The organism is Massilia sp. (assembly GCF_032106685.1).
GTDB lineage: Bacteria > Pseudomonadota > Gammaproteobacteria > Burkholderiales > Burkholderiaceae_D > Telluria.
Genome location: NZ_DAMCPG010000013.1, coordinates 56,041 through 108,004 on the forward strand (window position 1 = coordinate 56,041; position 51,964 = coordinate 108,004).

Genomic DNA, 51,964 nt, shown 5'->3' on the forward strand with positions numbered 1-51,964 from the left:
GGCCGGGCTGGGGCCGATCGCGGTCTCGGTCAACGTCTCGGCGCGCCAGTTCGAGGAGGCGCGCCTGGTCGACCGGGTCGCCGCCGCGCTGGTCGATTCAGGCCTGCCGCCGGCGCTGCTGGAACTGGAAGTGACCGAGAGCCTCCTCATGCGCGACCTGCAGAAGTCGGTCGCGACCATGCGCGAGCTGAAGGCGATGGGCGTGTCGCTGTCGATCGACGACTTCGGCACCGGCTATTCGAGCCTGTCGGCGCTGAAGAGCTTCCCGATCAGCCGCCTGAAGATCGACAAGAGCTTTGTCAGCGAACTGGCGGACAACCCGGACGACCAGGCGATCGCGATGGCGGTGATCTCGCTCGGCCACAAGCTGAACCTGAAGGTGATCGCCGAAGGCGTGGAGACCGAGCAGCAGTGCCGCTTCCTGCGCGAGAACGAGTGCGACGAGATGCAGGGCTACCTGTTCAGCAAGCCGGTGCCGGGCGCCGAGATCGCACGGATGGTTGCGCTGCACGTGGCGCGGCCGGGGTGCTGCGGGAGCCTGGCGCTGGCGCAGGAGCAGCAGGCGGCTGCGCTGGCGGAATGACGCGTAGGGTGGTCGGCTCCGCCCTGGTCTCGACATTGACGCAGCGCGTGCGCCGCCCACGCGTTCAGCGACTGTGTGAGACAACGCGGTCTGCCCAGGACTGTCGAACGCGTGGGCGGCGCAACCGGCGCGTCGGCTCGCACTGCCGGGTGGAGCCGACCACCCTACGTCATGCAGCGGGGCCGGCGAGCGAACGCAGGCGCTTGACCAGCGCCTCGGCATCCGCATCGATGTTCATCAGGTCCACGTGCGCCGGACGCACGAAGCCTTCCTGCTCCTGGTGGCGCGCGAAGGCGGCCAGGCCGTCGTAGAAGCCTTCGGTGTTCAGCAGGCCGATCGGCTTGGCGTGGATGCCCAGCTGGGCCCAGGTGACCATCTCGAACAGTTCCTCGAGCGTGCCGAAGCCGCCGGGCATGGCGATGAAGCCCTCGGCCAGGTCGGCCATCATGGCTTTGCGCTCGTGCATGTCCTTGACCACGAACAGGCGCGTCAGGCCCGCATGGCCGACCTCGCGCTCGACCAGGGCGCGCGGGATGACGCCGGTCGCTTCGCCGCCCAGGCGCAGCACCTCGTCGGCGATCACGCCCATCAGGCCGACCTTGCCGCCGCCGTAGACCAGGGCGATGTTGTGTTCGACCAGCGCGCGCGCCAGGAGGCGCGCCGCGTCGGCATAGATGGGCTTGGCGCCGTTCGAGGCGCCGCAATAGACGGCGATTGATTTCATATGTATTCCAGTTACGTTGAAGCGCTCGAGCACATCGGGCCGGCGAAGGCGCGCCGTCGAAGCCAGTACGTGCGCACGCCGAGACGGTGCGACGCAGCCATGCGGGAGTGGCTCAAGCGCCGGGGTCGCGGCCCTCTTCCGGGAGTTTCTTGAGGTATTCCTCCGCCAGCTTCTCGAACAGCAGCCGGGTGTCGCCGCGCAGGTAGGGACCGAGCATCGACAGCACCTGGTAGCAGCCGCGCGCGAGCGCGTCGGCGATCGCCTGCTGCTCGCTGTACTTGCGCGGATTGCGCACGTATTCGTAGGACAGCCAGTAGGTGGCGACGACCACCATGTTGGTCGCCATCGCGCCGATCTGCTGGTCGCCGGCGTCGAGCGAGCCTTCGCTGCGCAGGTCTTCGCAGAGCTGGCGCGCGACCTTGATCTTGTGCGCGAGGATGGCCTTGAAGTGCAGTTCAAGCTTGCGGTTGCGCGAGAGCAGGTCGTTCAGGTCGCGGTAGAAGAAGCGGTAGCGCCAGATCAGCTCGAACATCAGGTGCAGGTAGAGCCACACGTCCTCCATGTTCGAGCGCCGCCCCGCCGGCACCGTGAGGATGCGCTCGATCTCGGCCTCGAACTGGACGAAGATCGAGTTGACGATGTCGTCCTTGTTGCGGAAGTGGTAGTACAGGTTGCCGGGCGAGATATTCATCTCCTCGGCAATGACAGTGGTCGTGATGTTCGGCTCGCCGAACTCGTTGAACAGCCTGAGCGAGAGCTCGAGGATGCGTTCACGGGTACGGCGTGGAGCTTTTTGTAGCATGGAAGGGGGCATTTATGGTGTCACCCGCAAGCATAACATCGAACGCCACCCCGGCGACACTGCCGGCCCGGGCCGGTCACGCCGCATCGCCGCCCGCCGCGCCTGTCCTGGTCCGGCTTGCCGGCTTCTTGTCCGCCTTCTTCGCCGCCGGCTTCTTCGCCGCCGCCTTCGGCCTGGCGACGCTTAGTTCGGCCAGCATGCGCTCCAGCTCGTCGATGCGGTGGTTCAGCGCTTCGATCTCGCTGCGCGCCGGCACGTCGATCGCGGCCAGGGCGCGCGCCACGCGCTCCTCGAACACCTGTTCCAGCTTGCCCCAGGTGCCGGACGAGCGGCGGCTCGCGCGCTCGGCCTTGCGCGCCACCGTGTCGGTCGCGTCCTCGACCTTGCGCGCGCGCTTCTGCAGTTCGGTGCCGTCGCGCACCAGGCGCGTGAATTCGCGCCCGCCTTCCTGCTGGGCCTTGGCGAAGGCGCCCAGGCCCGCCTGCCAGATCTGCTGCGCCGAGCTGCGCACCGCGCGCGCCAGGTCTTCCTCTTCCTGCTCCAGGTCCTCGATCTTCTTGTTCATTGCTTCCTCGTTTCCGTGTCCCCCTCATTCTAGGAGCGCACGCTAGAACACGGATTCTAAACGCGCGCGCGGGTGCGCTGCAGGGCGACCGCTTCCCGCAGCGCCGCCATCAGGGCGTCGCCGCGCCAGGGCTTGGCGTAGAAGCGGTCGGCCGCGCCGCTGCGCAGCGCCTCGGCGATCTCGGCCTCTTCCTCCTGGCCCGACAGCAGGATGCGCACCGTGTCCGGGTACAGGCGCCGTGCCCGGGCCAGCAGTTCGGCGCCGCGCATGCCCGGCATGACATGGTCGCTCACGACCAGCGCCACCGGCGTGCGCGCGAGGATCGCCAGCGCCTGTTCGCCCGAGGACGCGGCCAGCACGCGCCAGCCCTGCTGCTCGACCAGGTCGGCCAGCACCTCGAGCATGAAGGCGTCGTCGTCGACCAGCAGCACGGCCGCCGCGGGCGCAGGCGCAGGCGCGGCCGGCGCCAGGAAGGCCTCGACCTCGTCGGCGAAGCTGGCGGGCTCGAACGGCAGCGCGATGTAGCCGCCGGCGCCGGCGGCGAGCAAGGCGTCGCGCCGGCCGCCGTCGGCGCGCTCGACCAAAACAACCAGCGGCACATGCGGCGGCGCGTGCCTGCCTTCGGCCAGCACGGCGCCGGCATGGCGGGCAGCGCACAGCACCAGGTCGGGCGGCACGGGGTCGTGCTCGCCGATGTTGACCGTGTGGCCGCGTTCGCGCAGCAGGCGCGCCATGGCGGCGAAAGCGCCGTGATCGTCGTCGATGATGTGGATGCGTGCCGCCACCTTGGCTCCGAAGCTTGTCATAACAGCCCCCATTATGCCCGCTGCGGATCGCCGGCGCTCAATCCGGCCAGCTCGGCGACGACGGCGTCGAGCACGCGCGCGTCCAGGCCCAGCGCGACGTGGCCGACGCCGCCGAAGGCGATGTTGCGCGCGCCGGGCAAGTGGCTCGAGGTCTGCGGCGAGACGATGTTGTCGTGGTGCGAGAAGATCGAGGTGACCAGGGCGCGGCGCTCCGGCCCCTCGCTGTCGGCCAGCGCGCGCAGCCAGGCGCTGGCGGCCTCGCCGCGGCGCCCCATCTGGCGCGCGTTCACGCCCAGCCCGAAGCGCGCCAGTCCGGTGCCGAAATGCGGCGTGCCGAGCGTCAGCAGGCGCGCCAGCCTTGCCGTGCCGTGCCTGCGCATCCAGGCGCGCGCCACCAGGCCGCCCATGCTGTGCGCCACGATCGCCACCCGCCCGGCGCCGGTGGCGGCGCGCAGCTCCTCGACCGCGCGCTCGACCAGCGGCACGTAGCCGTCGATGTCGCCGGCCAGCGGCACCAGGTCGACGGTCGCATGGCTGATGCGCTCGCGCTCCAGGCGGCGGCCGAACAGGGCCCAGTAGCCGCCGTTGCAGCCGTAGCCGTGCACCAGCAGGACCGGCACCGCGCGCGCATCCGGATAGACGCGCAGACAGGAGGTCGCGCGCGGCATGAACCAGGAGGTGGCCAGCATGCTGGCCCGGAACTCGGCGCCGAGCATGCGCAGGAAGGCGCCGGGCTTGACCCGGTACTCGGCCGGCGTCGGGCTGGCGAAGATGGCGCTGAGCAGGAAGTTGTTCATGTTGATCAGGAGGCGCGCCAGCACCACGCTGCCCAGTCCCAGCGCGGCCGCCTGCCAGGGCGCCGCCCCGCCCCAACGCCAGCTCGCCAGGCCGATCGCCAGCGCGGCGAGCGCCTGGACCAGCAGCACCAGCCGGGTCATGCGCCGCGCGTTCATGGCCTCACCCCGGCAGGCGTGGCGCCGGCCGCCCGGTCAGTTCCAGCGCCAGGCCGCTGGCCAGGCGCGCCGCGATGGCGTAGATCGAGAGCTGCGGGTTGGCGCCGATCGAGGTCGGGAACAGCGAGCCGTCGTGCACCGACAGGTTGGCGATGCCGCGGTAGCGGCCGTCGGGCGTGGTCACGCCCAGGCGCTCGTCGCCCGACATGGCGCAGCCGCCCATCACGTGGGCCGAGGCGACGCGCGTCAGGTGCAGTTGCTGCGGCAGCGCGGCGATCTCGCGCTTCGCCTCGGTCCAGCTGGCGTAGACGCGCGCCGTCTCGTGCGCCGGGCGCACGCTGGCGGCGCCGGCGGCGAACTGGATCTCGGCCATGGTGAGCAGCGCACGCCGCGCGCCGTCCCACAGGAAGTCGTTCAGCGGGTAGTCGAGCACGGCCGCGCCGTCCTTGAGCTGGACCGCGCCGCCCGGCGAATCGGCGTGGAAGCCGTCGCGCAGAAGCGCCAGCATGCCCTGGATGTGCGGGAACTGGCGCATCATCGCGGCATGGTCCCGGCCGAAGCCGTTCATGGTGGTCGACAGCAGCACCGGGTGCAGCGGCGGCGCCTCGAGCTTGTAGCCGATCGGGCCGTCGATCGGCGCGCTCTGCAGGAAGTGGTCGGAATACACGGTCTGCGGCGCGCCGGCCCAGGCGTCCACGCGCTGCGGGAAGATGCCGGCCGAAATCAGGGTCGGGTGCAGGAAGGTGCGCTTGCCGAGCAGTCCCCTGGGGTCGGGCGCGTTCGAGCGCATCAGCAGCGCCGGCGAATTGATGGCGCCGCCGGCGACGACGAAATGCTTCGCGCGCAGGCGGAGCAGGCGGCCGCTGGGCGCCACGCCGTCGGCTTGCAAGGCGATGCACAGCAGCTCGTCGGCGCGCTCGCCCTGGAACACGAAGCGTTCGGCGCGGGCGCGCGTGACCAGCACCGCGCCATGGTCGAGCGCCGAGGGAATGGTGGTGACCAGCATCGACTGCTTGGCATTGGTCGGGCAGCCCATGCCGCAATAGCCGAGGTTCCAGCAGCCGCGCACGTTGCGGCGGATGAAGCCGGACGGGATGCCGAGCTTGTCGGCGCCGCGCTTGAGCAGGTCGTTGTTCTCGTTCGGCGGCGCCTGCCAGTCGCTCACGTTGAGGCGCCCTTCCATCACGGCGAACCAGTGCGCCATGGTTTCGATGTCGTAGCCGGCCAGCGCGAAGTTGGCGCGCCAGTAGTCGAGCGTGGCGGTCGGCGTGCGAAAGCTCGAGGTCCAGTTGACGGTGGTCGAGCCGCCCACGGTGCGGCCCTGCAGGATCTTGATGCCCTTGTCGAGCGTCTGGCGCGCGGCCGACTCCTGGTACAGCGTGGGATAGGCGTCGGCCTCGCGCATCTTGAAGTCGCTCGAGGAACGCAGCGCGCCCTCCTCCACGATCGCCACCTTCAGCCCGACCAGCGCCAGGATCTCGGCCGTCACCCCGCCGCCGGCGCCGCTGCCGACGATGACGACGTCGGCCTCCAGCGTGCGGTCGGTTTCCAGCGCCGCGGCATCGACGATGTGCCAGCCGCGCGCGATGCCTTCCCGGACCGGATCGGGAATGATGCCGGCGCCGGCCTGCATGGCTTGTTCTTTCATGGTCGGCTCCTCAGGACAGTTCTTTCAGGGGGCCGGGATAGCCGATCGCCGCCCAACTGGCCGGCTGCGCGTACCAGGCGCCCAGCACCAGGTCGTGCAGCGCCGAATAGGCGGTGCGCAGCAGGGCGACACGGTGGGTGCGCCAGTCCTGCAGGAAGGCCGCGACCTCGCTCTCGCGGGCATCGGCCCAGCCGCCGGAGATGCCGGTCAGCAGGCGCCGCGCCGGCGCCAGCGCGAGCAGGCCGAACAGGTCCTGCACTTCCTTCTGCACGGGCAGGGGCAGGTTGGCGATGGCCGCATGCACGCCCTCGATGCCGGCGGCGACGCCGGACTTGCGTGCGGCCGGATCGTCCGGCAAGGCGCCGGCCAGGATCGCCGGCACGATGGCGCCCAGCGCGGCGCGCGCCTCGCCGTCGAGCACGAAACGCTGGGGGGCTGGCGCCTGGGTGGCGCGCCAGATGCCGCCGCCGGCGGCCAGGACGAGCGCGGCCAGTGCGCCCGCCTTCAGGAAGGATCTGCGGCTAGTCTCCATCGGTACATCCTTGTTGTTATTTTCCTAGTGTACGACAAAGGAATCCGCGCAAGACAGCCGGGATTAGAGGGCTTCGTCGAAACGATGGCGTGGATGACATGGGTGCAAACAAGCTTTGCATCCAGGGCTCAGGGTGCAAATAATATTTGCATGGAAACAAGCGCAGGGTGGGCGCCCCGTGCCCACGCGTGAACGATGAGCAGACGCAGCGCGTTGTCGACGCCAACACGACGCCGGCGTCACGCGTGGGCACGGGGGCGCCCACCCTACGGGTACCGCCAGCATCGACAATGGCGGACAACACCGTGTGCACAAACAGACAAGCGGCGCAGGCGCGCCTTCTCAGCGGCGTCCGGGCCTTGTACCATACGCGCATTCAGCTCGACCACGAAAGACGCACATGACCATGACCACCCTCTCCCGCGCCATTAGCTTGGCCCTCTTCGCCGCCGCCTGCGCCCTGCCGGCCCACGCCGACAGCACCTCTTCCGCCGCCTCGAGCGCGGGCTCGGCTTCCTCGGCCAGCATTTCCGATTCGATCGGTTCATCGAGTAACAGCTCGAGCGGCGACGACCGCGTGGCCGCGGGCGACTACCGCGTCATCGACGTCGCCCAGGCGCCGGCCAGGACCGACACCACCCGCATGACCCTGCGCGCCACCGCCGCCGGCCCGACCCGCGAGTTCTACCTCGACGTGCCGAACCGCGCGCTGGCCGAGCGCCGCGTCAACGCGGGCGAACTGGTGCGCGTCAACGAGCGTGTCTACGGCTACGAATTCGCCTACGCCGACGACGGGCGTCCCTTCTTCCTGGCCCTGCAGGACGCCTGGTACCGCGAACTGGGCTCGCGCAAAGTCGCGATCTGATGATCCTGCGCGCCGCGGCCGCCGCGCTCGCGCTGTCGGCCTGGTTCACCGCCGGCGGCGCCCAGGCCGGCCTGCCCACCTTCTGCGAGCGGCCGCGCGAGGTCACGGCGGCCGACCAGGACCGCGTGCTGCGCTTCGCCGGCGCGGTGAAGACCGAGCTCGAGCGCTCGGGCCAGCCGGTCGCCCTGATCGCCCGCGCCGGCGTCGACCTGTCCCGTTTCGGCCTGCTGTACTCGCACGCCGGCATCGCCCTGAAGGACAGCCCGGGCGGCGCCTGGGCGGTGCGCCAGCTGTATTACGCCTGCGACGAATCGCGCCCGCGCCTGTTCGACCAGGGCGTGGCCGGCTTCGCGCTGGGCGCCGATGCGCCCGAGCGCGGCCACATCGCGCTGCTGTTCCTGCCCGATGATAAAAGCGCGCCGCTGGCCCGGGCGGCGCTGGACAAGCCGCTGGCGCTGTCGCTGCTGGCCGGCCAGTACAGCGCCAACGCCTATGCCTTCGGCACCCGCTACCAGAACTGCAACGGCTGGGTGGCCGAACTGCTGGCCGGCGCCTGGGGCGGCATCGGCAGTCTCGGCGCCAGCCCGGAGGCGCGCGCGGACGTGCGCCAGGCGGCCCAGGACTGGCTGCGCGCCCAGGGCTACACGGCCGGCCCGGTCAGGATTCCTTCCCGGCTGCTGATGTTCGCCGGCCAGTTCGTGCCGCTGGTGCACCTGAACGACCACCCGATCGAGGATCTGCATGCGCTCGCGCTGCACGTGAGCGTACCGGACGCGATCGCCGACTTCGTGCGCCGCGAGGCGCCGGGGACGCAGCGCGTGGAGCTGTGCCACGACCGCGAGCGCATCGTCGTGCGGCGCGGCTGGGAACCGCTGGGGGCGGACTGCAGGCCGGCGCCGGGCGACGAGGTGATCGCGCTCGATCGATAAGCCTGGCCGCCCCGCCATGAACCTGGGGAAGTAATGACTCCCTAGCGGCGGATCAGGTAGCGGATCGTCGGGCCGTCCTGCTCGATCTCCAGCACTTCGTAACCGTGATTGCGGGCGTCGAGCGGAATATTGTTGATCGACTGCGGGCAATCCGACACCACTTCGAGGATTTCGCCCGGCTGCAGCTGGGGCAAGGCCTCCAGCGTGGCGATCGCCGGATACGGGCAGGGCTCGCCCATCATGTCGAGGCGGTAGGTGGGTGTGTAGACAGGCTTGCTCATGCGGTTTCCTTTGCCAGTGCGCTTTGTTGATTCGCTACGCGAGTTGCTTCCTGCTGCGCTTGCTTGCGCGCGAAGAAGCGCTTTTCCCACCAGAGCACGGCCAGCATCGACAGCGCCAGGCCGGCGTAGGTGGCCATCAGGCCGCCCTGGGGTCCCAGGCGCGCCAGCAGGTTGACCTTCTCGAAGTCGTCGACGAGGAAGGGCGTCAGGTCTTCCCACCAGGCGGCAAGCAGGGTCGCGCCGACGATGTTGCCCAGTCCCACCCACCAGTAATGCACCTGGCCCTCGACCGCGCGGTACATCCAGCCGGTCTCGCAGCCGCCGGCCAGGACGATGCCGAAGCCGAAGAGCAGGCCGCCGATGACGGCGTTCGGGCCCGCCCACAGGATCTTCGGCGCCACGCCCAACTGGACGTAGCTGTAGATGCCGATGGTGCTGACCGCCATGCCGACGATGATCGCCTTGGCCATCTGGGTGCGTCCGGTCAGCCAGAGGTCGCGGAAGGCCGAGGTGAAGCAGACCTGGGCGCGCTCGATGATCAGCCCGAAGCCGACGCCGAACAGCGCCGCGATGCCGAGCTTGGGCGCGTCGAAGGTCAGGGCCAGGGCCCAGCATACGAAGGCGACGAAGACCAGCATGCCCAGCCGGAAGCGGCGCCGCGCCTGGCCTTCCTGCTGGCGCAGGGGCTGCACCGCATGCACGCGCTGCAGCTTCACCGGCACGCGGAACACCGGCAGCATGCTGAAGCGGGCGCCGAACCAGGAGCCGGCCGCGGTGGCCAGGGCGAAGAACCAGGCGTGCAGGGAGAACTGGGGGATGCCCGTGAAGAAGGCGGCCAGGTTGCAGCCCATCGCCATGCGCGCGCCGAAGCCGGCGATGATCCCGCCGACCACGGCCTGGAAGATGCGCACCCGGTGCTGCGGCATGCGCAGCTTGATGTTGTTCGCCCAGAGCGCGGCCGACAGGCAGCCGGCGAACATCCCGAGGATCATCACGCCGTCGACGCGGTCGAGCGGCGTGCCCTGCAGGCCGATGACCTTGAAATAGGCCCAGGTCTCGGGGTGCATGCCGGCGAACTGCAGCAGGTGGCCGCCCCAGCGCGTGAATTCGCCCGTCACGGCCCAGAAAGTGCCGGTGATGCCGAAGTAATAGGTTGAGAGGATGCCCGCGGCGATCACGGCCGAGAACGGCGACCAGAAGCGGACCAGGTATTGTTGTTTGAAATTTTGCCAATGCATGTGCAACGGACTCCTTGCTGAACGAGCCGGGCATGCGGCGCCTGCCGCGCCCCGGCGAGGGGCGACAGCATACCGCCCGCGGCGTTCAACATCCAGAGGATAATTGCTTTAAGCACAAAAATATGTGGAAAAAGCAACAAATCCACCCCTGGATCGGCGCTCGATGCCGAGGTCCTGGCGGGCCGGTATCGAATCGCCCGATGCGGCAGCGCTGCGCAGGCTTTCGCTGCCTGATGCGGTAATCTATCGCTTCCCACGCTTCGGAGAGCGCCATGGTCAGCAAGAACATGATTTGCCTGTGGTTCGACGGCACGGCGCTGGACGCCGCCCGCTTCTACGCCGCGACCTTCCCGGACAGCGAAGTGAAGGCGGTGCATCATGCACCGGGCGACTACCCTTCCGGCAAGGAGGGCGCGGTGCTGACGGTCGAGTTCACGGTGATGGGCATCCCCTGCCTGGGCCTGAACGGCGGCCCCGCCTTCCGCCACAGCGAGGCCTTTTCCTTCCAGGTGGCGACCGACGACCAGGTCGAAACCGACCGCCTGTGGAACGCCATCGTCGGCAACGGCGGCCAGGAAAGCGCCTGCGGCTGGTGCAAGGACAAATGGGGCCTGTCCTGGCAGATCACGCCGCGCGCCCTCACCGAGGCCATTGCCGACCCCGACAAGGCGGCGGCCAGGCGCGCCTTCGAAGCGATGATGGGCATGCGCAAGATCGACATCGCCGCCATCGAAGCCGCAAGGTACGGCCGAGGTGGCTGAGGCGGCAAAGGACGAGGGTCAGCGCTTCAGGATCTGGCTCGCGATGCCGCGCAGGATGTTGACTTCCTCGGTCTCGAGCCCGGTGCGCGAAAACAGGCGTTTCAGGCGCGGCATCAGCTTCTTCGGGTTGTTCGCGTTCAGGAAGCCGATCGCCACCAGGGCTTCCTCGAGGTGGGCGTACATGCCCTCGATCTGGGCCAGGCTGGCGGCATCGCCCTGGAAGCCGACGCCGCGGCTGTCGACCTCGTCGCCGACGGCCGCCATGCGGCACTCGTAGGCCAGCACCTGGGCCGCCTGCGACAGGTTCAGCGAGGAATACGCGGGATTCGCCGGGATGTTGATCAGCACATTGCACCCCTCGACGATCTCGTTGGGCAGGCCGACCCGCTCGTTGCCGAGGATCAGGGCCGGGTACAGTTCGCCCTGCCCCGCACAATGGGTGGAGAAGGCGCGCGGCGTCCACACCGGCGGGGAAAACTCGCGCAGGCGCGCCGACACCGCCGCCGCGAAATTGCAGCCCTCAAGCGCTTCGCCGATGCTGCCGACGATGCGCGCGCCGGCAAGCACGTCGGTCGCGCCGCTGGCGAAAGCCACCGCTTCCGCGTCGTTCAGGGGATTCTCGCAACGCGGCGCAACCAGCACCAGGTCGGAAAAACCCATCGTCTTCATGGCCCGGGCGACCGAGCCGATGTTGCCGGCGCGGCTAGTCTCGACCAGCACGAAGCGCAGGCGTTTGAAAAGAGAGATGTCGGAATCAGGCGGGTTCATTTAGAATAGCGTCATCGCGCGGCGACGAACATTGGGTTTTCGGCATCAAGGGCCGGAATTCTAACGGGTTCGGCGCCGCTTTGCTCTTTATAATTCACTCTTGTACTCCGACGGTTCACGGCGCCATTGCGCGTGGGCGTCAGCATTTAATTACGGAAAAAGCCTCCATGCACCCAATGCTCAACACGGCCATCAAGGCCGCACGCCGCGCCGCCACCGTCATCAACCGCGCGTCTTTCGACCTCGACCGTATCACCGTCTCGGAAAAACAACATAACGATTTCGTCACCGACGTCGACCAGGCTTCCGAGCAGGCCATCGTCGAGACCCTGCTGAAGGCCTATCCCGACCACGCCATCCTGGCCGAAGAGTCGGGCGCCTCGCGCAACCTGAACGACGAGAGCGAGTACGTGTGGATCATCGATCCGCTCGACGGCACCACCAACTTCCTGCACGGCTACCCGAACTACTGCATCTCGATCGCGCTGCAGCAGCGCGGCGTGATCACCCAGGCCCTGGTCTACGACCCGGTCCGCAACGACCTGTTCACCGCCACCAAGGGCGCCGGCGCCTACCTGAACGACAAGCGCATCCGCGTGCGCAACCACGACCGCATCGGCAAGGCCCTGCTGTCGGCCGGCCATGGTCCGGACCCGCGCGCGCTGGCGGAATACCTGCGCATGTACGAAGTGGTCGCCTCGCGCTGCCACGGCGTGCGCAGCGCCGGCTCGGCCGCGCTGGAACTGGCCAACGTGGCCGCCGGCCGCGTCGACGGTTATTTCGAAAAGGGCTTGAAAATCTGGGATATCGCCGCAGGTTCGCTGCTGGTGACCGAAGCTGGCGGCATCGTCGGCGAGTTCAACGGCGAGTCGGAATACCTGAACAAGGGCGACATCATTGCCGCCGGCCCGAAGGTGTTCGCGCAGATGGTGCCGCTGATGGTCCCGTTCGCGTAATTGCGACTTCGCGTAAAATAGCGGATTGTCGGCCGGACCGCATGTCGGCGGCCTTCCGCATTGTTATTTCCACAGCGCAACAAATTCACTATAATCAGTCGTGATCCCTGACGGTATGCGCTCGACGCGCGCTGTCGGCATCGACTGCCCCATCCGATCCTGGCGCCGCTTGCGCCGGCGGCGGAATCAACTTCACCAGAGAATCTATGTCATTTGCTACCCTCGGCTTGTCCGACGCTATTGTTCGCGCAGTTACTGAGCAAGGCTATACCACGCCGACCCCGATCCAGGCCCAGGCCATCCCCGCCGTGCTCGGCGGCGGCGACCTGCTCGCCGGCGCCCAGACCGGCACCGGCAAGACCGCCGGCTTCACCCTGCCGCTGCTGCAGCGCCTGTCGACCGACAAGGTCGGCAGCACGCTGCGCAACAAGAGCGCGCCGCGCGCCATCCGCGCCCTGATCCTGGCCCCGACCCGCGAACTGGCGGCCCAGGTCGAGGAAAGCGTGCGCCTGTACGGCCAGTACACCAACCTGAACTCGGCCGTGATCTTCGGCGGCGTCGGCATCAACCCGCAGATCAAGCTGCTCAAGCAGGGCGTCGACATCCTGGTCGCGACCCCGGGCCGCCTGCTCGACCACGCGGGCCAGGGCACGGTCGACCTCTCGAAGATCGAGATCCTGGTGCTGGACGAAGCCGACCGCATGCTCGACATGGGCTTCATCCACGACATCCGCAAAGTGCTGGCCCTGCTGCCGCCGAAGCGCCAGAACCTGCTGTTCTCGGCCACCTTCTCGGACGACATCAAGGCCCTCGCCGACCGCCTGCTGGACAACCCGGCCTCGATCGAAGTGGCGCGCCGCAATTCGACGGTGGAAGTGATCGCGCAAAAGATCCACCCGGTCGACCGCGACAAGAAGCACCCGATGCTGTCGCACCTGATCAAGGAAAACAGCTGGCACCAGGTGCTGGTCTTCACCCGCACCAAGCACGGCGCCAACAAGCTGGTCGAACAGCTGGGCAAGGACGGCATCGGCGCGATGGCGATCCACGGCAACAAGAGCCAGTCGGCACGCACCAAGGCCCTGTCCGAATTCAAGGACGGCAGCCTGCAGGTGCTGGTCGCGACCGACATCGCGGCGCGCGGCATCGACATCGACCAGCTGCCGCACGTGGTCAACTATGACCTGCCGAACGTGCCGGAAGACTATGTGCACCGCATCGGCCGCACCGGCCGCGCCGGCGCCACCGGCGAAGCGGTCTCGCTGGTCTGCGTCGACGAGCACCAGATGCTGAAGGACATCGAGAAGCTGATCAAGCAGACCCTGCCGCGTCACGTGATCCCGGGCTTCGAGCCGGACATGAACGCCAAGCCGCAGCCGATCCAGCTGCGCAGCGGCGCGCCGGGCCACGCCAACCGCGGCGGCCGTCCAGGCGGCAACCGCGGCGGCCAGGGCCAGGGCCAGGGTCAGCGCAGCGCTGCTGCCGGTGCCGGTGCGGGCGGCCGTCCGGCGGGCGGCGGCAATGGCGCGCGTCCTGCCGGCAACGGCGGCGGCAACCGCTCGGCCAACGGCAACCGCGGCCCGCGCAGCGGCGCGGCGCCACGCCAGGGCGGGCGCGACCGCTAAGCCAGGCTGGCTTGGCTAAGACGAAAGGACAGACCGGTCTGCCGGCCTGTCCTTTTTTATTGTTGACATCGAGGATCGTAGGGTGGGCGCCCCGTGCCCACGCGTGAAGCCGGCGTCGTGTCAACGTCTGCAGCACCTGCGCCTGCTTATCGTTTCCTGCGTAGCTACCGGCGGATCCCTCCGAACCCACGCACGATTGACCGTCTCCGGCAGCTTCGCCACGCGAATGCTACGATAGCGGGCTGTCAACATGCGAGATACCCCATGCCGAAATTCGCCGCCAACCTGAGCACGCTGTTCCCGCAGCTCAGCTTCCTCGACCGCTTCGCGGCGGCGCGCGACGCGGGCTTCGACGCGGTCGAATTCCAGTTCCCCTACGCCTGCGAACCGGAGTGGATCGCCGGACGGCTGGCGCGCTACAACCTGGAGCTCGTCCTGCACAACTTCCCGGCCGGCGACTGGGCGGCCGGCGACCGCGGCATGGCCTGCGACCCGCGCCGCATCGGGGAATTCCAGGACAGCGTCGAGCTCGCGCTCGATTACGCGGACGAACTCGGCGTGAAGCAGTTGCATTGCATGGCCGGCAGGATCCCGCCCAACGTGCCCCATGAGCGCGCGCACGCGACCTATGTCGCCAACCTGCGCTTTGCCGCCGCCAGGCTCAAGGAACAGGACATCCGCCTGCTGATCGAACCGATCAACGACCGCGACCTGCCCGGCTACTTCCTCACCGGTTCGCGCCAGGCCGAGGCCATCATCGCCGAATGCGGCGCCGACAACCTCTTCCTGCAATTCGACATCTACCACATGCAGCGCATGGAGGGCGACCTGGCCGACAGCCTGCGCGCCCTGCTGCCGCTGATCCGCCACATCCAGCTGGCCGACGTGCCGGGCCGCCACGAGCCGGGCACGGGCGAGATCAACTACCCCTACCTGTTCCGCCTGCTCGACGAGCTCGGCTACGACGGCTGGGTCGGCTGCGAGTACACCCCGCGCGGCGACACCCTGCAAGGCCTGGCCTGGCGCGGCGAACTGGCGGGCCAGCCCTTGTAGCCGGGGAGCTGGACAGCCCCCGGTCCTTGGTGGCACCATTGCTTCCTTAACAATAAGGAGACTGCCATGATCCAGGGACTGCGCACCGTCATCTATCCCGTCACCGCGCTGGACGAAGCGACCGAATGGTACCGGCGCGTGCTCGACCGGGCGCCGTACTTCGACCAGCCCTTCTACGTCGGCTTCGAGGTCGGCGGCTTCGAACTGGGCCTGGTGCCCGACGGCGTGCCCGGCACGGCCGGCGCGACCGCCTACTGGGGCACGCCCGACGCCCAGGCCGAGCTGGTGCGCCTGGTGGGGCTGGGCGCGACGGTCGAATCTCCGGTCGAGGAGGTCGGCGAGGGCATCAAGGTCGCTACCGTGCGCGATCCCTACGGTAACCTCTTCGGCATCATCGAAAACCCACACTTCGACCTCGGGAAGCTCGCTTGAGTTGACCAACTGCAACGCCACTTCGGGCGGCGTTTGCCAGAATGGGGACTTTCCGGCCGGCATCTTCGCCGCCCAGAGGAGAGCCCATGAAGATGTTTCGTCACCTTGCCGCGCTTGCCCTGCTGGGCGCCGGCCTGCTGCTGGGCGGCTGCGCAAGCACGGGCGGCCCGGTCAGCCTGACCGAAGTGCGCGAATTCGCCGACGCTTCGGCGCGCCTGGGCGGCTATGCCGAACTGTCGCGGCGCTACCGCGACACCTACGAACGCGAGCAGCCCTACCTGCCCGCCGGCGCCGACAAGCTGGCGCGCGAGAACGACGCCAAGCGGCGCGCCGTCTACGACGACTTCGTCAGCGTGCAGAAAGCCGTCGTGCTCTACATGCAGACGCTGAGCCTGCTGGCCGGCGATACCCGCTACGACTTGTCCGAGCGCATCGACGACCTCGGCAACGGCCTGAAGGCAAATACCGATTCCGGGCTGCAGCAACGCCACATCGCCGCCTACACGGGGCTGACGCGCCTGCTCACGCGTGTCATCGCCTCGGGCTACCAGAACCGCAGCGTGGAAACCATGGTGCGCGACGGCGACGCCGATGTGCAGACCCTGCTGGAAGCCATGATCTCGCTCACCCGCCTCTACTACAAGACCAACGAGAATGAGAAGAAGACCGTGCTGGGAATCTTCGACGTCGAGCTGCCGTTCAACAACAAAAGCAGCGACCGCATGCTCGTTACCCTGGCCAAGGTCCACTACATGAACAAGTCGAGCGAATACAAGCTGATCGACCGCCGCTACGACCTGGCGCTGCAGGGCCTGACGAAAGTCGCGCTCGGGCACCAGAAGCTGCGCGAGAACCTGCACCGGCTGTCCGAGGCCGACGTGCGGCGCATGTTGGGCAATTACGGGCGGGACTTGCGGATGATCCGCGAGAACCTGTCCGGCGACTGATTTCTGCGGAGGCGGTATGGCAAGCGAGACGAAGGCAGCCGGTGCACAGGCGCCGAAAGATGAGGAAGCCGCGGCAGCCGGGGCGGTTCCCGCGCCGGCCGGCGTCGCCGACAATACCGGCCAGGGCGGCCTGGCCAGCGCAAGCCAGGTGGTGGAACTGGCCGACCAGCTATCGGCCTGCGCCGACCAGCTGCACGAGCGCATCATGCGCGACATCCGCGCCTACGAAGGCGCGACGGTGCCGGAACACGTGCAGGCCGCCGCACGCGCCCTGTTCGAAGACGAGGTCATCCTGCGCCAGCGCGCCAACGGCCTGTACGCCGACGCCGCCACCCGCACCGTGAAGTCGCTCGGGAAGTCGCAGAAGGTCGTGATCGCCCTGACTGCCGAGGCAGCCGAGAAGATCCGCAAGATTACCCGGATCGCCGAGGTCAGCGGCCTCGTCGCCGGCCTGCTGCACCTGGCGGGCGCGGCCGCCACCGGCCAGCCTGCCTCGATCCTGGCGGCGCTCGACAAGATCCGCGCCCACGCACAAGGGGTCGAGGCCACCAGGCCGCCGGGGGGCGCCCCGTCCGCGGCCGAGGCCACCTAAGCCGCCCCGATTGCTGCCGGGACGGCCGCTCGCGGTACGCGTGCGCCCATGTTCATCGGGCGCGCATCACGCTACACTGGCCCCATACAGCATTCAAATGGGGAGTGTGCGATGGACCGCTTTCCTTCGTTGCAAGCGTGTGCGGGAAGCGCGCCGGCCGGCGGCGCGCGCCAAGCCTGATGCCTGCCCTTGCCATGGCCGCCCTGGACCAAGGTCAGCTCGCCCAGCTGCGTGCCACGCTCGAGGCGCGCCTTGCCGCGCTCAGCGGCGTCGCCGCCGTCCAGACGGACGGCGGACACGACCTCCCCGTACCCGAAATCGAGACCTCGCCGGCCGACAAGGCCACGGTGCGCCTGCTGAACGATCTCGCGCTCGAGGCCGCCGGCCACAATGCCGCCCAGATGCAGGTGCTGCGCCATGCGCTGGCCAAGTTCGAGGACGGCAGCTATGGCCTGTGCGAGGAATGCGGCAACGACATCGGCTACTCGCGGCTGCAGGCACGCCCCGAGGCGCGCCTGTGCATCGGCTGCCAGACGCGCGCCGAGAAGCGTTAGACACCAAGGCTAGCGCATGTGCTGACCGCCGTTGATGGCGATGTCGGCGCCGGTCACGAAGCCGGCGGCATCCGATGCCAGGTAGGCGACCAGGGCCGCCACCTCGTCGGGTTCGCCCAGGCGGCCCACCGGGATCTGCGGCAGGATCTTGGCCTGCATGATCTCCGCCGGCACCGCGCTGACCATCTTCGTGTTCAGGTAGCCCGGCGACACCGTGTTGACCGTGACGCCGTGGCGCGCCGTTTCCAGCGCCAGCGCCTTGGTGAAGCCATGCATGCCGGCCTTGGCTGCGGAATAATTCGCCTGGCCGAAGGCGCCGGCATTCGCGTTGACCGAGGAAATGTTCACGATGCGGCCCCAACGCTGGGCGATCATCGGCTCGATGACTGCCTTGCTCATGTTGAAGACGCTGTCGAGGTTGGTGGACAGCACGGCGCGCCAGTCGTTCTGGGTCATCTTGCGCAGGCTGCGGTCGCGCGTGATGCCGGCATTGTTCACCAGCACGTCGATGCGGCCGAGCTCGGCCAGCACCTCGGCCACCGCAGCCGCGCAGGCATCGTGGTCGGTAACGTCGAGTTTGTAGGTGCTGAAGCGGTAACCCTCGTCGCGCCGGGCCGCCAGCCAGGCCTCCGGCGTGGTGTTACTCGGCGAATAGGTCAATGCGACCGTGAAGCCCGCGTCATGCAGGCGTCGGCACAGGGCCGTGCCCAGGCCGCCCATGCCACCCGTCACCAGCGCTACCCGTTTTTCCTTCATGTCTTTTCCCCTTGTCATACACGGCCACGCGGCCGGAAACGACAATTTTAGAAGCCAGACACTCGCGAATATTGAGTTGGATCAAAGGCAGAAAGCGCGCGTGGCCGCCGTGCCACGCGCGCTGCGCGACCTCAGGTGATGACCTCGGGCGCGATGGATGCGTCGAAATCGGCCCAGTCGCCGTCGACGATATTGCCGCGCGCCCGTTCGATCTGGCGCGCACCCAATCGACGCAGCACGTCGACGGCGCGTCCTTCCTGGTTGGCGTCATCGAAGGCGACGGCGACCAGCATCCCGGCCATGCGCTGCTCAACCGGGGCGCGGCCGCCCTCTTCCGCCTCGCCGGCTTCCTTCATTTTCGAGAAGCTGAACAGCGAGCCGACATGGGCGCCGACCAGGCCGCCGACGATCGGACCGGCCGGGCCCGTCAACGGCGCCGTGGCTGCGCCGACCACCGCGCCGACGGCGCCGCCGGTGGCCGAGCCCTGCACCACGCCGGCGGGCGTTTCCTTGGCGCCCGGCGAGTGCAGGTTGTCGCCGCCGATCGGGGTCAGGTCGTGCTGGCCCGCCTGGCTCAGATAGAAGCTGCTGATGCGCTCCGGCGCGAAACCGGCGTCGGCCAGGGCGCGGCGCGCCACGTCGACCTCGTCCTGGAGCTGGAAGTGCCCTGCAATGATGGTGGACATGGAATTCTCCTGCGTCGATAGATGAGCGAAGCATGCTCCTGCTGGGCTGCTGATTCTGTACGCAAACGCACGCAGTTCATTGCCACTGCCCGTAAGCCATGCCGTGGAACGCCGGTTCCGGCGCCGGCGGCGCGCTCCAGGCGCGCGTGTCGACCCGGTAATACTTCAGGAATTCCTCGTACAGCGCGCCGTGGCGCTCGGCCAGCCGGTGCGGCTGCTCGAAGAAGGCCTCGGTCGCGACCGCGAAGAACTCGGCCGGATTGGTCGCGCCGTAGTGGTCGAGCACGCCTTGCTGGCCGAACCAGGCATCGTGGCGCAGCGCCGCGAAGTCGCGCGACAGCACTTCCGACCAGCTGCGGTAACGCTCGGCGCTGCCCAGGTAGGGCGCGCCGTTGGTGCTGCCCGATTCGCTGTCGAGCTGGTGCGCGAATTCGTGCAGGACCACGTTGTGGCTCGGCGGCTCCTCGTTGTCGGCGCGCTGGACATGGTCCCAGGACAGGATCACGCGGCCGTCGCCCCAGGATTCGCCCAGCAAATCCTGGCGCTCCTCGGTCACGACGCCGGCCTCGTCGACCTGGCGCCGCGGCACCAGGAAGGCGCCCGGGTACACCAGCACCGAATGCAGGGTCGGGTAGACGGCGTCGCCGCGGGTGCCGAGCAGCAGCAGGCAGGCCTGGGCCGCGATCGTCACCCGCATCTCGTCCGTGACCTCGAGGCCGGCACAGCCGACGAAAGTCTTTTCGTGCAGGAAACGGCGCACCAGGCGCTCGAGCCGGGCGCGCTGGGCGCCGTCCATGCCGCGGAACTGCGCGACGTTGCGCTCGATGGTCGCCAGGGCGCCCGGCGGAAGCGGCCGCGACAGCGCACGGCGCAGGCGCCAGCGCGGCACCGCCCAGGCGACCAGCAGGGCCGCCACGATCAGGGACACCGTCACCAAGGCTTCCATCGCCCCGCCTCTTCGATTGTCAACAGCAGACTCACGCGGCCGCCGTACGCTCGGCCAGGTGCGATTCGAGCTCGTCGGCGCCACCGATCAGCTGGCCGCCGATGAAGACCTGGGGCCAGGTCATGCGCCCGCTGACGGCGCGCAGCACGCCCGTGTTGATCTTCTGGCTCTGGGAAATGTCAGTGTAGCGCAGGCGGTGCTTCGCCAGTGCCGCCTTGGCGCGCGCGCAGAACGGACAGCCGGGACGCGAGAACATGACGATCGGCTCGGGCGCCTCGGCCTCGGGGTTGATGTACGCGAGCATGGTGTCGGCGTCCGACACCTCGAAGGGGTCGCCGTCGCCCTCGGCCTCGATGAACATCTTCTCGATGACGCCGTCGCGCACCAGCATCGAATAACGCCAGGAACGCTGGCCGAAGCCGAGTTCGCGCTTGTCGACCAGCATGCCCATCTCGCGCGTAAAGTCGGCGTTGCCGTCGGGAATAAAGGTAATGGCGTCCGCGTCCTGGCCCTGCTTCCATTCGTTCATGACGAAGGCGTCGTTGACGGCAAGGCAGACGATCTCGTCGACACCGTTGTCGCGCAGCACCGGCGCCAGTTCGTTAAAGCGCGGCAGGTGGGTCGAGGAACAGGTCGGCGTGTAGGCGCCGGGGAGCGCGAAGACGACCACGGTCTTGCCCTTGAACAGGTCTTCGCTACGAAGGTCCTGCCACTCGTCGTGGGGACGCGTCTTGAAGACGACACTTGGGACTGGTTTTCCTTCCAGCGATTCGGCACTCGGCAGCATGGGGTTTCCTTTTCCGGTAGCAGGACGCGGCAGAGCGCCGCACCCGCCGAACTTGGGGCCTGTTGACGGGATTTCAACGGCGCGGCTGGCGCGCGCACGTGCGGGTAGCGCCCTGACGTGCTTTGTTAACGGTTAACGGCAAACGCCGCGCGGTGCGCGGCGTTTGCGTGACGACAGCGATCGTCGGATCAGGAGGGGCGCCGCGGGTCTCTGCCACCGCGCCCTTCCGGCAGGAGCATGTACAGCTCAGGTGCGCTCTTTGGCGACCTGGTTCGGCGCCGGGCCGAACAGCGCGGCGACCAGCGGATCGCGGGTGACCGGGCTGCGGTTCACGCGGATCGCGTAGTGGGTGTCGTCGGCCAGGATGTGGAAGTGGCGGCCGCTGCCGGCCATGCTCTGCTCGCGCAGGCCAGGACGCTCCTTGCGCGGGGCGGCGCCTTCGCGCTTCGGCTGGCAGATCGCGGCCAGGAAGGCCTTGACGCGTTCCTGGTCCGGGCAGATCTGGTAGACGGCCTTGCCCAGGTAGGTGGCGGTGCCTTCGATGTAGCGGGCCAGTTCGATGACGCCGGCTTCGCGCAGGTCGCGGATGTACTTGCGTGCGCCGGACGGCGAGAATTTGAGGAACCATGCGATCTCGTCGGCGAGCATCTCATGGGTCGACAGTTCGTTGATGAGCTTTTGCATGTTCTCGATCCGACGCTGGGTGGCCGAGGTCGACCGCACACGCTCGATCGGCGCCAGCGAGATCGGCGCACGTTCGGTCGGCTGGGGCGGCACGCGTTCGATCAGCGCTGAGTTGCTGGAAGTGTGCACTGCGCCGTGTTCGCCTTGCACCGCGTTGTGATGAGTCGTTGCATGCATGTTGGTGTACTCCGTTAGATAGAGAGAGACTGTGTGGTCCGGGTCGCTGTGTGTCGTCTGACACCCTGACAACACCTCGGGTTCCGCTTAACTGGCCACAAGATTGCCTGCGTCAGCCCGGCCGGTCTGTGCGCCAGCCCACATTGGCAAAATTCCAGCAGGCATTTCGGCAATTTTTTTACTGCCCGAAATCAAGAGTCCGCCGGCAAATATCTGGCTTGTTGTAGAATAGATACAGAAGTATGGAGAATTAGAAACATTCCTCCAATTTCGGGGTCGAGTCCTTCTCTCTATATATAGGGAGGCCCTGAAGAGGATGACAATGTTGCGGTTTTGTCACTCAGCAGTTGCTGTAGGTGCGCTAGCGCACGGACCCGTCGGAACTCGGCCTCGTACTCTTCACTCCAACATCACTGTCAAGGCATGCGATGTCACCCTACCTTTCAACTTATGGGAGTTTCCTGTGAATAATTCGAAGAAGATCGCCCTGGCCGTCGCCATGTTCTGCGCCGCCGGCTCCACGCTGGCCCAAGAGGCGCCGAGCGCGACCATCAACCCGTCCTGGTACATCCAGCCGAGCGTCGTCGGCATCAAGCCCGACGCCGATTTCGGCACCGACCACAAGGACTGGGGCGGCGGCCTGAAGTTCGGTAAGGCAGTGCACCAATACTGGGACATCCAGTTCGGCGCCACCCATGCCCGTTCCGAAGACGGCCCTGCCGAGTATCGCCAGACCCTGCTGGGCGTCGATGCGCTGCTGATGCTGTCGCGTGAGCGCTTCCGCCCATTCGTCCTGTTCGGCGTCGGCGCCGAGCGCGACAAGGTTGACAATCCGCTGCGCCGTGTCAGCAAGAACTCCCCTTACGCCACCGCCGGCGTCGGCTTCCAGGCCGACCTGAGCCCGCAGTGGAGCCTGCAGGCCGACATCCGCTCGGTGCGCGGCTTCCTGCGTGACGACGAAGACTTCGGCTTCAAGCAGAGCAACAACAAGTACGTCACCGTCGGCCTGAACTACGCCTTCAACCCGCCGCCTGCGCCGCCGGCACCGGCCCCGGCTCCAGTCGTGGAGGCGCCGCCGCCAGCACCGGCTCCGGTTGCTCCGCCGCCACCGCCGCCGGCACGCTTCGAAAAGGTCACGCTGGAAGCCTCGAAGATGTTTGACTTCGACAAGGCCGAACTGCGCATGCCGGCGCCCCGCCTGGACGAGATCGCCGCTGCCCTGCAAGCCGACACCAGCATCACCAACGTCGACATCACCGGCTACACCGACCGCCTGGGTTCGGAAAAGTACAACCAGAAGCTGTCGGAGCGCCGCGCCAACGCCGTGCGTGACTACCTGGTCAGCAAGGGCGTCGACGCCGGCCGCCTGAACGCCGTCGGCAAGGGCGAAGCCAACCCGGTCGTCGAGTGCAACCAGAAGAAGCGCGCCGAGCTGATCGCGTGCCTGGAGCCGAACCGCCGCGTCGAGGTCGAGCAGATCACGATCGAGAAGCGCGTGCAGTAATGTGACCCCGGCCGGCGAGGCATCGGCCTGTTTCATCGGGCGCTCGCTGGCCGTCCACACCACAAGGGGCCTCGCGCCCCTTTTTTCTTTTCTGGAGGATCCGGTATGGCTGTAAAAAAATGGCTTCCATTCTCACGCCAGATCATCCACGTGATGCGCTGCGCGGTCACCGAGTGGCTGGGCCATCGCGCGTCCAGCAAGGGCGCCGCGCTGGCTTTCTATACCCTGTTCTCGCTGGCGCCGATCCTGGTGCTGGTCATCGCGGTCGCCGGCTTCTTCTATGGCGCCGATGCCGCGCGCGGGCAATTGTTCAACGAATTGCGCGGCCTCGTCGGGGCACAGGGCGCCGAGACCATCCAGACCGTGCTGGCCGGCGCCCAGAACAAGGAATCCGGACGCTTTGCCACCATCGTCGCCACCGTCCTGCTGCTGGTCGGCGCCACCACCGTGTTCGCCGAGCTGAAGGACAGCCTGGACGAGATCTGGGACGTGCCGCCGCCGAAGGACGCGAGCTGGTGGGACACGGTGCGCACGCGCCTGCTCTCCTTCGGCCTGATCCTGGTGCTGGGCTTCCTGCTGATGGTATCGCTGGTGGTGAGCGCGGCGATGGCGGTGGTCGAAAACTATTTCGGCGGCATGTACAAGGAAGCCTCGATCATCATCGGCTGGATTTCCTCGTGCATCAGCTTCCTCGTCATCGCCACCCTGTTCGGCGTGATCTACAAGCTGCTGCCACGCATCAAGCTGTCCTGGCGTGACGTAGCCATCGGCGCCCTCGGCACCGCGGCCCTGTTCACACTGGGGAAATTCGGCATTGGACTGTACATCGGCAACAGCGGCGCGGCCAGCAGCTTTGGCGCGGCCGGCTCCCTGATCGCCCTGCTGCTATGGGTGTATTACTCGGCCCAGATCTTCTTCCTCGGCGCCGAGTTCGCCCGCCAGTACGCGCTGCAACTGGGCAGCCTGCGCCACAAGCCGGACCACGAGACCGGCGCCAGGAACGTCAAGCGCATGGCGTGATGCGGTAACGCGCGAGCCCGTCCCGAAGCGCCGGCCGGCGGCTATTCGCCCAGCAGTTCGGCCAGCGCTTCCATGCCTTCCACGCGCTCGGCCACCACTTTCAGCACCACCACCACGGGCACGCCGAGCAGCAAGCCCCACATGCCCCACAGCCAGCCCCAGAACAGCAGGCTGACGAAGACGGCGGCCGGGTTCATCTTCGCGATCTTGCCGGTCATCCAGGTGGTGACCACCATGCCGACCAGGGTGGCGATGCCCATCGAGGCGCCGGCCACCAGGATCACCATGCGCAGCGACTCGAACTGCATGAAGGCGACCAGCCCGGTGGCCGAGGTGATCAGCAAGGGGCCGAAGTAAGGCATGACGTGGGCCACGCCGGCGAAGATGGCCCAGGCGCCGGCGTTGTTCAGCCCGATCGCGCGCAGCGCCACCCACATCAGGAGCGCCAGCAGGACATTCGTCACCAACAGCATGAACATGTAGTTCTGGATCGAGGTGTTGATGTCATCCAGGATATGCACGGTCACTTTTTTCCGTGTCAGCGAGGGGCCGGTCAGCTTGACCAGCTTGCGCTTGAAGGTATCGCCCGCGAGCAGCAGGAAGAACACCAGGAACACCACCATGGTGGCCTGGGTGACGAAGGAAGCCAGGCCGACCGAGCCGGCCAGCAGCCAGTCGGTGAGCCGGAAGCTCGACGACTGCTGGGCCAGCGTCGGGCGGCGCTGGATCAGGCGCGGATTGGCGCCGACATTGGCGGTGGCCTGTTCGAGCTCGGCGGCCGCCTTCTGCACCCGCTGGATGGTCGAGCCCTCGCCGCCGGCGGCACTGGCGACCAGCTTGCTGACTTTCTGGGTCAGCGTCGGCAACTCGTCGAGGATATTGATGAATTCGTCCTGGAGCCGGAGCATGGTCGCGCCCAGGCCGCCGAGCAGCGCGGCGGTGACGATGGTGGCGCCGATCAGGCGCGGAATGTGCACGCGCTCGAGCCAGCGCACGACCGGACTCAAGGTATAGGCGATGAAGATGCCGAGCAGCAGCGGCACGAAGAATTTTTGCGCCCATTGCAGCGCGAAGACGAAGGCCACGGTGGCCAGGATGCCCAGCGACAAGCCGCGGGCGTTGACGTGGATAGGTAGACGCAGCCCTCCGGCCTGGAGCGCCAGGTCGTCGGGGGAGCCGGCGGCGGGCTCCGGCTTTACGGCCTCGGCCGTCACTGCCGGTGTTGCCCCAGGGGCGGCGGGTTTGTGCGGCTCGGCTGGAGCCGAGCCAGGACTGGCGAGTTGCATGTGTTTGCCGATATGAGTTTGCCGGTCCGCGCCGCCCCGGTGGCGGGGATTACTTCACGCGGATGTCGTTCTTGACCGATGCTACACCCTTCACGCCGCGTGCGACCTCGACTGCGCGCTGGGCGTCGCTCGGCTGGGCCACGAAGCCCGACAGCTGGACGTCGCCCTTGAAGGTCTCGACGTTGATTTCAGTTGCCTTCACGGTCGAGTCGGCGGCGAAGGCGGCCTTCACCTTGGCGGTGATGACGCTGTCGTCGATGTATTCGCCGGCGCTTTCGCGTTGCGGGTTCGAAGCGCAGCCGACCATGGTGAATGCGAGGGCGCCGGTGAAGACGGCGGTAGCGAGACGTTGGGTGATTTTCATGATGTATCCCTTTCTATCGTTGGTCAAAGTTACAGCGTTGGTACAGCGTTGCTCACTGCGAGCGGGACCGGTACGTCATTTGCCGTACGCGGTTTTTGCGGCCTGGACGCACTGGTCCTTCGCCGCGCCGGCAAACGCGTCGCACTTCTGCAGCGCGACCCGGTATTCAGCCGTCAGTTTGTCTTCGCGCGCGTTGTTGCGCGCTTCGATCATCTTGCGGTCCGCGGTGGCGTCGGCCTGGGCGGCCACCTGGGCTGCCTTGGCCTGCTTCAGGCACACGTCGCGGTCATTGCCCGCCAGCGCGCCGCAACGCGCCTTGTCGCGTGCAAAATTGGCGTCCGCGATGCGCATGCGGGCCTGGGTATAAGCCTTCAGGGTGTTCTTGTAGGCGGCGGCGGCCTCCTCCTCGGTGCGCACGCGCTCGGCCTTGGCCTCGGCCTCGCACACCTCGTGCGGATTGCCGCTGAGGCTGTCGCAGCGGGCGCGCGCCGCCTTGTAGTTGGCGACGGCCATGTCGCGCGAGCGTTCGTACGCGGTCTTGGCATCCGGCACCGCGACGGGCGGCTGCGCCGGCATGGCCGTTGCCGCCGGAGCCGGAGCGCTCACCGCCTGGGCCGGGGCGGTCACCGCCTGGGCGCGGGCATGGCCCAGCCACAGCAGGGCGGCGCCGAGAACCAGCAGCGTATGCGCATTTCTCATTTTTGTTGTCATGTTCCTTACTCCTTTTTCAACACGCCAGATACGTTTTACGCCGTTTATGGCCGCGTTTCTGTTCGCTGTCGAACACAACAGGAGATGTTTGTTTGACATTATCAAACGGGCAAATAAGCGTGCGTGAGCGCACAGACCCTCGTGCAAGCGCTGCATATTCTTGACGTACATCTTTTGCCAGGAGAACAATATGAAAACCACTCGTACGCTTGCCGCCGCCGTCGTCGCGGCTACCGCGATCCTGTCGGGTTGCGCCAGTAATACGCCGTCGTATAACAATGGCTACAACAGCGGCTACAACAACACTGCCTCGATGGGCTACGGCACCATCGAATCGATCCAGGTGACCCAGGCCGAGAACCGCACCAGCGGCGCCGGCGCCATCGTGGGCGGCCTGGTCGGCGCGCTGGCCGGCAACCAGGTCGGCAGTGGCAGCGGCCGCACGGCGGCCACCGTGGCCGGCGGCGTCGCCGGTGCTGCGATCGGCAATAACGTCGAACGCAACCGCAATACGACCGGCGGCCAGGAGATGTACCAAATTAATGTACGCATGGACAACGGCGAATACCGGACCGTGGTCCAGGACAGCGCCTACGACCTGCGCGTGGGCAACCGCGTGCGCCTGGTCGACGGCCGCGTCTATCGCTACTGATCGACGGCAGCGAATAGACGGCAAACAGCAACAACATGCACGACTGTGCGCCCGGCGCGCCGTCGTGCCGCCCCCTGGGCCGGCCCGCGCCGGCCCTCTTCCATTCTGGAGGTGCAGATGAACCCTCGATCGATATGCAAACGCATCCTGCTCGGCGCCCTGCTGGCCGCGGCCGCGCCGCTGGCGCTGTCCCAGAGCAACGATGCCAACGTGGCGCCCGCCGCGGCCAGCCAGCAGGCGCGCGAGATCGCGCGCGGCGATCCGGTGCGTTGGTACCGCGAAGACACGACGCGCCAGGAAAGAATGCGCACGCGCCGCAAGGAAATCGGCGCCGCACTCGACGAAGCGAAGAATGCCTGCAAGCGGGGGCCGGTGGCCGAGCGCGCAAGCTGCCAGAAGGCGGCGCAGGACACCTGGCGCCAGGAGATGGCGGCCTTGCGCAGTGAAGCGCCGGTGCAGGCCAGTACGGGGGACGCGGGGCGCTGAGCGCTTTGTTGGCCCCTACTATCCTACTTCCAGGATTTACCTGGCGTGACAGGCGTGACCTTGCTCGAAGGGACGTAGGGTGGACGGCTTCGCCGTCCACGCGTTCAGGCGACGCGTGCCTGTCGCGAGCGTTTGCACGAGGCCATTGAGTTCACGAAGCGTCCATGGTCGCGAGAGGTTCCGGAGCTGACCGTCAAGCCGGCGCGTCGCTTTGATCGAAGCATCACGCCTCGCACCGGAAAGCGACGAACGCCTGCGATATGCCACCGTCTGTTGAACGCGTGGGCGGGAGACCCGCCCACCCTACAGCCCTACGCTTGCAACCTGGGACACAATAAGCGTCCCCACAAAAAAAGACGGCGCCCAATCAAGGATTGCGACGCCGCTCAAGCCCCACCATATTCTTTCAACCGGCGCCAGCCATGGCGCCCGCATGCGGCGCGGCGCATGCGCCGGGACCAGGCCCGGCCAACACTTAGGCGACCTCGCGCGATGCGCGCCGCTTGTTCATGAACCAGCCTGCCACGCCCAGCAACACCGCTCCCGCCAGCGCCTGCTTGCCCATGCGCCGCTGGCGCACGAAGTTGAAGGCGGCCAGTGCATACGGGGCGATGACCGAGACGCTGGTGCCCGTGGGTTTCAGTAGAGCATCAGCCCGGGTGCGCAGCGCCCACGTGGCATGGTCGAATACAGAATGTAACATGACTTCGGGCCGCGCGCCGTGTTTTACCTGCGCTCGTGCGTAGGCCACCCCCGCACGATAGAACTCGCCCTCGCGCAGCAGCTCGGCCTTGCGCAGCGCCGGGTCGCGGCTGTGTTTGTGACCGGCCAGGCCGGTCGGTTCGTCGTTGTGATGATGCTTGTCCATGTTTCCTCCCCTGGTTGGCGCTTACATCAGCGCGTCGCGGTCCGCGCGCAGTTCGTTCATCGTTTCGGGGAAGGCGAGCTTGCCCTGCTTGAGCATGGCCAATCCCTTGGCGACGAGCACGGCCGTGATAACCGCGAATACGAGGAACATCACCAGCAGGATCTTCCAGCCCATGGCATCCCAGGCCAGCGCCACGATCATCGCGGTGCCGTAAGCCAGTGCGAACCAGACCGCGAGCACTGCGCAGGCGAAGATCGCCACCAGTTCGATCACGTGGTTGCGCACCTCCGACAACTCGAGTGCCGCCAACTCCACGCGCGACACCACGAGGCCGAACAGGTTCTTCGCCAGGCCGGAGATGCCGCCCATGAGTCCGGGGCCATGCACGACGGTATCGGTCTTTTCCATGGCGTTCTCCGGCGAGTTTATTTACGGCCCAGGACGATGCCGACCAGCAGGCCGACGCTGGCGGCGGCAACGACGGTGCGCCACGGGTTGTCCTTCACGTAGACATCGGCAGTGTGCGCCAGTTCCTTGCTCTTGACGACGGCTTGACCCTGGTACTGGCTGGCCTTGCCCATCGCGCGGTCCAGCAGCTCCATGCCGCGGCTGCGCAGTTCGTCGGCCTTTTCGCCGGTCATGGCGGCGGCGGCCGTCAGCAGCGACTGGGCGTCCTTGACCAGGACCTTCATGTCGGCGCTGGCGTTGTTGAGGCTGCTGTCGAGCGAACGGGCATTGGCGCGGGTGGTGGTGTCTAGCATGATGAACTCCTGTTGTGGTTGTTTGTGTTTGAAAAATCAGGGCACGAGGAAGTCGCGCATGTCGTCGGCATGCTCTTCCTCGACGGCGAGGATCTCGACCAGCATCTGGCGCGTGGTCGGGTCCTTGTCGCCGATCGCCTGGATCATCTGGCGGTAGGACTCGATCGCCACGCGCTCGGCGATCAGGTCGGCGCGCACCATGGCCTGGACGTCGTCGGATTCGTCGTACTCGGCGTGGCTGCGCGCGGTGAGCGTGGCCGGATTGAAGTTCGGCGAGCCGTTCAGCTGGACGATGCGCTCGGCGATGCGGTCGGCGTGCTCCTGTTCCTGCTGGGCGTGCTCGAGGAATTCGGCCTTCAGCTCGCCGTTGTTCGGGCCGCTGACCGTGTAGTAGTGGCGCTTGTAGCGCAGCACGCACAGCAGTTCGGTGGCCAGGGCGTCGTTGAGCATGGCGATGACCGCTTCGCGGTCGGCCGCGTAGCCGGCGGTAACGGCGCCGTCGTCGAGGTTGGCGGCGGCGCGGCGGATCGCTTCGATGTCGAAGCCATGCGCCAGGGATTGTCGAGCTTGTTCCATGATGTTTCCTTTGCTTCTGTTAAAACAACGGGCGCCCTGCCCGGCGCCCGGCTTGATACAGGGCTTAGCGGCCCGCGGTGCGCTGCGGGATCGGTGCGTTATCGTTCGACAGCACGATCTCGACGCGGCGGTTCATCTGGCGGTTCGCGGCGGTGTCGTTGCCGGCCACCGGGAAGGCTTCGCCATAGGCGCGGGTCGCGATGCGCTGGCGCTCGATGCCCATGCTGCCCAGTGCGGTGGCGACGGCGTTGGCGCGGCGCTGCGACAGGTCCTGGTTATAGCTCGAGCTGCCGGTGCTGTCCGTAAACCCTTCGACCAGAACAGTGCGTTCCGGGTTCTGTTGCATGACCTCGGCCAGCTTGCGCAGGGTCGACATTCCGTTCGGGGTCAGGTTGGCCTGGTTGGTGGCGAACAGCACGTCGCCGATGGTCACGACCATGCCGCGCTCGGTCTTGGTGGCGTGCAGCTCGGCCAGCTGGGATTCGAGCTGGGCGGCGCGCTGGGCCAGCGCCTGGTTCTGGGCCTGGGCGGCTTCGGCCTGCTGCTGGGCGGTCATGGCCGCGGCCTGCGCCGCTTCGGCCTCGCGCTTGGCGCGTTCGGCCTCGGCGGTGCGGGCCTCCAGACGCACGGCGTTGCGCTCGAGCGAGGCGTTGGCGATGTTCGCCTCGGCGGCCTTGGCGCGCGCCACTTCCTGGGCGGTGGCGATCTTCTGCTTGGCCACGTAGGCCAGGCGGTCGATGTCGTTCAGGCTGTCCTTCTTGGCGGCCGCCTCGTTGGCGGCGTTCAGGGCGTCGCTGGCCTGCTTGAATTCGAGCGGCGCATAGGTCGAGACCTGCGGATTGTTATTCGCGGCGACGAAATCGGCCCGCGCCTGGTCCAGCGTCGGGGTGGTGGTCGGCGTGCTGCTGCAGGCTGCCAGCAGGATGGCGCTGGCGAAAACGGCCGGTTTCAGGAAACGTACTTTCATGATCTTGCCCTCCGTTATTTTCAGGCGCCATGGCGGCGCATGTGATTCGCAAAGATGCCGTGCGGCGCCACGATGCGGGCGGCCGGCGCGAATCGAACCTGCGCACGAGCCGGCGGGTATCAAGGCCCGATGGGCGGACTGCGCGGCGCACGCTGGCGCCGCATGGCGGGAAGGCGCGGCGGCCTGCCCGCCGGTGCCGGTGCTTACTGCGAGTTGGCGCGCTCGACTTCCTGGCGCAGCACGCGCAGGTCCTCGTTGAGCGCGTCGGAGGCGGCGGTGGCCTTGGCCGAGTTGGCCTTGCTCTGCGCCAGCTGGGCGTCGGCCTGGGCCTGCATCGCCAGTTCGCGCGCCAGCTTGTAGTCCCTGGCGGCCAGCGCCTCGTTAGCGCGCATCATCTTGGCGCGCGCCGCGGTGATCTCGGCCGGGGCCAGCTCGGCCGCGCCGGCCTGCACCGCGTTCTGGACCGCATTGCGCGACACCGCGACATCGGCGGTGGCGGGGGCCTTCTGGCTGGCGCAGCCGGCCAGCGCCAGCAGCGCGGCGCACAGTGCGCCGCCAAGGAATCGTTTATTCAAGGATCGGGTTTCCATCCTGCTCTCCTGTTTATGTGAAGAAGTTGTTAACGTTATAAGCCTGTTATCGGCAGAGTTCGGTTCGCTAGCGCACACTGACGGCACTTCGCAGCGCTCATCCATTTGCAGCGTGCGACACCGCACATCGAGATCCCGGTGCTTTGGGCTAAGCTGGGTTCAAGACTGACTCCCAGCGAAGGATCGTCATGCCCGACACTACTACACCCGAGCAACATGCCGTCAAGCCACACGACGGCCGCCGCAAGAAAATCCTGCTCAGCGTGATCGGCGTCCTGGTCGCCATTCCGGTGATCGCCGTCATTTTCATCCTGACATTCGATTGGAACAAGGCGCGGCCCTGGCTCAACGCCAAGGTGAGCGAAGCGATCGAGCGCCCGTTCGCGATCCGCGGCAATCTCGCGGTGCAATGGGAAATCCCGGCGCGCCGCATGGCGCCGGGCGACCGCCACCTGCGCGACTGGCTGCCCTGGCCGCACCTGATCGCCAACGACGTCCACGTCGGCAACCCGGCCAACATGCAGCAGGCCGACATGGCATCGGTGCGCCAGTTCTCGTTCTCGCTCAATCCCTTCGGCCTGCTGCACCGGACCATCGGCATTCCGGTGCTGCGCTTCGATGCGCCGCGCGTCGACCTGGTGCGCACCGACAACGAGCACTACAACTGGGTCTACAAGAAGAAGGAAGAGGAATCGAAGTGGAAGCTCGACCTCGAGCGCATCGTGCTGACCGACGGCGTGGTGCGCGTCGTCGACGCCGTCACCAAGGCCAACGTCACGGCCCACGTGCGCACCCTGGACAAGGACCCGAAGTACGGGATCGGCTTCGAGGTCGGCGGCAGCTATAACGGCGCCCCGGTCACCGGCGGCGGCAAGGTCGGCCAGGTGCTGTCGCTGAAGGACCAGGACACGCCCTACCCGGTGCAGGCCGACATGCGCAGCGGCCCGAGCCGCATCGCGATCGAGGGCACGGTCACCGCGCCGGCCAGGCTGAAGGCGGTCGACCTGCAGCTCGAGCTGGCCGGACGCAGCATGGCGCGCCTGTACAACTTCACCGGCATCACGCTGCCGGAAACGCCGGCCTTCTCGACCTCGGGCCGCCTGCGCGGCGAGCTCGACCGCGAATACGGCCGCTGGACCTACGAGAACTTCAAGGGCAAGGTCGGCTCGAGCGACATCCATGGCAAGCTGGTCTACGAAGGCGGCAAGCCGCGCGGCAAGCTGTCGGGCAACGTCGCCTCGAACAAGCTGGTGTTCGAGGACCTTGGCCCGCTGATCGGCGCCGACTCGAACGCGAGCAAGAAGGCGCGCGGCGTGGAAGCCGTGCAGCCGGGCGGCAAGGTGCTGCCGGTCGAGGAATTCCGCACCGAAAGGTGGAAAGCGATCGACGCCGACGTGCGCTACGCGGCGGACAAGATTGTCCGCGAAAAGACGCTCCCGATCAGCAAGCTGTCGGCCCACCTGATCATGAAGGACGGCGTGATCACCCTGGCGCCGCTCGACTTCGGCGTGGCCGGCGGCACCTTGCGCTCGACCATCCGCCTGGACGGCAGCGGCAAGGCGGGCAACACGATCGCCGCCACCGCCAAGGTGCAGGCGCGCCACATCCAGATCAAGCAGCTGTTCCCGACCATCGAGCAGATGCAGGCGACGGTCGGCCAGGTCAACGGCGACGCCCAGCTGTCGGCCACCGGCACCTCGGTCGCCGCCCTGCTCGGCTCCTCGAACGGCGAAGTCAAGGCGCTGGTGAACCAGGGCACGGTCAGCAAGATGCTGCTCGAGATGATGGGCCTGAACGTTGGCAACATCATCGTCACCAAGCTGTTCGGCGACAGGCCGGTGCAGCTGAACTGCCTGGCCGCCGACTTCGACGTCAAGAAGGGGGTGATGCAGTCCCAGGTCTTCGTGGTCGACACCAAGGAAGCGATCATCCGGGTCGACGGCACGGTCAACCTCGCCAACGAGGCGCTGAACCTGACGATCCACCCCGAGACCAAGGCCCTGCGCCTGTTCACGCTGCGCTCGCCGCTGTATGTGCGCGGCCCCTTCAGCAAGCCCGACGTCGCGGTCGACAAGGGCGTGCTGGCGCTGAAGGCCGGCGGCGCGGCGGCGCTCGCCGCGGTCGCGGCGCCGGTAGCGGCCCTGATCCCGCTGATCAATACCGGGCCGGGCGAAGACAGCGACTGCGGCCGCCTGGTGGCGCTGGCGAAGACCAAGCCGACGGCGCCGCCGCCGGGCAAGACCAAGACGCGCTGAACGCTCCCCGGGGCCAGCCGCCGCAGGGCCGCCCGGCAGCTGTCCGGCGCCGCATGCGGCGCATGGGCTAGTGCCCGCGCCGCCGGGAGCGTTGAATCAAGGCCAGCCGCAGTGTGTGTTGCCGAACAGACTACATTGTCGCGCTTGCCTATCCTGACAACATCGCCGGACATTAGGTCGGCATACAAGGAACACGCATGAGGCATTGGAAATCGGCCGCGGCACTGCTCGCGGCCCTGACCCTGGGAGTGACGGCGAGCGGCTGCGCCTCGTCCGGCGCAGTGGAGGAACAGGCCCGTCGCGTGGACGACGCCGCGATCACCAGCGGCGTGAAGGCGGCGATCGGCCAGGCCCCCGAGCTGCGGGCGGCGGAGATCGAGGTCGCGACCAGGGAAGGCATCGTCCAGCTGAGCGGCTTCGTCAGCTCGGCGGACAACGTGGCAACCGCAGCGTCGGTTGCGCGCACCGTGAAGGGCGTCAAGTCGGTACGCAACGACCTGCGCTTAAAGTAAGGCTGTACAACGTAAGGCTGTAAAACCACCATAGGAGATTATCATGAAAAACATCAAACAACTGGCAGTGAGCGCAACCATCGCAACCCTGGCCCTGGGCCTGACCGCTTGCTCCGGCATGTCGCAGCAGGACAAGAACACCGCCATCGGCGCCGGCGCCGGCGCGGTGGTTGGCGGCGTCCTGACCGGCGGCAGCGCGGTCGGCACGGTCGGCGGCGCGGCCGTCGGCGGCGTGATCGGCAACCAGACCGGCAAGACGAACTAAGTTCTCTATACCGGACGAGAGAACGCCCCGCTTGCGGGGCGTTTTTCATTGGTGCCGCACAATGATCGCGTAAAACATTCGCATGGCGTTGGCGCATCACGGCGGCCAACAATGCTCATCGTTTACGCGTGGGCACGGGGTGCCCACCCTACGCCTGCATGAAGCACCACGAATAGCGGCCGCCGCGGTCACACGAAGGCGCTCGACAAGGCGCCCACGGAGGCATCCTTGACGATCTCGTAGCAGGTGCAGGCCGCCGCCGCCAGCCCGACGGCGTCGAGGATCTCGATGTTGCCGCGGCTGTAGATGATCAGGCCCTGCTGCTGCAGCGCGCTGGCCGCCTTGGTCACGCCGACCCGGCGCACGCCCAGCGCGTGCGCCAGGAATTCGTGGGTCAGGTGGAATTTGTCGGATTGCAGGCGGTCGCGCGTGATCAGGAGCGAGCGCGCCAGGCGCGCCTCGAGCACGTGGAAGCGGCTGCAGACGGCGATCTGGATCGCCTGCGCCAGCAGGGTGTCGGTGTAGCGGTACAACACCCGCTGCAGCGCCGGGTTGCGCGCGAACTCGGCGCGGAAGTCGCTGCTCGTCATGCGGCTGGCGCTGCCGGGACGCTGCACCACGGCGCGCACCTGGGCGCTCTGGTGGCCCAGCGCCACGGTAGCGCCGAGCATGCCCTCGCGCCCGACCAGGCCGACCTCGAGCGTCATGCGGCCGCCGGCGACGCCGAGCAGGGAAATCAGGCAATCGTGCGGAAAATAGATGTAGTGGAAGGACTCGCCTGCCTCGGACAGCACCTCACCGGCCTCGACCTTCACCTGGTCGAGCATCGGCAATACCTGGGCCAGCTCCTGCGGCGGGAGCGCGGCCAGCAACAGGTTGGCGTTGTGCTCGGCGACGTCGGGGGAAGCGGCGTAATTCATCGGACCCTCGCAGTGAGCCGCGCGGCGCCCGGAAAAAGGGCTGCACGAGCGGCGGATACATTTGCAAACAATTTCGATCAGGGTAAAGCGTTCGATAGGGGGAAGTATGTTCGGTGACGCACGGAATACCTTGTTGTTCCTAGGGACAATTCTGGCGTCGGCCGGGCGAGCCCGCCTGGCCGGCGCGGGCCGCGCGTGCGTGCCTGCAACCCGCCAAGGACAAGCCATGAACAATATTCCGACTCCACCGGCGCGTGCCCAGCACCACCCCCTGCTGCTGATCGCGGCCCTCGCCGTCGTGCTGTTCTGCCTGGTCGGTACCGCAGCCATCATGGGCTGGATTCCGTCTTCGATCGGCGGCAACGCGAGCCGCCAGCTCAACGAGGCCGACCGCGCGGCGCTCGCCGCCAGCCTGCCGCCGCCGCAAACCGCACCTGCGGCGCCGCTGGCCGGCGCCGACCCGCTCGCCCAGCAGGGCGCCGCCGGCCTCGCACCGGGCGCCCCCGCCTATCCTGTGCAGCAGACGGCCCAGGGCTATGCACCCGCTCCCGTCGCCGCACCCGCCCCGGAACCGGTGCGCAGCGCGGCCAAGCCGAAACCGGTGCAGGTGGCCGCCGCCGACACGCCGAAGTGGTGTTCGAACTGCGGCAATATCGAATCGGTGCGCGCGATCAAGCAGCGCGCCCAGGGTAGCGGCCTGGGCGCGGCCGGGGGCGCCGTGGTCGGCGGCCTGCTCGGCAACCAGGTCGGCGGCGGCAGCGGCCGCCAGCTGGCCACCGTCGCCGGCGCCATCGGCGGCGCCGTGGTCGGCAACCAGGTCGAAGGCAACATGAAGGCGACCACCAGCTACGAGATCCGGGTGCGCCTGGACGACGGCACCCTGCGCACCTTCCACCAGAACAGCGAACCGCAATGGCGCAGCGGCGACCGCGTCCGCATCGTCAAGGGCCGCCTGCGCGCCGCCTGAGTCTGCGCTTTCCTCTCCGCAGGCCGGCTGTCCGATGGACGCCGGCCTTTTATTTTCTTTAGTGCATATTTTCTCCAGCGCAATGTGCGCCAACGCACGGAAATACTGCTGAGCTCGCCCGAGAATGTTTGTGCGCCCTCAAGAGCGCGTGGACACTAAAACCAACGGTAAAGGGGATCACCATGAACAGCCTTGCGTGGATCGGCATCATCGTTTGGGGATTGGTTGTGACGGCCTTCGGCCTGGTCTCGGCGGGGCCGCCGGCCGAACTGGGGCAGGAACTGGCGCCGCACGACGTGATGTTCCTGGTCGTTGGCGGGCTGCTGACCTGCCTGATCGGCATTGTCGGCCTGCTCGGCTTCATAGGCTGGATCCCGGGATTGCGTTCCGAACAAAACTCTCGCGCATAATGTACGCCATCGAACGGTGATGCAGAGCAGACGGCGGCATACTGACTCTACCGCGCTACTCCAGGCGCTTTGAATGAGGAGACACATCATGCTCTATACCATTGCCATCGTTTTGATCGTCCTGTGGCTGCTTGGCCTGGTCACCTCCTACACGATCGGCGGCTTCATCCACATCCTGCTGGTGGTTGCCGTGATCATGATCCTGGTGCGCCTGATCAGCGGACGAGGCATATAGCCGAGTCCGTTATAATGACGCAGTGATGCGCCATCTTGAGACGCCAAAAGAAATTGTTCCATCATTTGAAGTTGTTTGACCAATCCGTTTCGCGGACGCGCCCGCAGGGTGCGCCCACGAAACGGATTTTTTCTAGGAGAGCGTAAATGCATACCAACCTGACCAAATCCGCGATCGCAGCAACCATTCTCGCCCTCGGCGTCAGCGGCTGCGCCGACATGAATGCCACCCAGCGTGGCACCGCCACCGGCGCCGGCGCCGGCGCCGCACTCGGCGCCCTGATCGGCGGCACCACCGGTGGCGGCGGCGGCAGCCGCGCCGCCAAGGGCGCCGTGATCGGCGGCGCCGCCGGCGCCATCGTCGGCAACATCTGGTCCAAGCGCATGGAACAGCAGAAGCAGGCCATGGAACAGGCGACCCAGGGCACCGGCGTCCAGGTCTCGCAGACCTCGGACAACCGCCTGAAGCTGGAAATCCCGAGCGATATCTCGTTCGACACCGGCCGTTCGGACATCAAATCGAACTTCCAGCCGATCCTGCAGCGCTTCGCCGCCACCCTGAACGAGAACCCGGCGACGAACGTCGTGATCATCGGCCATACCGACAACACCGGCAGCGCCGCGATCAACCAGCCGCTGTCGGTCGACCGCGCCGCCCGCACCCGCGACTACCTGGCCGGCCGTGGCGTGAACCCGAACCGCATCACGATCGAAGGCCGCGCCGACCGCGAGCCGATCGCCTCGAACACCGATCCGGCCGGCCGCGCACGCAACCGCCGTGTCGAGATCTACGTGGCCGAGCCTGCGCGCGGCTAAGCACTTCCCTACCGTCCAGGGCCGGCTGCACAACGCACCGGCCGCTGCTTACGCCTGACGACAGGCTGCAACCGCCCGGCTTCACCGCCGGGCGGTTTTTTTTGGCGCTGTCACCGTTACCTGTTGAACATGCCCAGCGCCGCTCGCAGGAAGCGCTCAGGCGAATCGATGCGGCGGCCATCGAGCGCCCAGCGCCAGCCGAGGTAGTGCGGCAGGTAGCGCGAGGCGACGCCGTGAAAGCGCGCCAGCCATTGCCGAAAACGCCGGTGGTAGCCGTTCACGTTCTGCACGTGCACCGCACCGCGTACCCGTTCGCCGGCGCGCAGGTTGACGAAGGCGTGCGACAGCCCGGCGTCGCGCGCGAAGGCGCGGTAGGCAGGATGACCATCGCTGACCAGCAGCACGTCGCGTTCGAGCACCGGCAGCAGGTGGCGGCGCAACTGGGCGGCGGTGACGGCGCCGCGTCCGGTGACGACGTCGACGGTGGCGCCGGAGCGGTCGCGCGCCACCAGGATGCAGTCGTGTTCGTGGCTGATGCCCCGCTTGCGCGCCACGCCACCGCGCTTTCGGGCCGGCCGATCCAGCGTGCGCGACCCTTTCTGCGATTCGAGCAGGAACATCTCGTCGGCTTCGGCGATGCCCGACAGCAGCGCCGGGCGGTCGTGCCGGGCCCAGGTGAGGAAGCGGTGGCGCCAGCGGAAACTGGTGTTGCGGTGCACGCCGAGCGTCGCGGCACAGACGCGTACCGATTGCGCCTCGAGCATGCCCTCAAGGTAATCGAGCCAGAGACCGCGATGGCGCAGGCGTGCCAGTGGCGTGCCCGTGAGGGCACTGAAGGTCTTGCCGCAGGCGCGGCAGCGATAGCGCTGCAGGCCGCGGTCGCGGCCATGCCTGTGGTGCCGCGCGCCCCCGCAGCCGGGGCAGACGAGGCGGGACGGCGCCGCCGCCTCGATCGCGGCGCGCAGGCGGTCGAGACCGAGCGCGGGACGCAGGCTCTCCAGCAATTGCCGCCGCTGGCCCTCGCTCAGCAGGCGCACGCCGTCGATCCACCGCTTGAACTTTATCGCCTGCATCGTCGCCCTCGTCGCTGGTCTGGATACATACTCAGACCACGCCGTAGCTCGGCAGTTCAATTAAACCAACAGGTAACGGTGACAGCGCCCTTTTTTTTCGCGCGGCGTCGTCCGCGGCATGCGCGCCACGCCCCGGGCGCGGCCGTGATAGCATCCGTCCCATCCGTATTCAGCAAGAACCAGTCATGAGTTTCGTATTTCGCCTCGTGCGCGAAGAGGGTGGTCCCGCGCCCGTCGTCGTGTTCGAGGATTCGACCAGCCCGGGTTACGTGCCGCTGTGGGAAGAAGTCGGCGTCTACGACGCGCTCTACAACAGCGACGGCAAGCCGGCGCGCGACGTTTCGCGCAGCATCGCCTATGGCCTCGACCGCGTCGGCGAAGAGGCGGCGCTCGGCCGCCTGCTGCCGCCCAGCCTGTCGATGGGGGAGGCGATCCGCTTCCTCGAGGACGTGAACCGCGCCTGCGTCATCCACGGCAGCGCGCGGATCGAGACGCGCTGACTGTAGAGCACCGCTTCAAGCGCCGTATCGCCGGCGCTCGCCGGCGTGTATGCTGTGGGCCGATTCCATTTCGACCATGCCCATGACGCGCTCGACCATCACCCTTACCGGCGAAACGCTGACCCGCGACCGCCTCGAACAACTCCTGTTGGAAGACGCCAGCCTCGTCTTCGACGACTGCGATTTTTCCGGCGCCGACCTGTCGCGCCTGAACCTGCAGGAAGCGCAGTTTCGCCACTGCGTGCTGGCCGATACCTCGTTCTACGCCGCCAACCTGGCGCGCACCCGCTGGCAGCGCTGCCGCGCCGGCCACGCCGATTTCGAATCGAGCGACCTGGTCGATGCGCGCTTCGCCTCCTCGGACCTGAACAATACTTCCTGGCGCCGCGCCAAGCTGGCCTCGTGCGCCTATCAGGGCTGCAAGCTGACCGGCGCCAACTTCGAAGAGGTGAGCTACCTCGGCCTGTCCTTCGAGGACAGCCTGCTGGTCGGCGCCGACCTGCGCCGCATGTCCTTCCGCAAGATGACGCTGGTCGGGCTCGACTTCGCCGACGCCGACCTGTCCGGCTGCGACTTCCGCGACGCCGTGTTCGTGGGCGGCAGCCTGCGCGACGCCCACATCAAGGACACCCGTTTCGACGGCGCCGACCTGCGCGAGGCCGACCTGGGCGGCCTGAAGCTGGTCAACGCGAAATTGTTTGCCGGCGCGACCATCTCGCCGCGCCAGGCGGCCGAGCTGGTACGGGCGATGGGCCTGAACGTCGGTTGAGAGCGCCTGAAAAAACCTCCATGGCTGCGTTGCATCGTCTCGCCGTACAGCCGTACTGTCTTCGACGATGCGCCTTGCCCTGAAGGTTTTGTCAGGCGCTCTAAACAGTAATGCAAACCGTGCGGCAAGATTCGTTGCCATGTCTGTAAGCAAATGCCAAGCTTGTAAGCGAATGTTAAATCGGTCAACAGACTGGAGCGTTGCCCCGTTGTGGGTGGAGTGCATCGTAATTGTGCTGACATGACAACCACATAGGAGCCGCATTATGAAGAAGACTATCGCTACCCTGATCGCCGGCCTGTTCGCCAGCGCCGCCTTCGCACAATCCCCGGCAATGCCTGTCGCCAAGGCCAACACCGAAAAGATGGATGCGAAGACCGCCGTGCTGGTGGACAACAAGGACGTCAATGCGACCGTGAAGGCGGGCGCCCAGGACGGCCAGGCCGCCGTCAAGGCGGACACCCACTCCGATAGCAAGAAGACTGCGAAGACCGAGAAGGCCACCAAGTCCAAGCACAAGGAAACGAAGACGGCCGCGAAGAGCGGTACCCACGCCGCCGGCACGCATGGCGGCACCCAGGCCGGCACCAGCTCGTCGGCGGACACCGCCTCGGGCTCGAGCGCGATGTCGACCACTGCGCAGGGCGACGGCGCTGTGCCGGCTACCCCGGCCACTCCGGCAACCCCGGCAACCGGCATGACGCCGGCCACCCCGGCGACCCCGGCCACGCCGGCGTCCCCGACCACGATGCAGTCCGACGTCGGCATCACCCCGGCTCCGGCCTCGAATCCGGCGCCGACCCCGACGCCGATCGACACCCAGGCCGCGCCGACCCCGGCCACGGGCGACATCAAGTAAGCCCAGGCTTGCCGCAGACCGAAGCCCGCGTTCGCGCGGGCTTTTTTGCGTCCTTCATCAAAGAGTGTGGCGGCGGTGAGTTTTGGAGAGGCTTGCGCTGCTCATTGCATGGCACTATCGGTCATTTCGCTCAACGGTAAAACCGCCATGTCCCGTTTCACGCGCCACACTTCGCTCACCTTCAGCGCCGGCCTCCTGCTGGCAGCCGGCCTCGCCTGCGGGACCGCTTCCGCGGCGCCTGCTGCGCAGGAAGAAACCGTCCGCATCGATACCTTCACGATGTCGCGCCTGACCCTGCAGGGCGGCGGAGGACCGCCGGTACGCTACTACCTGTCGAAGCCGGCGCGCAAGGCGCCGCTCGTGTTGTATATCCAGGGATCGGGATGCGTGCCCAACTTCGTCGGGTTGGGTACGGCAAATCCGTATTCGACCCTGTATTCCTGGCTGCCGCTGGCGCAGCAGGGACGCTACGCCGTGATGGCGGTCGACAAACCATACCAGCAGGATGCGCTGCAGAAAGGGCCGTACGGCTCGGCCATCGGCTGCGGCGATGCCTTCAACGACCACTTCTCGTACGAGACCTGGCTTGCGACGCTGACCCAGGCGGTGCGGCACGCCCTGCAACGGCCCGAAGTGGATGCGCGCCGCGTGCTGGTGATCGGCCAATCCGAAGGCGGGCCGATGGCGGCAGGCCTGGCGCGTGCGCTGCCCGAGGTAACCGACGTCGTCCTGCTGGGCGCGAACGGCCCGACGCAGTTGTTCGACTTCGCCGCCAGCATCTACCGTTCGCAGGACAGCGACGACATCAAGCTGCTGCGCCTCCGGGAGCTCGACGCGACCTTCGACGCCATCCGCGCCGATCCGAAGAGCACGCGCAAACTCGCCTGGGGTCATCCCTACCTGCGCTGGAGCAGCTTCTTCGCACAATCCACGCTCGAGAACCTGACGCATTCGAAGGCGCGGGTCTATCTCGCAAGCGGCATGCAGGACAACAGCGTACCGATCGTCTCGACCGAGGTGCTGTACGCCCAGCTGCGTGCCCAGGGCAGGGACGTGAGTTTCAGCCGCGTGCCGATGGCAGGCCACAGCCTGGTCCCGGAGGGCAGGCCGATGTCGGAAGGGCAGAAGGAATACGACGCCTTCATGGCGTGGTTTGAGCGGCCGTAAGGCCCAGCGCTGCTTACGTGTCCAGCAGCGCTTCGATGTCCTTGGCGATATCCTCGGGCTTGGTCGTCGGCGCGTAGCGCTTGAGCACGCGGCCGTCGCGGCCGACCAGGAACTTGGTGAAGTTCCACTTGACCGACTGCGTGCCGAGCACGCCCGGCGCTTCGCGCTTCAGGTGGCGGAACAGGGGATGGGCGTGATCGCCGTTGACGTCGATCTTGGCGAACAGCGGGAAGCTGACGCCGAAGTTCTTCTCGCAGAAGGCGCCGATCTCGGCCTCGTTGCCCGGTTCCTGCTGGCGGAACTGGTTGCAGGGAAAGCCCAGCACTTCCAGGCCGCGTTCGTGGTAATCGCGGTAGAGCTGCTCCAGTCCCTTGTATTGCGGCGTGAAGCCGCACTGGCTCGCCGTGTTGACGATGAGGAGCACCTTGCCGCGGTAGCGCGACAGGTCGACGGGCGAGCCGTCGAGGGAAGCGGCGGTGAAGTCGAAGGTGTTCATGACGGGATGATACCAACACTGCACGCACTACGCTGGGATTGTCGGAAGGACGTAGGGTGGACGGCTACACCTGGATAGAGGAGCGCACGCGGCAGGTGCGCCGCCCACGCGTTCAAGCGGCAGCGGAACAGTCGCGGCGGCTCGTGCATGTGTTGAACGCGTGGGCGGCGCATCCGATACGTATTTTTCGGCCGTTCAGGTATAGCCGCCCACCCTACGTCAAACCAGCCCGAGATGCTCGGTCCCGCTCGAGAAATCGCGGTTCTTCGCGTGCTTGCTGTTGAGCTTGATGGTCAGGCGCAGGTCGTTCACCGAGTCGGCGTTGCGCAGCGCGTCCTCGTACGAAATCTTGTCCGCCTCGTAGAGGTCGAACAGCGCCTGGTCGAAGGTCTGCATGCCCAGCTCGCGCGACTTCTTCATGATCTCCTTGATCTCGTGGACTTCGCCCTTGAAGATCAGGTCCGAGATCAACGGCGAGTTCAGCATGATCTCCATCGCCACCACGCGGCCCTTGTCTTCCTTCTTCGGGATCAGGCGCTGCGAGATCAGGCCGCGCAGGTTCAGCGACAAATCCATCAGCAGTTGCTGGCGCCGCTCTTCCGGGAAGAAGTTGATGATGCGGTCCAGCGCCTGGTTGGCGCTGTTCGCGTGCAGCGTGGCCAGGCACAGGTGGCCGGTTTCGGCAAAGGCGATCGCGTGTTCCATCGTTTCGCGGTCGCGGATCTCGCCGATCTGGATCACGTCCGGCGCCTGGCGCAGGGAGTTCTTCAGCGCCGCCTCGAAGCTGTCGGTGTCCACGCCCACTTCGCGCTGGGTGATCACGCAGTTCCTGTGCGGGTGGACGAATTCGACCGGGTCCTCGATGGTGATGATGTGGCCGTAGCTGTTCTCGTTGCGGTAGCCGACCATCGCCGCCAGCGTCGTCGATTTACCCGAGCCGGTGGCGCCGACCATGATCACCAGGCCGCGCTTGGACATGATCACGTCCTTCAGCACTTCCGGCAGGGCCAGGTCCTCGAACTTCGGGATCTGGGTCGTGATGGTACGCAGCACCATGCCGACGCTGCTCATTTGCACGAAGGCGGAGACGCGGAAGCGTCCCAGGTCGCCGGGGCTGATCGCGAAGTTCGCCTCCTTGGTGAGCTCGAAGCCGGCGGTCTGCTTGTCGTTCATGATGGCCCGCGCCAGGTCCGCCGTGTGCGCGGCCGTCAAGGGCTGGCTCGAGACCGGCGTCATCCTGCCGTCGATCTTGATCGCCGGCGGGAAGCCGGCGGTGATGAAGAGGTCCGAGCCGCCCTTGCTGACCATCAGGCGCAGCAGGTCGAACATGAACTTGGATGCCTGGTCGCGTTCCATTTTTAGCCCGGGAAGTTTTCAGGAATTTTGGCGGCGGCGCGGGCGGCGGCACTGGAAATCACGTTGCGGCGCACCAGGTCCGTCAGGTTCTGGTCCAGGGTCTGCATGCCGACGTTGCTGCCGGTCTGGATCGCCGAATACATCTGCGCGATCTTCGCTTCGCGGATCAGGTTGCGGATTGCCGGCGTGCCGAGCATGATCTCGTGCGCCGCCACGCGGCCCGAGCCGTCCTTGGTCTTCAGCAGGGTTTGCGAAATCACGGCCTGCAGCGACTCCGACAGCATCGCGCGCACCATTTCCTTTTCTTCGGCCGGGAAGACGTCGACGATACGGTCGATGGTCTTCGCCGCCGACGAGGTGTGCAGGGTGCCGAACACCAGGTGGCCGGTCTCGGCGGCCGACAGCGCCAAGCGGATGGTCTCCAGGTCGCGCAGTTCGCCGACCAGGATCGCGTCCGGGTCTTCGCGCAGGGCCGAGCGCAGCGCGTTATTGAACGACAGGGTGTGCGGGCCGACTTCGCGCTGGTTGATCAGGCACTTTTTTGAATCGTGCACGAATTCGATCGGGTCCTCGATGGTGAGGATGTGGCCGTACTCGTTCTCGTTCAGGTGGTTGACCATCGCCGCCAGGGTGGTCGACTTGCCCGAACCGGTCGGGCCGGTGACCAGCACCAGGCCGCGCGGCTTCAAGGCCAGCTCGCCGAAGATGCGCGGGGCGTTCAACTCTTCCAGGGTCAGGATCTTCGAGGGAATCGTGCGCAGCACGGCCGATGCGCCGCGCTCCTGGTTGAAGGCGTTGACGCGGAAACGCGCCAGGCCGGGAATCGCGAACGAGAAGTCGCACTCGAGCACCTCTTCGTACTGCTTGCGCTGGCCGTCGTTCATGATGTCATAGATCATGGCGTGCACGTCCTTGTGCTCGAGCGGCGGCAGGTTGATGCGGCGCACGTCGCCATGGACGCGGATCATCGGCGGCAGGCCGGCCGAGAGGTGGAGGTCGGAGGCCTTGTTCTTGACCGAGAAGGCGAGTAATTCGGAGATGTCCATTTATAATCCCTGTGCCGTGAAGGGCGCGGCTTCGGCCAGCGCTCTCGCATCGACTCGAATATTGCCCATAGAAAATAATTATGTCCACAATCGCCGACAACTTGCAAGCTGTTGAAGCGACAATCGACGCCGCCGTCCAGCAGGCCGGCAGGGCGCGTTCGATGGTCCGGTTGCTGGCCGTGTCCAAGACCTTCCCTGCGGAGGCGGTGCTGGAAGCGATGGCCGCCGGCCAGCGCGCCTTCGGCGAAAACTACCTGCAGGAAGGCGTCGAAAAAATCGCGGCCGTGGCGCGCGCGCAACCTGATGCCGCCGTCGAATGGCATTTCATCGGTCCGATCCAGAGCAACAAGACGCGCCCGATCGCGAGTCGCTTCGACTGGGCGCACACGGTGGAGCGCCTGAAGATCGCGCAGCGCCTGTCGGAGCAGCGTCCGCCCGAGCTGGGCCCGCTGAACATCTGCCTGCAGGTGAACATCAGCGGCGAGGCGACCAAGAGCGGCGCGACGCCGAATGAACTGCCCGAGCTGGCGCGCGCGGTGGCGCAGCTGCCGAACCTGCGCCTGCGCGGCCTGATGGCGATCCCCGAGCCGCAGGCCGACCCGGCGCTGCAGCGCGCGGCCTTTGCGCAGCTGCGCAAGCTCGGCGAAGCCCTGCGCGCGGACGGCCTGCCGGTCGACACCCTGTCGATGGGCATGTCGGGCGACATGACGGCGGCGATCCTCGAAGGCGCGACCATTGTGCGCGTCGGCAGCGCCATCTTCGGCACACGCAACTATCACAAGGAATCGGAATGAAGATCGCTTTCATCGGCGGCGGGAACATGGCCACGGCGCTGATCGCCGGGCTGGCGAAGGAACTGGGCGCGGGCGCGCAGGTGCACGTGGTCGACCCGAATCCCGAGGCGCTGGACAAGATGGCCTCGCAGTTCGGCGCAAGCACGGCGACCGCCATCGACGCGGCCGTCGCAAGCTGCGAGGTGGTGGTGCTGGCGGTAAAGCCGCAGCAGATGCGCGAAGTCGCGGCCGCGCTGGCGCCGCACCTGTGCGCCGGCCCGCTGGTGCTGTCGATCGCGGCCGGCATCTGCAGCGCCGACCTGGCGCGCTGGCTGGGCGGCTATGGCGCCATCGTACGCACGATGCCGAACACGCCGGCCCTGATCGGCATGGGCATCACCGGCATGGTGGCGACAAACGGCGTGAGCGCGGCCCAGCGCGCGGCGGCCGACAGCGTGATGCGCGCCGTCGGCAAGACGGTGTGGCTCGACAGCGAGGAGCTGATCGATCCGGTGACGGCGGTGTCCGGCAGTGGACCGGCCTACGTGTTCTACTTCCTGGAAGCGATGCAGGCGGCGGCGGTGGAGATGGGCCTCAGTGCGGAGCAGGGCAAGGAACTCGCGCTGGCCACCTTCGCCGGCGCGGCGGAACTGGCGGCGCAGTCGCCCGAGTCGCTCGAGGTGCTGCGCCAGCGCGTGACCTCGAAGGGCGGCACGACCTACGCGGCGATCACCAGCATGGAAGCGAGCGGGGTGAAGCCGGCGATCATCGAAGCGATGAAGGCGGCGGCGGCGCGTGGACGCGCGCTGGGGGAAGAGTTGGGGAAGGATTGATCCGCCCCGGGGTTTAAAACGGTGGGTTCGAGAACCCACCCTACGAACCGCGGCCGTTCACCGTAGGGTGGGTTCTCGAACCCACCGGTACGACCACGAAGCCCGGTCCGCAAACGCGCGCCGAGAGGGCTTACTGGAACCGCCCGCCAATGCGCTCGCGCAGGATCGGCAACACCCGCTGCACCACCGGCATCACGCTCGGCAACACAGTCGGCAACACGTTCCGCGCGATCTTCCACACCGAAACCCCGCCAGCGGCCAGGGCCAGCGTGCGCTTCGGCCGCGCGATCAGCAAGCCCAGCGCGAGGCCGGCGCCGGCCAGGAAGGTCTTGCGGTGCTCCAGCAGGAAGGACCCGACGCCGCCGATGTTCTCGACCGGCGCTTTCAGCAGGTTGAGCTGGTCCGCCATGTCCCCGCGCTCCCGGGCGCACTGCGCAACGAGGTGCTCGCGGCGTACCGCCAGCGGTGTTTTTTCACTGTTCATGCGGCGCTCCCTTGATGAAGGCGAGGTCCTTGTCCAGCTCCGCCAGGGTCGCCGCCATCATGCGCGGCTGCGCGGCAAGGTGCGCGCGCACCCGCAGCAGGATCGCGGCGGCGGCCAGCGCGAACACGCCGGCCATCGCGCCGATCGCCAGCAGGCGGTGCGTGTCCCAGAACAGGACGATGACGAACAGCGCCACCAGCATCAGCGCGCCGGCGCCGAGGAAGGCCGCGAGCAGGGTCCAGGCCGCATAGCCCAGCACCCGCTGCGTTTCTTCCTGCGCCTCGACGGCCGCCAGCGCCAGGCGCGTGCGCGCCATGGCGACCAGCGTCGTCGCTATCCGTCCAGCCGTCTCGGCGAGGGCCATTATTTACGGGCGATCAGCATGCCGATCACGACGCCGACGGCGGCGCCCAGGCCGACGGCCTTCCATGGGTTTTCCTTGACGTATTCGTCGGTGGCGCGGGCGGCAACCTTGGTCTTCTCGACCACTTCCAGGTTCACCAGGCCTTCCTTGGCCGCGCCCAGGGTGCGCTCGAACTTCTCCTTGGCCGCCTTCAGCTCGTCGCCGGTCAGCTGGCTGCCGTGGCGCAGCCAGGCTTCCGCGTCATGGATCACGGTCTTCAGGTCTGCCATCAGCTGGTCGCGGGCGCCGGTCTGGGTCGGGATTTTTTCCATCATAGTCATACCTCGTTGTGTGGAGTGGTTGGCCGCTGCCTTGCGAGCGGAAATCGTTGGTGTATTTCGGACAATATTATCCTAATGCATAGTCTAACGCGACACCGGCAAAGATGGCCGCACCCAACCAATTGTTATGGCGGAAGGCGGCGAAGCAGCGCATGCGGTCGCGGTCGCGGATCAGGGTGTAGTGATACAGCGCCATGCCGGCCGCCACGATCACGCCGCCGACGAACCACCAGCGCAGGCCGAGCAGCCAGCCGCAGACCAGGTCGATCGCCAGCGCCACGCCGTAGCACAGCATGACGGCGGCGACGTCGTAGCGGCCGAAGGTGATCGCCGAGGTGCGCATGCCGATCTTCAGGTCGTCGTCGCGGTCGACCATCGCGTATTCGGTGTCGTAGGCCACGGCCCAGAAGACGTTCGCCACCAGCAGCCACCAGGCCACCGCCGGCACTTGCCCCTGGATCGCGGCGAAGGCCATCGGGATGCCAAAGCCGAAGGCGATGCCGAGATAGGCCTGGGGGATCGCGAAGAAGCGCTTGAAATAGGGATAGGTGCCGGCCACGACCAGGGCCACCACCGACAGCTGCTTGGTGAGCGTGTTGAGCGGCAGGATCAGGAGAAAGGAGATCAGGGCCAGCGCGGCGGCGACCATCACCGCTTCCCAGGCCTTGATGCGGCCGCTGGTCACCGGACGGTCGACGGTGCGCTTGACGTGGCGGTCGAAGTCGCGGTCGGCATAGTCGTTGATGGCGCAGCCGGCCGAGCGCATCAATGCGGTGCCGAGGACGAAGATCAGGACCACGTGCCAGTCGGGCGTGCCCCCGGCCGCCATCCACAGGGCCCACAGCGTGGGCCAGAGCAGGAGAAGAATGCCGATCGGCTTGTCAGCGCGGACCAGCCGGAAGTAGAGCGCCAGCTTGTTCATGAAATCGCGGTCTTGTCTTGCAAGAATATTGTGTACAAGACAGCGATTTTACTTGGTTTGGTTCGGAGTCGCGGTGCTGGCGGTCAGCGTACGCGTGCCGGAGGGAGTAGGGTGGGCACTTGTGCCCACGCGGTGCAAGGCTTGCATGTCGCGCCCGCAGATATGAATGCGCAGCCTGCAAGTCGGTATTTGCGAAGCATGCCTCATTGTTGTTGAAGTCGCGTATGTTCCAGGGGTGAGACCGCGTGGGCACAAGTGCCCACCCTACGCCCTTCGATTGCGTTGCGATATGCGTTACGCCGCCGCTTCGAGCGCCATCCGCTCCACGCCCGGCAGGTCGCACTCGGCCACGGCATTGACGATCGCATCGATCGCCGCTTTGCGCGTAAAGCTCTTGCGCCAGACGATGACCACGCGGCGCGAGGGCGTGGGGTGCGAGAAGGGCACGAAGGTGAGCAGGCCGTTCGGGTCTTGCATATCGCGCACCGAGGCCCGCGGCAGCACGGTGAGACCAATGCCGCTGGCCACCATGTGGCGGATCGTTTCCAGCGAGGAGCCTTCGAAGGTGCGCTGCATGCCGTTGCCCGGCGACGAGAAGCGCGCCATTTCCGGGCACACTTCCAGCACCTGGTCGCGGAAGCAGTGGCCGCTGCCCAGCAGCAGCATGGTCTCGGCCTTCAGGTCGTCGGCGGCGATTTCCTTGCGCTTGGCCCAGGGGTGGGTCTTCGGCATGGCCACCACGAAAGGCTCGTCGTACAGGGTCTGCATCAGCATGCCGTGGTCGGGCAGGGGCAGGGCCATGATGGCGGCGTCGAGCTCGCCCTGGCGCAGCAGCTCCAGCAGCTTGACCGTGAAGTTCTCCTGCAGCACCAGCGGCATCTGCGGCACGTTGTCGATCAGGTTCTTCACCAGCGGCGGCAGCAGGTAGGGGCCGATGGTGTAGATCACGCCCAGGCGCAGCGGGCCGGCCAGCGGGTCCTTGTTCTGCTTGGCCAGCTCCTTGATCGCCGCGGTCTGCTCGAGCACGCGCTCGGCCTGGGCCACGATCTGGGCGCCGACCGGCGTGACCGAGACTTCCGAGCCGCCGCGCTCGAACAGCGTCACGCCCAGCTCGTCCTCGAGTTTCTTGATGGCGACGGACAGCGTCGGCTGCGCAACGAAGCAGGACTCGGCGGCATGGCCGAAATGTTTGGCGCGCGCGACGGCGACGATGTATTTGAGCTCGGTGAGTGTCATGGGCGTAAGGTCGTCGAATTGCAGGTGTGCAATGATTATCCTGCCGTAGCTGGGCCTGGTTGGCCGAAGAAATAGTATTTTACAGTTAATCTTAGTCGATATAATTGCCCCGCGGGCGGATATCGCCTGCGGCGTACTTATGCGACGTAAATACGCGACGATCAGAAAGGCAAGCATGTCCACTCCCTTCGGCCCCGCCGATGCCCAGGCCTACATCCACAAGCTGCTCACGGTAATGCACCAGCAGGGTGGTTCCGACCTCTTCATTTCCGCCGACTTCCCGCCCAGCATGAAGCACCAGGGCGCGATGAAGCCGATGAGCCAGCAGCGCCTGAGCGGCGAAGTCACGCGGGCCCTGGCCCTGTCGCTGATGAACGAGCGCCAGCGTCTGGAATTCGAGACCGAGATGGAGTGCAACTTCGCGATCTCGCTGCCGAACGTCTGCCGCTTCCGCGTCAACGTCTTCGTGCAGCAGCAGAGCGTCGGCATGGTCGTGCGCACCATCGCCTCGGAGATCCCGACGTTCGAGAAGCTCGACCTGCCCGAGGTGCTGAAGGAGGTCGTGATGACCAAGCGCGGCCTGGTGCTGGTCGTCGGCGGCACGGGGTCGGGCAAGTCGACCACCCTCGCCGCGATGATCGACTACCGCAACAGCCATTCGGCCGGCCACATCATCACGGTCGAGGACCCGGTCGAGTACGTCCACAAGAACAAGAACTGCCTGGTCACGCACCGCGAAGTGGGCGTCGACACCCTGTCCTGGCACAACGCGCTGAAGAACACGCTGCGCCAGGCGCCGGACGTGATCCTGATCGGCGAGATCCGCGACACCGAGACCATGGAACACGCGATCGCATTTGCCGAGACCGGCCACCTCTGCCTCGGCACGCTGCACGCGAACAATGCCAACCAGACCATGGACCGGATCATCAATTTCTTCCCGGAAGAGCGCCGGCCGCAACTGCTGATGGACCTGTCGGCCAACCTGCGCGCGATCGTTTCGCAGCGCCTGGTGCGTACGGAAGACGGGAAAGGCCGCAAGGCCGCCATCGAGATCCTGCTGAACACCCCGACCATCAGCGAGATGATCCTGAAGGGGAACTTCCACAGCATCAAGGAGATCATGCAGAAGTCGCGCGAGCTCGGCATGTGCACCTTCGACCAGGCGCTGTACGAACTGTATAACAAGGGCTACATCGGCTACGACGAAGCGATCCGCAACGCCGATTCCGCCAACGGCCTGCGCCTGCAGATCAAGCTCTCGGGCGACCGCCGCGAGCCCGCCGAGGGCGGCGCCGCCAAGCCGCCGAGCCTGTCGATGGCGCTGGAAGAAGACGAACCGCAAGACCCCGCAACACCTCACTGATTCACTATGCCGAATTTCGAAACCAAGATCTGCTCGCGCGCCGAGCTCCAGGCGCGCGTGGCCGCGCTGCCGAAACCCGTCGTCCTCACCAACGGCGTCTTCGACATCCTGCACCGCGGGCACGTCACCTATCTCGCGCAGGCGCGCGCACTGGGCGCCTCGCTGGTGGTGGCCGCGAACACCGATGCTTCCGTGAAACGCCTGGGCAAGGGCGACGACCGCCCGCTGAACAGCCTGGCCGACCGCATGGCGGTGCTGGCGGCGCTGGAGTCGGTCAGCCTGGTGGTGGAATTCGACGAGGACACGGCGCTTGAAGTCGTGCTCGAAGCGCGGCCCGACATCTACGTCAAGGGCGGCGACTACGACATGGCGGCGATTCCCGAAGGGCAGGCGGTGCTGGCCTATGGCGGCCAGGTGGCGGCGATCGACTTCGCGCATGACCGTTCGACGACCAAGCTGCTCAAGAAGGTCCGCGCCGGCTAGAGCGCCTAACAAAACCTCCATGGCTGCGTTGCAGCGTCTCGCCGTACTAAGTACTTACCCATAAATAAATGTGTTTTTGGCTGCCATAACCGGCGCGCTGCCG

64 protein-coding genes (1 of these 64 cut by a window edge) are annotated in these 51,964 nt (G+C 66.9%); 30 read left to right on the top strand and 34 right to left on the bottom strand.

Annotation, left to right across the window (positions count from 1 at the left end):
- On the top strand, positions 1–583 hold the end of the coding sequence (locus RT688_RS09940; RefSeq protein ID WP_313704711.1) for an EAL domain-containing protein. 2,189 nt of this gene lie to the left of the window's left edge; 583 of the gene's 2,772 nt are visible here — the last part of the coding sequence; the start codon falls outside the window, past its left edge; the stop codon is at positions 581–583.
- A 169-nt stretch (positions 584–752) separates the two neighbouring features.
- On the opposite strand, the gene RT688_RS09945 is transcribed toward RT688_RS09940, so the two are convergent.
- The 7 genes from RT688_RS09945 to RT688_RS09975 form a co-directional block, all read right to left on the bottom strand.
- On the bottom strand, positions 753–1,307 hold the full coding sequence (locus RT688_RS09945) for a TIGR00730 family Rossman fold protein (protein ID WP_313704712.1): 555 nt from the start codon (positions 1,305–1,307) through the stop codon (positions 753–755).
- 112 nt (positions 1,308–1,419) lie between these two features.
- Positions 1,420–2,109 carry a TetR/AcrR family transcriptional regulator gene (locus RT688_RS09950; RefSeq protein WP_313704713.1) on the bottom strand — a complete coding sequence of 230 codons (690 nt, stop codon included), beginning with the start codon at positions 2,107–2,109 and terminating at the stop codon, positions 1,420–1,422.
- Positions 2,110–2,185: 76 nt separating this feature from the next.
- Complete coding sequence (locus RT688_RS09955; RefSeq protein WP_313704714.1) at positions 2,186–2,674, bottom strand: phasin family protein; 489 nt, start codon at positions 2,672–2,674, stop codon at positions 2,186–2,188.
- 56 nt (positions 2,675–2,730) lie between these two features.
- On the bottom strand, positions 2,731–3,480 hold the full coding sequence (locus RT688_RS09960; protein ID WP_313704715.1) for a response regulator: 750 nt from the start codon (positions 3,478–3,480) through the stop codon (positions 2,731–2,733).
- Positions 3,481–3,491: 11 nt separating this feature from the next.
- Positions 3,492–4,433: an alpha/beta fold hydrolase gene (locus RT688_RS09965; protein WP_313704716.1), complete on the bottom strand. Its 942-nt coding sequence runs from the start codon at positions 4,431–4,433 to the stop codon at positions 3,492–3,494.
- A gap of 4 nt (positions 4,434–4,437) precedes the next feature.
- A complete protein-coding gene (locus tag RT688_RS09970) occupies positions 4,438–6,081 on the bottom strand; it encodes a GMC family oxidoreductase (RefSeq protein WP_313704717.1) in 1,644 nt (547 codons plus the stop codon).
- A gap of 10 nt (positions 6,082–6,091) precedes the next feature.
- The gene (locus RT688_RS09975) at positions 6,092–6,613 is read right to left on the bottom strand and encodes a twin-arginine translocation signal domain-containing protein (protein WP_313704718.1); all 522 of its coding nucleotides are present in this window, start codon (positions 6,611–6,613) and stop codon (positions 6,092–6,094) included.
- Positions 6,614–7,019: 406 nt separating this feature from the next.
- On the opposite strand from RT688_RS09975, the gene RT688_RS09980 reads away from it, so the two are divergent.
- Positions 7,020–7,478, top strand: coding sequence for a hypothetical protein (locus tag RT688_RS09980; protein ID WP_313704719.1), 459 nt, complete (start codon positions 7,020–7,022; stop codon positions 7,476–7,478).
- Entirely contained in the window at positions 7,478–8,407 is a 930-nt protein-coding gene (locus tag RT688_RS09985; RefSeq protein ID WP_313704720.1) for a DUF2145 domain-containing protein, read from the top strand. The genes RT688_RS09980 and RT688_RS09985 overlap by 1 nt, the downstream gene beginning before the upstream one ends.
- Positions 8,408–8,448: 41 nt before the next feature.
- Here the strand turns inward: RT688_RS09985 and yedF are convergent, their stop codons facing one another.
- Together yedF and yedE are read right to left on the bottom strand one after the other, a co-directional pair.
- Complete coding sequence (gene yedF / locus RT688_RS09990; protein WP_313704721.1) at positions 8,449–8,688, bottom strand: sulfurtransferase-like selenium metabolism protein YedF; 240 nt, start codon at positions 8,686–8,688, stop codon at positions 8,449–8,451.
- A complete protein-coding gene (yedE, locus tag RT688_RS09995) occupies positions 8,685–9,926 on the bottom strand; it encodes a selenium metabolism membrane protein YedE/FdhT (protein ID WP_313704722.1) in 1,242 nt (413 codons plus the stop codon). The genes yedF and yedE overlap by 4 nt, the downstream gene beginning before the upstream one ends.
- A gap of 272 nt (positions 9,927–10,198) precedes the next feature.
- Between yedE and RT688_RS10000 the strand changes: the two genes are divergently transcribed.
- On the top strand, positions 10,199–10,687 hold the full coding sequence (locus RT688_RS10000) for a VOC family protein (RefSeq protein WP_313704723.1): 489 nt from the start codon (positions 10,199–10,201) through the stop codon (positions 10,685–10,687).
- Positions 10,688–10,705: 18 nt separating this feature from the next.
- Here RT688_RS10000 and RT688_RS10005 read toward each other — a convergent pair whose 3' ends face one another.
- Positions 10,706–11,455: an RNA methyltransferase gene (locus tag RT688_RS10005; RefSeq protein WP_313704724.1), complete on the bottom strand. Its 750-nt coding sequence runs from the start codon at positions 11,453–11,455 to the stop codon at positions 10,706–10,708.
- 176 nt (positions 11,456–11,631) lie between these two features.
- Between RT688_RS10005 and RT688_RS10010 the strand changes: the two genes are divergently transcribed.
- The 7 genes from RT688_RS10010 to RT688_RS10040 all read left to right on the top strand — a co-directional run bounded on the left by RT688_RS10010 (position 11,632) and on the right by RT688_RS10040 (position 17,614).
- Complete coding sequence (locus tag RT688_RS10010) at positions 11,632–12,411, top strand: inositol monophosphatase family protein (RefSeq protein ID WP_312552790.1); 780 nt, start codon at positions 11,632–11,634, stop codon at positions 12,409–12,411.
- Between the two features lie 206 nt (positions 12,412–12,617).
- On the top strand, positions 12,618–14,036 hold the full coding sequence (locus tag RT688_RS10015) for a DEAD/DEAH box helicase (protein ID WP_313704725.1): 1,419 nt from the start codon (positions 12,618–12,620) through the stop codon (positions 14,034–14,036).
- A 264-nt stretch (positions 14,037–14,300) separates the two neighbouring features.
- Entirely contained in the window at positions 14,301–15,089 is a 789-nt protein-coding gene (gene hyi, locus RT688_RS10020; protein WP_313704726.1) for a hydroxypyruvate isomerase, read from the top strand.
- Positions 15,090–15,155: 66 nt separating this feature from the next.
- Positions 15,156–15,521, top strand: a complete 366-nt coding sequence (locus tag RT688_RS10025) for a VOC family protein (protein WP_313704727.1) — start codon at positions 15,156–15,158, stop codon at positions 15,519–15,521.
- Positions 15,522–15,607: 86 nt separating this feature from the next.
- Positions 15,608–16,468 carry a hypothetical protein gene (locus RT688_RS10030; protein WP_313704728.1) on the top strand — a complete coding sequence of 287 codons (861 nt, stop codon included), beginning with the start codon at positions 15,608–15,610 and terminating at the stop codon, positions 16,466–16,468.
- A 16-nt stretch (positions 16,469–16,484) separates the two neighbouring features.
- The gene (locus RT688_RS10035) at positions 16,485–17,060 is read left to right on the top strand and encodes a hypothetical protein (RefSeq protein WP_313704730.1); all 576 of its coding nucleotides are present in this window, start codon (positions 16,485–16,487) and stop codon (positions 17,058–17,060) included.
- 179 nt (positions 17,061–17,239) lie between these two features.
- Positions 17,240–17,614, top strand: coding sequence for a TraR/DksA family transcriptional regulator (locus tag RT688_RS10040; RefSeq protein WP_313704731.1), 375 nt, complete (start codon positions 17,240–17,242; stop codon positions 17,612–17,614).
- Positions 17,615–17,623: 9 nt separating this feature from the next.
- Here RT688_RS10040 and phbB read toward each other — a convergent pair whose 3' ends face one another.
- The 5 genes from phbB to RT688_RS10065 form a co-directional block, all read right to left on the bottom strand.
- Positions 17,624–18,370 (bottom strand): acetoacetyl-CoA reductase, encoded by a 747-nt coding sequence (gene phbB, locus RT688_RS10045; RefSeq protein ID WP_313704732.1) that lies wholly within the window; start codon positions 18,368–18,370, stop codon positions 17,624–17,626.
- Between the two features lie 131 nt (positions 18,371–18,501).
- Complete coding sequence (locus RT688_RS10050; RefSeq protein WP_313704733.1) at positions 18,502–19,056, bottom strand: hypothetical protein; 555 nt, start codon at positions 19,054–19,056, stop codon at positions 18,502–18,504.
- Positions 19,057–19,132: 76 nt separating this feature from the next.
- Positions 19,133–20,002, bottom strand: coding sequence for a zinc-dependent peptidase (locus RT688_RS10055; protein WP_313704734.1), 870 nt, complete (start codon positions 20,000–20,002; stop codon positions 19,133–19,135).
- Between the two features lie 31 nt (positions 20,003–20,033).
- Positions 20,034–20,789: a glutathione peroxidase gene (locus tag RT688_RS10060; RefSeq protein WP_313704735.1), complete on the bottom strand. Its 756-nt coding sequence runs from the start codon at positions 20,787–20,789 to the stop codon at positions 20,034–20,036.
- A gap of 246 nt (positions 20,790–21,035) precedes the next feature.
- Entirely contained in the window at positions 21,036–21,650 is a 615-nt protein-coding gene (locus RT688_RS10065; RefSeq protein WP_312552525.1) for a winged helix-turn-helix domain-containing protein, read from the bottom strand.
- A gap of 463 nt (positions 21,651–22,113) precedes the next feature.
- On the opposite strand from RT688_RS10065, the gene RT688_RS10070 reads away from it, so the two are divergent.
- Both RT688_RS10070 and RT688_RS10075 read left to right on the top strand, forming a co-directional pair.
- Positions 22,114–23,154, top strand: a complete 1,041-nt coding sequence (locus RT688_RS10070; RefSeq protein WP_313704736.1) for an OmpA family protein — start codon at positions 22,114–22,116, stop codon at positions 23,152–23,154.
- A gap of 105 nt (positions 23,155–23,259) precedes the next feature.
- A complete protein-coding gene (locus RT688_RS10075) occupies positions 23,260–24,174 on the top strand; it encodes a YihY/virulence factor BrkB family protein (protein WP_313704737.1) in 915 nt (304 codons plus the stop codon).
- Positions 24,175–24,215: 41 nt separating this feature from the next.
- Here the strand turns inward: RT688_RS10075 and RT688_RS10080 are convergent, their stop codons facing one another.
- The 3 genes from RT688_RS10080 to RT688_RS10090 all read right to left on the bottom strand — a co-directional run bounded on the left by RT688_RS10080 (position 24,216) and on the right by RT688_RS10090 (position 26,535).
- Positions 24,216–25,460 carry an AI-2E family transporter gene (locus tag RT688_RS10080; RefSeq protein WP_313704738.1) on the bottom strand — a complete coding sequence of 415 codons (1,245 nt, stop codon included), beginning with the start codon at positions 25,458–25,460 and terminating at the stop codon, positions 24,216–24,218.
- 49 nt (positions 25,461–25,509) lie between these two features.
- Positions 25,510–25,824 (bottom strand): BON domain-containing protein, encoded by a 315-nt coding sequence (locus RT688_RS10085; RefSeq protein ID WP_313704739.1) that lies wholly within the window; start codon positions 25,822–25,824, stop codon positions 25,510–25,512.
- A 75-nt stretch (positions 25,825–25,899) separates the two neighbouring features.
- Complete coding sequence (locus RT688_RS10090; RefSeq protein ID WP_313704741.1) at positions 25,900–26,535, bottom strand: hypothetical protein; 636 nt, start codon at positions 26,533–26,535, stop codon at positions 25,900–25,902.
- A 190-nt stretch (positions 26,536–26,725) separates the two neighbouring features.
- Here RT688_RS10090 and RT688_RS10095 point away from each other — a divergent pair, with 190 nt between their 5' ends.
- Positions 26,726–27,187, top strand: a complete 462-nt coding sequence (locus tag RT688_RS10095; protein WP_313704742.1) for a glycine zipper 2TM domain-containing protein — start codon at positions 26,726–26,728, stop codon at positions 27,185–27,187.
- A 117-nt stretch (positions 27,188–27,304) separates the two neighbouring features.
- Complete coding sequence (locus tag RT688_RS10100; RefSeq protein WP_313704743.1) at positions 27,305–27,673, top strand: hypothetical protein; 369 nt, start codon at positions 27,305–27,307, stop codon at positions 27,671–27,673.
- Between the two features lie 475 nt (positions 27,674–28,148).
- On the opposite strand, the gene RT688_RS10105 is transcribed toward RT688_RS10100, so the two are convergent.
- The 6 genes from RT688_RS10105 to RT688_RS10130 all read right to left on the bottom strand — a co-directional run bounded on the left by RT688_RS10105 (position 28,149) and on the right by RT688_RS10130 (position 31,435).
- A complete protein-coding gene (locus RT688_RS10105; protein WP_312552263.1) occupies positions 28,149–28,541 on the bottom strand; it encodes a hypothetical protein in 393 nt (130 codons plus the stop codon).
- 21 nt (positions 28,542–28,562) lie between these two features.
- Positions 28,563–28,949, bottom strand: coding sequence for a phage holin family protein (locus RT688_RS10110; protein ID WP_312552265.1), 387 nt, complete (start codon positions 28,947–28,949; stop codon positions 28,563–28,565).
- 17 nt (positions 28,950–28,966) lie between these two features.
- Positions 28,967–29,302, bottom strand: a complete 336-nt coding sequence (locus tag RT688_RS10115; RefSeq protein ID WP_313704744.1) for a DUF883 family protein — start codon at positions 29,300–29,302, stop codon at positions 28,967–28,969.
- A gap of 36 nt (positions 29,303–29,338) precedes the next feature.
- Entirely contained in the window at positions 29,339–29,878 is a 540-nt protein-coding gene (locus RT688_RS10120) for a ferritin-like domain-containing protein (RefSeq protein ID WP_313704745.1), read from the bottom strand.
- A 64-nt stretch (positions 29,879–29,942) separates the two neighbouring features.
- Complete coding sequence (locus tag RT688_RS10125) at positions 29,943–30,845, bottom strand: OmpA family protein (RefSeq protein WP_313704746.1); 903 nt, start codon at positions 30,843–30,845, stop codon at positions 29,943–29,945.
- A 203-nt stretch (positions 30,846–31,048) separates the two neighbouring features.
- The gene (locus tag RT688_RS10130) at positions 31,049–31,435 is read right to left on the bottom strand and encodes a DUF4398 domain-containing protein (RefSeq protein WP_313704747.1); all 387 of its coding nucleotides are present in this window, start codon (positions 31,433–31,435) and stop codon (positions 31,049–31,051) included.
- 188 nt (positions 31,436–31,623) lie between these two features.
- Between RT688_RS10130 and RT688_RS10135 the strand changes: the two genes are divergently transcribed.
- The 3 genes from RT688_RS10135 to RT688_RS10145 all read left to right on the top strand — a co-directional run bounded on the left by RT688_RS10135 (position 31,624) and on the right by RT688_RS10145 (position 34,467).
- Entirely contained in the window at positions 31,624–33,690 is a 2,067-nt protein-coding gene (locus RT688_RS10135) for an AsmA family protein (protein ID WP_313704748.1), read from the top strand.
- Between the two features lie 197 nt (positions 33,691–33,887).
- A complete protein-coding gene (locus tag RT688_RS10140; protein WP_313704749.1) occupies positions 33,888–34,202 on the top strand; it encodes a BON domain-containing protein in 315 nt (104 codons plus the stop codon).
- Between the two features lie 43 nt (positions 34,203–34,245).
- On the top strand, positions 34,246–34,467 hold the full coding sequence (locus RT688_RS10145) for a glycine zipper 2TM domain-containing protein (RefSeq protein WP_313704750.1): 222 nt from the start codon (positions 34,246–34,248) through the stop codon (positions 34,465–34,467).
- A gap of 188 nt (positions 34,468–34,655) precedes the next feature.
- Here the strand turns inward: RT688_RS10145 and RT688_RS10150 are convergent, their stop codons facing one another.
- Positions 34,656–35,387, bottom strand: a complete 732-nt coding sequence (locus RT688_RS10150; RefSeq protein ID WP_313704751.1) for a Crp/Fnr family transcriptional regulator — start codon at positions 35,385–35,387, stop codon at positions 34,656–34,658.
- Positions 35,388–35,613: 226 nt separating this feature from the next.
- Between RT688_RS10150 and RT688_RS10155 the strand changes: the two genes are divergently transcribed.
- The 4 genes from RT688_RS10155 to RT688_RS10170 all read left to right on the top strand — a co-directional run bounded on the left by RT688_RS10155 (position 35,614) and on the right by RT688_RS10170 (position 37,814).
- A complete protein-coding gene (locus tag RT688_RS10155) occupies positions 35,614–36,354 on the top strand; it encodes a glycine zipper 2TM domain-containing protein (protein ID WP_313704752.1) in 741 nt (246 codons plus the stop codon).
- A gap of 182 nt (positions 36,355–36,536) precedes the next feature.
- Positions 36,537–36,764, top strand: a complete 228-nt coding sequence (locus RT688_RS10160) for a hypothetical protein (RefSeq protein WP_313704753.1) — start codon at positions 36,537–36,539, stop codon at positions 36,762–36,764.
- Between the two features lie 88 nt (positions 36,765–36,852).
- Complete coding sequence (locus tag RT688_RS10165) at positions 36,853–36,999, top strand: lmo0937 family membrane protein (protein ID WP_136223041.1); 147 nt, start codon at positions 36,853–36,855, stop codon at positions 36,997–36,999.
- Positions 37,000–37,145: 146 nt separating this feature from the next.
- A complete protein-coding gene (locus RT688_RS10170) occupies positions 37,146–37,814 on the top strand; it encodes an OmpA family protein (RefSeq protein WP_313704754.1) in 669 nt (222 codons plus the stop codon).
- Between the two features lie 116 nt (positions 37,815–37,930).
- Here RT688_RS10170 and RT688_RS10175 read toward each other — a convergent pair whose 3' ends face one another.
- Positions 37,931–38,887 (bottom strand): IS1595 family transposase, encoded by a 957-nt coding sequence (locus RT688_RS10175; RefSeq protein WP_313704756.1) that lies wholly within the window; start codon positions 38,885–38,887, stop codon positions 37,931–37,933.
- A gap of 185 nt (positions 38,888–39,072) precedes the next feature.
- Between RT688_RS10175 and RT688_RS10180 the strand changes: the two genes are divergently transcribed.
- From RT688_RS10180 to RT688_RS10195, 4 genes are all read left to right on the top strand, one after another.
- Positions 39,073–39,387: a hypothetical protein gene (locus tag RT688_RS10180; RefSeq protein ID WP_313704757.1), complete on the top strand. Its 315-nt coding sequence runs from the start codon at positions 39,073–39,075 to the stop codon at positions 39,385–39,387.
- An 82-nt stretch (positions 39,388–39,469) separates the two neighbouring features.
- Positions 39,470–40,156: a pentapeptide repeat-containing protein gene (locus RT688_RS10185; protein ID WP_313704759.1), complete on the top strand. Its 687-nt coding sequence runs from the start codon at positions 39,470–39,472 to the stop codon at positions 40,154–40,156.
- Between the two features lie 265 nt (positions 40,157–40,421).
- Complete coding sequence (locus tag RT688_RS10190) at positions 40,422–41,015, top strand: hypothetical protein (protein ID WP_313704760.1); 594 nt, start codon at positions 40,422–40,424, stop codon at positions 41,013–41,015.
- A gap of 147 nt (positions 41,016–41,162) precedes the next feature.
- Complete coding sequence (locus RT688_RS10195) at positions 41,163–42,182, top strand: alpha/beta fold hydrolase (RefSeq protein ID WP_313704761.1); 1,020 nt, start codon at positions 41,163–41,165, stop codon at positions 42,180–42,182.
- A gap of 13 nt (positions 42,183–42,195) precedes the next feature.
- Here the strand turns inward: RT688_RS10195 and RT688_RS10200 are convergent, their stop codons facing one another.
- From RT688_RS10200 to RT688_RS10210, 3 genes are all read right to left on the bottom strand, one after another.
- Positions 42,196–42,678, bottom strand: a complete 483-nt coding sequence (locus tag RT688_RS10200; protein ID WP_313704762.1) for a glutathione peroxidase — start codon at positions 42,676–42,678, stop codon at positions 42,196–42,198.
- Positions 42,679–42,897: 219 nt separating this feature from the next.
- The gene (locus RT688_RS10205) at positions 42,898–44,034 is read right to left on the bottom strand and encodes a PilT/PilU family type 4a pilus ATPase (protein WP_313704763.1); all 1,137 of its coding nucleotides are present in this window, start codon (positions 44,032–44,034) and stop codon (positions 42,898–42,900) included.
- Between the two features lie 2 nt (positions 44,035–44,036).
- Entirely contained in the window at positions 44,037–45,080 is a 1,044-nt protein-coding gene (locus RT688_RS10210) for a type IV pilus twitching motility protein PilT (protein WP_313704764.1), read from the bottom strand.
- Between the two features lie 80 nt (positions 45,081–45,160).
- On the opposite strand from RT688_RS10210, the gene RT688_RS10215 reads away from it, so the two are divergent.
- Together RT688_RS10215 and proC are read left to right on the top strand one after the other, a co-directional pair.
- Positions 45,161–45,874 carry a YggS family pyridoxal phosphate-dependent enzyme gene (locus tag RT688_RS10215; RefSeq protein ID WP_313704765.1) on the top strand — a complete coding sequence of 238 codons (714 nt, stop codon included), beginning with the start codon at positions 45,161–45,163 and terminating at the stop codon, positions 45,872–45,874.
- A complete protein-coding gene (gene proC, locus RT688_RS10220) occupies positions 45,871–46,686 on the top strand; it encodes a pyrroline-5-carboxylate reductase (protein ID WP_313704766.1) in 816 nt (271 codons plus the stop codon). The genes RT688_RS10215 and proC overlap by 4 nt, the downstream gene beginning before the upstream one ends.
- 130 nt (positions 46,687–46,816) lie before the next feature.
- Here proC and RT688_RS10225 read toward each other — a convergent pair whose 3' ends face one another.
- The 5 genes from RT688_RS10225 to RT688_RS10245 all read right to left on the bottom strand — a co-directional run bounded on the left by RT688_RS10225 (position 46,817) and on the right by RT688_RS10245 (position 50,012).
- The gene (locus RT688_RS10225; RefSeq protein WP_313704767.1) at positions 46,817–47,170 is read right to left on the bottom strand and encodes a YqjK family protein; all 354 of its coding nucleotides are present in this window, start codon (positions 47,168–47,170) and stop codon (positions 46,817–46,819) included.
- Entirely contained in the window at positions 47,160–47,534 is a 375-nt protein-coding gene (locus tag RT688_RS10230; RefSeq protein ID WP_313704768.1) for a phage holin family protein, read from the bottom strand. Before RT688_RS10230 ends, RT688_RS10225 begins: the two co-directional genes overlap by 11 nt.
- On the bottom strand, positions 47,534–47,848 hold the full coding sequence (locus RT688_RS10235; protein ID WP_313704769.1) for a DUF883 family protein: 315 nt from the start codon (positions 47,846–47,848) through the stop codon (positions 47,534–47,536). The genes RT688_RS10230 and RT688_RS10235 overlap by 1 nt, the downstream gene beginning before the upstream one ends.
- A gap of 73 nt (positions 47,849–47,921) precedes the next feature.
- Complete coding sequence (gene ubiA / locus RT688_RS10240; protein ID WP_313704770.1) at positions 47,922–48,776, bottom strand: 4-hydroxybenzoate octaprenyltransferase; 855 nt, start codon at positions 48,774–48,776, stop codon at positions 47,922–47,924.
- Positions 48,777–49,070: 294 nt separating this feature from the next.
- Positions 49,071–50,012 (bottom strand): hydrogen peroxide-inducible genes activator, encoded by a 942-nt coding sequence (locus RT688_RS10245; RefSeq protein ID WP_313704771.1) that lies wholly within the window; start codon positions 50,010–50,012, stop codon positions 49,071–49,073.
- A 175-nt stretch (positions 50,013–50,187) separates the two neighbouring features.
- Between RT688_RS10245 and RT688_RS10250 the strand changes: the two genes are divergently transcribed.
- Positions 50,188–51,378 (top strand): PilT/PilU family type 4a pilus ATPase, encoded by a 1,191-nt coding sequence (locus RT688_RS10250; RefSeq protein WP_313704772.1) that lies wholly within the window; start codon positions 50,188–50,190, stop codon positions 51,376–51,378.
- Positions 51,379–51,384: 6 nt separating this feature from the next.
- A complete protein-coding gene (rfaE2, locus tag RT688_RS10255; protein ID WP_313704773.1) occupies positions 51,385–51,861 on the top strand; it encodes a D-glycero-beta-D-manno-heptose 1-phosphate adenylyltransferase in 477 nt (158 codons plus the stop codon).
- The last annotated feature ends 103 nt before the right edge of the window (positions 51,862–51,964 follow it).

Bases quoted from the DNA above. Each gene is read 5' to 3' on its own strand.
- RT688_RS10115 (WP_313704744.1), bottom strand. From the start codon at position 29,302: ATGCTAGACACCACCACCCGCGCCAATGCCCGTTCGCTCGACAGCAGC.
- yedF (WP_313704721.1), bottom strand. From the start codon at position 8,688: ATGAGCAAGCCTGTCTACACACCCACCTACCGCCTCGACATGATGGGC.
- RT688_RS09960 (WP_313704715.1), bottom strand. From the start codon at position 3,480: ATGACAAGCTTCGGAGCCAAGGTGGCGGCACGCATCCACATCATCGAC.
- RT688_RS10085 (WP_313704739.1), bottom strand. From the start codon at position 25,824: ATGAAAATCACCCAACGTCTCGCTACCGCCGTCTTCACCGGCGCCCTC.
- RT688_RS10075 (WP_313704737.1), top strand. From the start codon at position 23,260: ATGGCTGTAAAAAAATGGCTTCCATTCTCACGCCAGATCATCCACGTG.
- RT688_RS10245 (WP_313704771.1), bottom strand. From the start codon at position 50,012: ATGACACTCACCGAGCTCAAATACATCGTCGCCGTCGCGCGCGCCAAA.
- RT688_RS10015 (WP_313704725.1), top strand. From the start codon at position 12,618: ATGTCATTTGCTACCCTCGGCTTGTCCGACGCTATTGTTCGCGCAGTT.
- RT688_RS10235 (WP_313704769.1), bottom strand. From the start codon at position 47,848: ATGATGGAAAAAATCCCGACCCAGACCGGCGCCCGCGACCAGCTGATG.
- RT688_RS09945 (WP_313704712.1), bottom strand. From the start codon at position 1,307: ATGAAATCAATCGCCGTCTATTGCGGCGCCTCGAACGGCGCCAAGCCC.
- hyi (WP_313704726.1), top strand. From the start codon at position 14,301: ATGCCGAAATTCGCCGCCAACCTGAGCACGCTGTTCCCGCAGCTCAGC.
- yedE (WP_313704722.1), bottom strand. From the start codon at position 9,926: ATGCATTGGCAAAATTTCAAACAACAATACCTGGTCCGCTTCTGGTCG.
- RT688_RS10170 (WP_313704754.1), top strand. From the start codon at position 37,146: ATGCATACCAACCTGACCAAATCCGCGATCGCAGCAACCATTCTCGCC.
- RT688_RS10050 (WP_313704733.1), bottom strand. From the start codon at position 19,056: ATGTCCACCATCATTGCAGGGCACTTCCAGCTCCAGGACGAGGTCGAC.
- RT688_RS10215 (WP_313704765.1), top strand. From the start codon at position 45,161: ATGTCCACAATCGCCGACAACTTGCAAGCTGTTGAAGCGACAATCGAC.
- RT688_RS10165 (WP_136223041.1), top strand. From the start codon at position 36,853: ATGCTCTATACCATTGCCATCGTTTTGATCGTCCTGTGGCTGCTTGGC.
- RT688_RS10100 (WP_313704743.1), top strand. From the start codon at position 27,305: ATGAACCCTCGATCGATATGCAAACGCATCCTGCTCGGCGCCCTGCTG.
- RT688_RS10160 (WP_313704753.1), top strand. From the start codon at position 36,537: ATGAACAGCCTTGCGTGGATCGGCATCATCGTTTGGGGATTGGTTGTG.
- RT688_RS10140 (WP_313704749.1), top strand. From the start codon at position 33,888: ATGAGGCATTGGAAATCGGCCGCGGCACTGCTCGCGGCCCTGACCCTG.
- RT688_RS10195 (WP_313704761.1), top strand. From the start codon at position 41,163: ATGTCCCGTTTCACGCGCCACACTTCGCTCACCTTCAGCGCCGGCCTC.
- RT688_RS10130 (WP_313704747.1), bottom strand. From the start codon at position 31,435: ATGGAAACCCGATCCTTGAATAAACGATTCCTTGGCGGCGCACTGTGC.
- RT688_RS09950 (WP_313704713.1), bottom strand. From the start codon at position 2,109: ATGCTACAAAAAGCTCCACGCCGTACCCGTGAACGCATCCTCGAGCTC.
- RT688_RS10180 (WP_313704757.1), top strand. From the start codon at position 39,073: ATGAGTTTCGTATTTCGCCTCGTGCGCGAAGAGGGTGGTCCCGCGCCC.
- RT688_RS10080 (WP_313704738.1), bottom strand. From the start codon at position 25,460: ATGCAACTCGCCAGTCCTGGCTCGGCTCCAGCCGAGCCGCACAAACCC.
- RT688_RS09970 (WP_313704717.1), bottom strand. From the start codon at position 6,081: ATGAAAGAACAAGCCATGCAGGCCGGCGCCGGCATCATTCCCGATCCG.
- RT688_RS09965 (WP_313704716.1), bottom strand. From the start codon at position 4,433: ATGAACGCGCGGCGCATGACCCGGCTGGTGCTGCTGGTCCAGGCGCTC.
- proC (WP_313704766.1), top strand. From the start codon at position 45,871: ATGAAGATCGCTTTCATCGGCGGCGGGAACATGGCCACGGCGCTGATC.
- RT688_RS10000 (WP_313704723.1), top strand. From the start codon at position 10,199: ATGGTCAGCAAGAACATGATTTGCCTGTGGTTCGACGGCACGGCGCTG.
- RT688_RS10105 (WP_312552263.1), bottom strand. From the start codon at position 28,541: ATGGACAAGCATCATCACAACGACGAACCGACCGGCCTGGCCGGTCAC.
- RT688_RS10225 (WP_313704767.1), bottom strand. From the start codon at position 47,170: ATGAACAGTGAAAAAACACCGCTGGCGGTACGCCGCGAGCACCTCGTT.
- RT688_RS10030 (WP_313704728.1), top strand. From the start codon at position 15,608: ATGAAGATGTTTCGTCACCTTGCCGCGCTTGCCCTGCTGGGCGCCGGC.
- RT688_RS10150 (WP_313704751.1), bottom strand. From the start codon at position 35,387: ATGAATTACGCCGCTTCCCCCGACGTCGCCGAGCACAACGCCAACCTG.
- RT688_RS10135 (WP_313704748.1), top strand. From the start codon at position 31,624: ATGCCCGACACTACTACACCCGAGCAACATGCCGTCAAGCCACACGAC.
- RT688_RS10005 (WP_313704724.1), bottom strand. From the start codon at position 11,455: ATGAACCCGCCTGATTCCGACATCTCTCTTTTCAAACGCCTGCGCTTC.
- RT688_RS09975 (WP_313704718.1), bottom strand. From the start codon at position 6,613: ATGGAGACTAGCCGCAGATCCTTCCTGAAGGCGGGCGCACTGGCCGCG.
- RT688_RS10185 (WP_313704759.1), top strand. From the start codon at position 39,470: ATGACGCGCTCGACCATCACCCTTACCGGCGAAACGCTGACCCGCGAC.
- RT688_RS10200 (WP_313704762.1), bottom strand. From the start codon at position 42,678: ATGAACACCTTCGACTTCACCGCCGCTTCCCTCGACGGCTCGCCCGTC.
- RT688_RS10060 (WP_313704735.1), bottom strand. From the start codon at position 20,789: ATGCTGCCGAGTGCCGAATCGCTGGAAGGAAAACCAGTCCCAAGTGTC.
- RT688_RS09985 (WP_313704720.1), top strand. From the start codon at position 7,478: ATGATCCTGCGCGCCGCGGCCGCCGCGCTCGCGCTGTCGGCCTGGTTC.
- RT688_RS10250 (WP_313704772.1), top strand. From the start codon at position 50,188: ATGTCCACTCCCTTCGGCCCCGCCGATGCCCAGGCCTACATCCACAAG.
- RT688_RS10210 (WP_313704764.1), bottom strand. From the start codon at position 45,080: ATGGACATCTCCGAATTACTCGCCTTCTCGGTCAAGAACAAGGCCTCC.
- ubiA (WP_313704770.1), bottom strand. From the start codon at position 48,776: ATGAACAAGCTGGCGCTCTACTTCCGGCTGGTCCGCGCTGACAAGCCG.
- RT688_RS10055 (WP_313704734.1), bottom strand. From the start codon at position 20,002: ATGGAAGCCTTGGTGACGGTGTCCCTGATCGTGGCGGCCCTGCTGGTC.
- RT688_RS10110 (WP_312552265.1), bottom strand. From the start codon at position 28,949: ATGGAAAAGACCGATACCGTCGTGCATGGCCCCGGACTCATGGGCGGC.
- RT688_RS10145 (WP_313704750.1), top strand. From the start codon at position 34,246: ATGAAAAACATCAAACAACTGGCAGTGAGCGCAACCATCGCAACCCTG.
- RT688_RS10095 (WP_313704742.1), top strand. From the start codon at position 26,726: ATGAAAACCACTCGTACGCTTGCCGCCGCCGTCGTCGCGGCTACCGCG.
- RT688_RS10155 (WP_313704752.1), top strand. From the start codon at position 35,614: ATGAACAATATTCCGACTCCACCGGCGCGTGCCCAGCACCACCCCCTG.
- phbB (WP_313704732.1), bottom strand. From the start codon at position 18,370: ATGAAGGAAAAACGGGTAGCGCTGGTGACGGGTGGCATGGGCGGCCTG.
- RT688_RS10205 (WP_313704763.1), bottom strand. From the start codon at position 44,034: ATGGAACGCGACCAGGCATCCAAGTTCATGTTCGACCTGCTGCGCCTG.
- RT688_RS09955 (WP_313704714.1), bottom strand. From the start codon at position 2,674: ATGAACAAGAAGATCGAGGACCTGGAGCAGGAAGAGGAAGACCTGGCG.
- RT688_RS10175 (WP_313704756.1), bottom strand. From the start codon at position 38,887: ATGCAGGCGATAAAGTTCAAGCGGTGGATCGACGGCGTGCGCCTGCTG.
- RT688_RS10010 (WP_312552790.1), top strand. From the start codon at position 11,632: ATGCTCAACACGGCCATCAAGGCCGCACGCCGCGCCGCCACCGTCATC.
- RT688_RS10025 (WP_313704727.1), top strand. From the start codon at position 15,156: ATGATCCAGGGACTGCGCACCGTCATCTATCCCGTCACCGCGCTGGAC.
- RT688_RS10190 (WP_313704760.1), top strand. From the start codon at position 40,422: ATGAAGAAGACTATCGCTACCCTGATCGCCGGCCTGTTCGCCAGCGCC.
- RT688_RS10035 (WP_313704730.1), top strand. From the start codon at position 16,485: ATGGCAAGCGAGACGAAGGCAGCCGGTGCACAGGCGCCGAAAGATGAG.
- RT688_RS10125 (WP_313704746.1), bottom strand. From the start codon at position 30,845: ATGAAAGTACGTTTCCTGAAACCGGCCGTTTTCGCCAGCGCCATCCTG.
- RT688_RS09980 (WP_313704719.1), top strand. From the start codon at position 7,020: ATGACCACCCTCTCCCGCGCCATTAGCTTGGCCCTCTTCGCCGCCGCC.
- RT688_RS10065 (WP_312552525.1), bottom strand. From the start codon at position 21,650: ATGCATGCAACGACTCATCACAACGCGGTGCAAGGCGAACACGGCGCA.
- rfaE2 (WP_313704773.1), top strand. From the start codon at position 51,385: ATGCCGAATTTCGAAACCAAGATCTGCTCGCGCGCCGAGCTCCAGGCG.
- RT688_RS10040 (WP_313704731.1), top strand. From the start codon at position 17,240: ATGCCTGCCCTTGCCATGGCCGCCCTGGACCAAGGTCAGCTCGCCCAG.
- RT688_RS10090 (WP_313704741.1), bottom strand. From the start codon at position 26,535: ATGACAACAAAAATGAGAAATGCGCATACGCTGCTGGTTCTCGGCGCC.
- RT688_RS10120 (WP_313704745.1), bottom strand. From the start codon at position 29,878: ATGGAACAAGCTCGACAATCCCTGGCGCATGGCTTCGACATCGAAGCG.
- RT688_RS10230 (WP_313704768.1), bottom strand. From the start codon at position 47,534: ATGGCCCTCGCCGAGACGGCTGGACGGATAGCGACGACGCTGGTCGCC.